The 55888-nt window shown below is 57.7% G+C and carries 53 protein-coding genes and 1 pseudogene (2 of these 54 cut by a window edge); 23 read left to right on the top strand and 31 right to left on the bottom strand.

Going from position 1 to position 55888, the window contains the following annotated elements:
* From galE to gluQRS, 3 genes are all read left to right on the top strand, one after another.
* On the top strand, positions 1-632 hold the 3' portion of the coding sequence (gene galE / locus RBQ93_RS03285) for a UDP-glucose 4-epimerase GalE (protein ID WP_320370586.1). 361 nt of this gene lie to the left of the window's left edge; only the last 632 of its 993 coding nucleotides appear in the window; its start codon lies beyond the left edge, outside the window; its stop codon occupies positions 630-632.
* A gap of 120 nt (positions 633-752) precedes the next feature.
* Positions 753-3398, top strand: a complete 2646-nt coding sequence (locus RBQ93_RS03280; RefSeq protein ID WP_320370585.1) for a CBS domain-containing protein — start codon at positions 753-755, stop codon at positions 3396-3398.
* On the top strand, positions 3398-4285 hold the full coding sequence (gene gluQRS, locus RBQ93_RS03275) for a tRNA glutamyl-Q(34) synthetase GluQRS (RefSeq protein ID WP_320370584.1): 888 nt from the start codon (positions 3398-3400) through the stop codon (positions 4283-4285). Before RBQ93_RS03280 ends, gluQRS begins: the two co-directional genes overlap by 1 nt.
* Positions 4286-4375: 90 nt before the next feature.
* On the opposite strand, the gene RBQ93_RS03270 is transcribed toward gluQRS, so the two are convergent.
* Complete coding sequence (locus RBQ93_RS03270; RefSeq protein ID WP_320370582.1) at positions 4376-4879, bottom strand: hypothetical protein; 504 nt, start codon at positions 4877-4879, stop codon at positions 4376-4378.
* 42 nt (positions 4880-4921) lie between these two features.
* Positions 4922-6583 carry a hypothetical protein gene (locus tag RBQ93_RS03265; RefSeq protein WP_320370581.1) on the bottom strand — a complete coding sequence of 554 codons (1662 nt, stop codon included), beginning with the start codon at positions 6581-6583 and terminating at the stop codon, positions 4922-4924.
* Positions 6584-6611: 28 nt separating this feature from the next.
* Between RBQ93_RS03265 and RBQ93_RS03260 the strand changes: the two genes are divergently transcribed.
* Positions 6612-7055, top strand: a complete 444-nt coding sequence (locus tag RBQ93_RS03260; RefSeq protein ID WP_320370593.1) for a helix-turn-helix transcriptional regulator — start codon at positions 6612-6614, stop codon at positions 7053-7055.
* Between the two features lie 126 nt (positions 7056-7181).
* Here RBQ93_RS03260 and RBQ93_RS03255 read toward each other — a convergent pair whose 3' ends face one another.
* Positions 7182-8018 (bottom strand): BRO family protein, encoded by an 837-nt coding sequence (locus tag RBQ93_RS03255; protein ID WP_320370580.1) that lies wholly within the window; start codon positions 8016-8018, stop codon positions 7182-7184.
* Positions 8019-8077: 59 nt separating this feature from the next.
* Positions 8078-9094 (bottom strand): tRNA 2-selenouridine(34) synthase MnmH, encoded by a 1017-nt coding sequence (mnmH, locus tag RBQ93_RS03250; protein ID WP_320370579.1) that lies wholly within the window; start codon positions 9092-9094, stop codon positions 8078-8080.
* Between the two features lie 143 nt (positions 9095-9237).
* Here mnmH and RBQ93_RS03245 point away from each other — a divergent pair, with 143 nt between their 5' ends.
* From RBQ93_RS03245 to RBQ93_RS03205, 9 genes are all read left to right on the top strand, one after another.
* Complete coding sequence (locus tag RBQ93_RS03245) at positions 9238-10215, top strand: class II fructose-bisphosphate aldolase (protein WP_320370578.1); 978 nt, start codon at positions 9238-9240, stop codon at positions 10213-10215.
* 37 nt (positions 10216-10252) lie between these two features.
* Positions 10253-10627, top strand: a complete 375-nt coding sequence (locus tag RBQ93_RS03240) for a PilZ domain-containing protein (protein WP_320370577.1) — start codon at positions 10253-10255, stop codon at positions 10625-10627.
* An 18-nt stretch (positions 10628-10645) separates the two neighbouring features.
* Positions 10646-12631: a methyl-accepting chemotaxis protein gene (locus RBQ93_RS03235; protein WP_320370576.1), complete on the top strand. Its 1986-nt coding sequence runs from the start codon at positions 10646-10648 to the stop codon at positions 12629-12631.
* A 2-nt stretch (positions 12632-12633) separates the two neighbouring features.
* Positions 12634-13011, top strand: a complete 378-nt coding sequence (crcB, locus tag RBQ93_RS03230) for a fluoride efflux transporter CrcB (RefSeq protein ID WP_320370575.1) — start codon at positions 12634-12636, stop codon at positions 13009-13011.
* 247 nt (positions 13012-13258) lie between these two features.
* Positions 13259-14059 carry a 3-methyl-2-oxobutanoate hydroxymethyltransferase gene (panB, locus tag RBQ93_RS03225; protein ID WP_320370574.1) on the top strand — a complete coding sequence of 267 codons (801 nt, stop codon included), beginning with the start codon at positions 13259-13261 and terminating at the stop codon, positions 14057-14059.
* Positions 14056-14907 (top strand): pantoate--beta-alanine ligase, encoded by an 852-nt coding sequence (gene panC / locus RBQ93_RS03220; RefSeq protein ID WP_320370573.1) that lies wholly within the window; start codon positions 14056-14058, stop codon positions 14905-14907. Before panB ends, panC begins: the two co-directional genes overlap by 4 nt.
* Positions 14907-16517 carry a pyridoxal-dependent aspartate 1-decarboxylase PanP gene (gene panP / locus RBQ93_RS03215; protein ID WP_320370572.1) on the top strand — a complete coding sequence of 537 codons (1611 nt, stop codon included), beginning with the start codon at positions 14907-14909 and terminating at the stop codon, positions 16515-16517. The genes panC and panP overlap by 1 nt, the downstream gene beginning before the upstream one ends.
* Positions 16518-16670: 153 nt before the next feature.
* Positions 16671-17930 (top strand): amidohydrolase family protein, encoded by a 1260-nt coding sequence (locus tag RBQ93_RS03210; RefSeq protein ID WP_320370571.1) that lies wholly within the window; start codon positions 16671-16673, stop codon positions 17928-17930.
* Between the two features lie 158 nt (positions 17931-18088).
* Complete coding sequence (locus RBQ93_RS03205) at positions 18089-19720, top strand: methyl-accepting chemotaxis protein (RefSeq protein ID WP_320370570.1); 1632 nt, start codon at positions 18089-18091, stop codon at positions 19718-19720.
* 171 nt (positions 19721-19891) lie between these two features.
* Here RBQ93_RS03205 and RBQ93_RS03200 read toward each other — a convergent pair whose 3' ends face one another.
* From RBQ93_RS03200 to RBQ93_RS03145, 12 genes are all read right to left on the bottom strand, one after another.
* A complete protein-coding gene (locus RBQ93_RS03200) occupies positions 19892-20809 on the bottom strand; it encodes a diguanylate cyclase (RefSeq protein ID WP_320370569.1) in 918 nt (305 codons plus the stop codon).
* A 24-nt stretch (positions 20810-20833) separates the two neighbouring features.
* Positions 20834-21274, bottom strand: a complete 441-nt coding sequence (locus RBQ93_RS03195) for a lytic transglycosylase domain-containing protein (RefSeq protein WP_320370568.1) — start codon at positions 21272-21274, stop codon at positions 20834-20836.
* Positions 21275-21281: 7 nt separating this feature from the next.
* The gene (locus tag RBQ93_RS03190) at positions 21282-22814 is read right to left on the bottom strand and encodes a hypothetical protein (protein WP_320370567.1); all 1533 of its coding nucleotides are present in this window, start codon (positions 22812-22814) and stop codon (positions 21282-21284) included.
* Complete coding sequence (locus RBQ93_RS03185; RefSeq protein WP_320370566.1) at positions 22811-23674, bottom strand: hypothetical protein; 864 nt, start codon at positions 23672-23674, stop codon at positions 22811-22813. Before RBQ93_RS03185 ends, RBQ93_RS03190 begins: the two co-directional genes overlap by 4 nt.
* 11 nt (positions 23675-23685) lie before the next feature.
* A complete protein-coding gene (locus RBQ93_RS03180; protein ID WP_320370565.1) occupies positions 23686-25275 on the bottom strand; it encodes a hypothetical protein in 1590 nt (529 codons plus the stop codon).
* 20 nt (positions 25276-25295) lie between these two features.
* Positions 25296-26087, bottom strand: coding sequence for a hypothetical protein (locus tag RBQ93_RS03175; protein ID WP_320370564.1), 792 nt, complete (start codon positions 26085-26087; stop codon positions 25296-25298).
* A gap of 2 nt (positions 26088-26089) precedes the next feature.
* Complete coding sequence (locus tag RBQ93_RS03170) at positions 26090-26389, bottom strand: hypothetical protein (RefSeq protein ID WP_320370563.1); 300 nt, start codon at positions 26387-26389, stop codon at positions 26090-26092.
* An 88-nt stretch (positions 26390-26477) separates the two neighbouring features.
* Positions 26478-27341: a hypothetical protein gene (locus RBQ93_RS03165; RefSeq protein WP_320370562.1), complete on the bottom strand. Its 864-nt coding sequence runs from the start codon at positions 27339-27341 to the stop codon at positions 26478-26480.
* Positions 27334-28497 (bottom strand): type II secretion system F family protein, encoded by a 1164-nt coding sequence (locus RBQ93_RS03160; protein WP_320370561.1) that lies wholly within the window; start codon positions 28495-28497, stop codon positions 27334-27336. Before RBQ93_RS03160 ends, RBQ93_RS03165 begins: the two co-directional genes overlap by 8 nt.
* 2 nt (positions 28498-28499) lie before the next feature.
* Positions 28500-30086, bottom strand: coding sequence for a GspE/PulE family protein (locus tag RBQ93_RS03155; protein ID WP_320370560.1), 1587 nt, complete (start codon positions 30084-30086; stop codon positions 28500-28502).
* A 3-nt stretch (positions 30087-30089) separates the two neighbouring features.
* Entirely contained in the window at positions 30090-30599 is a 510-nt protein-coding gene (locus RBQ93_RS03150) for a type II secretion system protein (RefSeq protein WP_320370559.1), read from the bottom strand.
* Between the two features lie 70 nt (positions 30600-30669).
* Positions 30670-31227: a type II secretion system protein gene (locus RBQ93_RS03145; protein WP_320370558.1), complete on the bottom strand. Its 558-nt coding sequence runs from the start codon at positions 31225-31227 to the stop codon at positions 30670-30672.
* 474 nt (positions 31228-31701) lie between these two features.
* Here RBQ93_RS03145 and RBQ93_RS03140 point away from each other — a divergent pair, with 474 nt between their 5' ends.
* Positions 31702-32547, top strand: a complete 846-nt coding sequence (locus RBQ93_RS03140) for a helix-turn-helix domain-containing protein (protein WP_320370557.1) — start codon at positions 31702-31704, stop codon at positions 32545-32547.
* 13 nt (positions 32548-32560) lie between these two features.
* On the opposite strand, the gene hldE is transcribed toward RBQ93_RS03140, so the two are convergent.
* From hldE to RBQ93_RS03120, 4 genes are all read right to left on the bottom strand, one after another.
* A complete protein-coding gene (gene hldE, locus RBQ93_RS03135) occupies positions 32561-34042 on the bottom strand; it encodes a bifunctional D-glycero-beta-D-manno-heptose-7-phosphate kinase/D-glycero-beta-D-manno-heptose 1-phosphate adenylyltransferase HldE (RefSeq protein WP_320370556.1) in 1482 nt (493 codons plus the stop codon).
* Between the two features lie 3 nt (positions 34043-34045).
* The gene (gene gmhA, locus RBQ93_RS03130) at positions 34046-34633 is read right to left on the bottom strand and encodes a D-sedoheptulose 7-phosphate isomerase (protein WP_320370555.1); all 588 of its coding nucleotides are present in this window, start codon (positions 34631-34633) and stop codon (positions 34046-34048) included.
* Positions 34626-35663, bottom strand: coding sequence for a glycosyltransferase family 2 protein (locus RBQ93_RS03125; protein ID WP_320370554.1), 1038 nt, complete (start codon positions 35661-35663; stop codon positions 34626-34628). The genes gmhA and RBQ93_RS03125 overlap by 8 nt, the downstream gene beginning before the upstream one ends.
* 102 nt (positions 35664-35765) lie before the next feature.
* A complete protein-coding gene (locus tag RBQ93_RS03120) occupies positions 35766-36809 on the bottom strand; it encodes a rod shape-determining protein (protein ID WP_320370553.1) in 1044 nt (347 codons plus the stop codon).
* A gap of 169 nt (positions 36810-36978) precedes the next feature.
* Between RBQ93_RS03120 and ileS the strand changes: the two genes are divergently transcribed.
* The 3 genes from ileS to RBQ93_RS03105 all read left to right on the top strand — a co-directional run bounded on the left by ileS (position 36979) and on the right by RBQ93_RS03105 (position 40565).
* A complete protein-coding gene (gene ileS / locus RBQ93_RS03115; RefSeq protein ID WP_320370552.1) occupies positions 36979-39753 on the top strand; it encodes an isoleucine--tRNA ligase in 2775 nt (924 codons plus the stop codon).
* A 2-nt stretch (positions 39754-39755) separates the two neighbouring features.
* Complete coding sequence (gene lspA / locus RBQ93_RS03110; RefSeq protein ID WP_320370551.1) at positions 39756-40244, top strand: signal peptidase II; 489 nt, start codon at positions 39756-39758, stop codon at positions 40242-40244.
* 102 nt (positions 40245-40346) lie between these two features.
* Positions 40347-40565, top strand: coding sequence for a hypothetical protein (locus tag RBQ93_RS03105; protein WP_320370550.1), 219 nt, complete (start codon positions 40347-40349; stop codon positions 40563-40565).
* A 60-nt stretch (positions 40566-40625) separates the two neighbouring features.
* Here the strand turns inward: RBQ93_RS03105 and RBQ93_RS03100 are convergent, their stop codons facing one another.
* Complete coding sequence (locus RBQ93_RS03100) at positions 40626-41033, bottom strand: hypothetical protein (protein ID WP_320370549.1); 408 nt, start codon at positions 41031-41033, stop codon at positions 40626-40628.
* Here RBQ93_RS03100 and RBQ93_RS03095 point away from each other — a divergent pair.
* Positions 41032-41991: an A/G-specific adenine glycosylase gene (locus tag RBQ93_RS03095; RefSeq protein WP_320370548.1), complete on the top strand. Its 960-nt coding sequence runs from the start codon at positions 41032-41034 to the stop codon at positions 41989-41991. The genes RBQ93_RS03100 and RBQ93_RS03095 overlap by 2 nt on opposite strands.
* Here RBQ93_RS03095 and RBQ93_RS03090 read toward each other — a convergent pair.
* Positions 41975-43150 carry a DUF2201 family putative metallopeptidase gene (locus RBQ93_RS03090; RefSeq protein WP_320370592.1) on the bottom strand — a complete coding sequence of 392 codons (1176 nt, stop codon included), beginning with the start codon at positions 43148-43150 and terminating at the stop codon, positions 41975-41977. The genes RBQ93_RS03095 and RBQ93_RS03090 overlap by 17 nt on opposite strands.
* Before the next feature lie 136 nt (positions 43151-43286).
* Between RBQ93_RS03090 and RBQ93_RS03085 the strand changes: the two genes are divergently transcribed.
* Entirely contained in the window at positions 43287-43802 is a 516-nt protein-coding gene (locus RBQ93_RS03085; protein WP_320370547.1) for a peptidylprolyl isomerase, read from the top strand.
* 82 nt (positions 43803-43884) lie between these two features.
* Here the strand turns inward: RBQ93_RS03085 and RBQ93_RS03080 are convergent, their stop codons facing one another.
* The 9 genes and pseudogenes from RBQ93_RS03080 to prmA all read right to left on the bottom strand — a co-directional run bounded on the left by RBQ93_RS03080 (position 43885) and on the right by prmA (position 52051).
* On the bottom strand, positions 43885-44385 hold the full coding sequence (locus RBQ93_RS03080) for a hypothetical protein (protein WP_320370546.1): 501 nt from the start codon (positions 44383-44385) through the stop codon (positions 43885-43887).
* Entirely contained in the window at positions 44382-45728 is a 1347-nt protein-coding gene (locus RBQ93_RS03075; protein WP_320370545.1) for a DUF512 domain-containing protein, read from the bottom strand. The genes RBQ93_RS03080 and RBQ93_RS03075 overlap by 4 nt, the downstream gene beginning before the upstream one ends.
* A 1-nt stretch (position 45729) precedes the next feature.
* The gene (locus tag RBQ93_RS03070) at positions 45730-46803 is read right to left on the bottom strand and encodes an AI-2E family transporter (protein ID WP_320370544.1); all 1074 of its coding nucleotides are present in this window, start codon (positions 46801-46803) and stop codon (positions 45730-45732) included.
* Positions 46804-46843: 40 nt separating this feature from the next.
* Positions 46844-47071 (bottom strand): RNA chaperone Hfq, encoded by a 228-nt coding sequence (hfq, locus tag RBQ93_RS03065; RefSeq protein ID WP_320370543.1) that lies wholly within the window; start codon positions 47069-47071, stop codon positions 46844-46846.
* Positions 47072-47093: 22 nt separating this feature from the next.
* Positions 47094-48002 (bottom strand): annotated as a pseudogene (miaA, locus tag RBQ93_RS03060) (tRNA (adenosine(37)-N6)-dimethylallyltransferase MiaA); the annotation flags it as partial.
* Positions 47999-49762 (bottom strand): DNA mismatch repair endonuclease MutL, encoded by a 1764-nt coding sequence (gene mutL, locus RBQ93_RS03055; protein WP_320370542.1) that lies wholly within the window; start codon positions 49760-49762, stop codon positions 47999-48001. The gene mutL and the pseudogene miaA, both read right to left, overlap by 4 nt.
* 77 nt (positions 49763-49839) lie before the next feature.
* On the bottom strand, positions 49840-50376 hold the full coding sequence (locus RBQ93_RS03050) for a hypothetical protein (protein WP_320370541.1): 537 nt from the start codon (positions 50374-50376) through the stop codon (positions 49840-49842).
* A gap of 11 nt (positions 50377-50387) precedes the next feature.
* A complete protein-coding gene (locus RBQ93_RS03045; RefSeq protein ID WP_320370540.1) occupies positions 50388-51134 on the bottom strand; it encodes a 16S rRNA (uracil(1498)-N(3))-methyltransferase in 747 nt (248 codons plus the stop codon).
* Entirely contained in the window at positions 51131-52051 is a 921-nt protein-coding gene (gene prmA / locus RBQ93_RS03040; protein WP_320370539.1) for a 50S ribosomal protein L11 methyltransferase, read from the bottom strand. The genes RBQ93_RS03045 and prmA overlap by 4 nt, the downstream gene beginning before the upstream one ends.
* 148 nt (positions 52052-52199) lie before the next feature.
* On the opposite strand from prmA, the gene RBQ93_RS03035 reads away from it, so the two are divergent.
* The 4 genes from RBQ93_RS03035 to RBQ93_RS03020 form a co-directional block, all read left to right on the top strand.
* On the top strand, positions 52200-53009 hold the full coding sequence (locus RBQ93_RS03035; protein ID WP_320370538.1) for a pyruvate, water dikinase regulatory protein: 810 nt from the start codon (positions 52200-52202) through the stop codon (positions 53007-53009).
* A 9-nt stretch (positions 53010-53018) separates the two neighbouring features.
* Entirely contained in the window at positions 53019-53690 is a 672-nt protein-coding gene (locus RBQ93_RS03030) for a response regulator transcription factor (RefSeq protein ID WP_320370537.1), read from the top strand.
* Between the two features lie 19 nt (positions 53691-53709).
* On the top strand, positions 53710-55116 hold the full coding sequence (locus RBQ93_RS03025; RefSeq protein ID WP_320370536.1) for a DegQ family serine endoprotease: 1407 nt from the start codon (positions 53710-53712) through the stop codon (positions 55114-55116).
* A 68-nt stretch (positions 55117-55184) separates the two neighbouring features.
* Positions 55185-55888, top strand: the 5' portion of a protein-coding gene (locus RBQ93_RS03020; RefSeq protein ID WP_320370535.1) for a 4Fe-4S binding protein. It continues 262 nt past the right edge of the window; the window shows 704 of its 966 coding nt (coding positions 1-704); the start codon lies at positions 55185-55187; the stop codon falls past the right edge of the window.

Genomic DNA, 55888 nt, shown 5'->3' with positions numbered 1-55888 from the left:
CCGTGTATGGTTTACCCGCAGGGGGCAGCGCCTCGGAGGAGTCGCCCCAAGCGCCGATCAACCCCTATGGCAGCTCCAAGCTGATCAGTGAATGGATGCTGCGGGACGTGGCCGCAGCCCATGATCTGCAGTACGTGGCCCTGCGTTATTTCAATGTGGCTGGGGCCGACCCGCAAGCCCGCATGGGGCAACGCACCCCTGAGGCCACCCACCTGATCAAGGTGGCCTGCCAGGCAGCCTTGGGACAGCGCAGCCAGGTCGCCATCTACGGCACCGATTATCCGACGCCGGATGGCACCGGCATCCGTGATTATATCCATATCGAGGATCTGGCCGCAGCCCATCTCTCAGCCTTGCAGTATCTGCGGGAAGGCGGCGCCTCCACGGCCATGAACGTCGGCTATGGCCGGGGCAGCAGTGTGCGGGAGGTGCTGGCCATGGTTAAAGAGGTCAGCGGTGTTGATTTCAGGGTGGTTGAGGAGGGACGGCGTCCCGGTGATCCGGCCTGCCTGATCGCCCAGGCTGAGAAGATCGGTCGTCTGACCGGCTGGCAGCCGCGCTATACTGAGTTGCAGCAGATTGTAGCAGATGCCTGGCGTTGGGAGTCGTCCCTGGCCGCATCCAAGCGCTGAGTTCGTTGGCTTCGTCGTCGGTTCCTCGACGTACTGAGCAAGTACGCCTACGTCGCCTCCTCCTTGCCGCCTGCTCATTATCTTACATGCGGCCGGGACGTTTCGCCGGAGAGATTTGGTATGGATCTGATTGTCAGCCACGTCAATGCCGATTTCGACTGCCTGGGTTCCTTGGCAGCGGCTGGTCGGCTGTACCCTGACGCCCTGCTCTGCTTCCCCGGCTCCCAGGAAAAAAACCTGCGGGAGTTCAGTGCCCGTCATGCCGATCTGATTCCTCCCCTTGTCCGTCCCAAGGACCTGGACCTCTCCCGGATTTCCCGTCTGATCATCGTTGACTGCCAACAGGCCTCCCGTATCGGTCCCTTTGCCGAGTTAATCGGCCACCCTGGCCTGGAGGTACACTGTTATGATCATCACCCGTCGACCCCTGACAGCGTAGTCTATTCCGCTGGCGTGGTGCGTCCCTGTGGTGCCACCGCCACTATTCTGGTCGCCCTGCTTAAGGAGCGTGGCATCGAACCAACTCCGGCTGAGGCGACGCTGCTGTTGCTGGGCATTCATGAGGACACCGGTCGCTTGTTGTTCCCCACCACCACACCGGAGGACTACCGGGCGGTGGCCTGGCTGCTGGAGCGCGGTGCCCGGCTGCATCTGGCCGACGAGATACTCTCCCCTGAGCTGACCACCGAGCAGGTCAAGCTGCTGCATGATCTGCTGGATTCACTCAAGACCAGTGAGGTGGCCGGCGTGCGGTTGTCGGTGGCTCATGCCAGCCGTCCCTGGTACGTGGGGGATATTGCCGGACTAGCCCACATGATGCGGGATATGGAGAACCTGGATGTGCTGCTGCTGGCGGTGGCCATGGCCGATCGGGTCCACCTGGTGGCCCGTAGCCGTGTACCGGAAGTGGATGTGGGCGAACTGCTGCGCGGGTTCGGTGGCGGCGGCCATGCCTCGGCTGCTTCGGCTACGGTAAAAGGAGAAGCACTGCAATCGGTGCTGGAACGCTTGGATCGCAGTCTGCTGCTGGCAGTGCGCCCGCGACGAACCGTGGGACAGATTATGTCGTCACCAGTACAGACCATGGAAGCTGTCGCCACAGTACAGGAGGCCCGTGATCTGCTGGTGCGCTACAACTATAGCGCTATGCCGGTGGTGCAGCAGGGACAGGTGCTGGGGATCATCACCCGCAAGCTGGCTGAGAAGACGGTTTATCATGGCCTGGGTGACCGGCCGGTGACTGAGGTGATGCATACCGCCATCCTGCGTGCCACGCCGGAAACTCCGTTGAATGCCCTGATGGATCATATGGTGGGAGGCGACCGCCGTTTTGTGCCGGTCTTTGAGCATGACCAGCTGGTGGGGGTGGTCACCCGTACCGATCTGCTGCGGCACCTGCATGGCAGCAGTGGAGAGGGGGATACGCTCTACGATCTGGACCAGTTGTCGCCAGAACCGAAAGAACGAGACATCGCAACCTTGCTGCCCCACCGCCTGCCGGCTGAGGTCATGCAACTGCTGGCATTGGTAGGTCAGGCCGGTGATGAACTGGAGCTGGCGGTGTATGCCGTGGGCGGCTTTGTGCGGGACCTGTTGCTGGCGGCCCCCAATCTGGATATTGATATCACGGTTGAAGGGGACGGTATCTTCTTTGCCGAGACCTTGGGCAACCGGTACGGCTGCCGGGTGCGCCCCCATGAAGCCTTTGGCACGGCGGTGCTGGTCTTTCCCGATGGTCGCAAGCTGGATGTGGCCAGCACTCGCCTGGAATACTACGAATCACCCGGTGTATTGCCCACGGTGGAGCGGGCCTCACTGCGCCATGATCTGTACCGGCGCGATTTCACCATCAACACCCTGGCCTTGAGTCTCAACCATGGACGGTTTGGCCGGCTGGTTGACTTCTTCAACGGTCAGAAGGACCTGCAGGATCGCCAGATCCGGGTGTTGCATAATCTGTCCTTTGTCGAAGATCCCACGCGGGCCTTCCGGGCGGTCCGCTTTGAACAACGTCTGGGATTTCAGCTGGACCCCCACACTGAGGGGCTGCTGCGTTCAGCCGTGCGGGCCGGTCTGGTGGAGCGAGTAGGCGGTAAACGGTTGTTGGGCGAGCTGATCCATATCTTCAAGGAGCAAGAGCCGGCTCCGGCGGTGGCCCGCATGGCGCAGTTGGGGCTGCTGACCTGCATCCATCCTGCGTTGCGCTTCGGCCCCGACAGTGAACGGATGTTCGCAGAGCTGGAGCGCGTGCTGGCCTGGTACCAGCTGTTGTATCTCGATCAGCCGATTGAGCCGTGGGCGGTCTGGCTGCTGGCCCTGACCGATAGGCTGGACTCGCCCCGTTATCTGGAGACCTGTCAGCGGCTGGCCATGCCGGCACGGCTGATGGAGCGGTTGTTTGGCCACCGCCACCGTGCCCTGCGACGGTTGCAGACCATGCGTCAGGCGGTGACCCGCGGACAGCAGGTGGCCAACAGTCAGTTGTACAGCTGGCTGCATGGCGTGCCGCTGGAGTTGCTCTTGTACGGGCTGGCTCGCAGCGGCCGTGAAGAGCTGCGGCGACTGGTCTCGCTGTATCTCACCCGTCTCTGCACCGTCAAGATACAGCTGACCGGTACCGAGCTGCAGGCCATGGGGGTGCCTCGCGGTCCTGCTATCCGTAAGCTGAAGGAACGTCTGCTGGCAGCCCGGCTGGATGGCGAGGTGGCCTCCAGGGATGAAGAGCTGGCGCTGGCGCAGCGGTTGATTGCGGGAAAGGCTGGCTGATGGTTGTCGGTCGTTTTGCCCCGTCGCCCACCGGCCCGTTGCACATCGGCTCGCTGGTGGCAGCCGTTGGCAGCTGGCTGATGGCCAAACGTAGTGGTGGCCGTTGGTTGCTGCGGATTGACGACCTGGACCGTGATCGCTGTCGTCAGGCGTTTGAGGACGATATTCTGCGGACGCTGGAACGGTTTGGATTGCTGTGGGACGGCGCCATCGGTCGGCAAAGCGCCAACAACGATCAGTATGCTGCGGTCTTTGAGCAGCTGCGGCAGTTGGGCGCCGTGTATCCTTGCAGCTGCTCACGGGCCGAGATCGCCCGCTCCGGTTCGGCACCCCACCCTGGTGAGGAGATTCCCTATCCAGGCAGCTGTCGCGGCGGCTTGCCTGCCGGACGGCAACCACGGGCCTGGCGGTTACGGACCGAAGGCGTGACGATGGTGTTCGACGATCTGCGTCACGGGCCAGTTACCCATGATTTTACACACAGCGGTGATTTTGTGGTCAAGCGGGCGGAGGGGTTCTTTGCCTACCAACTGGCGGTGGTGGTGGATGACCGTCTGAGCGGCATCAACCAGGTGGTGCGGGGGGATGACCTGCTGGATTCAACGCCGCGCCAGGTGCTGTTGCACCAGTTGCTGGGCTGGTCACTGCCCCAGTATTGTCATCTACCATTGGTGACCGGACCCGATGGCGCCAAACTCAGCAAGCGGGATAACACGGTCTCGTTGGCCGACGGACGGGTGGTGGGCCATGAGGCGCAACTCTTGGTCAAGGCGCTTGATTTTCTGGGGGTCTGCGTGCCGGTTGAACTGCAGGGGGTCTCTTGTACAGAACTACTTGAATGGGGGCGATTACACTTTCAGGCTGTCACGAGTAATTCCGGGCTGTAATCAAGGCAATCCTTATCTGCATTATGCGTATGGCGTACTCTACGGTAAAGGGAGTGTTCTCTTGAAGGCAAAGTCTATACCGCTTTACTCCTATATATTCAGGCATCGTTTTAGGTGACGCGCCTCATCAGTAATGCGTCCACCACGTAATACGCCTTTGATGCACCATGTATCAACGGGTTTCGTTTTTTTACTGTTCAGCAGATTCTGGTTGGCCTTCAGGCCATACTGGATAATATTGGTCTCAAGTTCATCAATGACATCGCTGCGTATTTTTTTACTGGAGGGATAGTAGATGAAAAACAGTACCAGCGTGCCCTTGTCGCCGTTATGAAACAATTCATTTATGGCACCGATATTTCTGCTGTTAAACACCTCGGCCTCGAATGATTTTTCAGTTTTACCAATATAGAGCGGCACATAGCCTCTTGCTGCTTTTCTGGCGTAGACATAGACTCCAATCCCGGCAGCCTGCTGATTTTCAGCCCAAAATGCCTTCATTACTTCTGAATCCTTGTTGATCAGCCGGACTTCAGACACCTGATGTTTGTAGACCGGCACATTAAACGGCCCTGCCACACTAAATTCAATCATTATTTGGCTCCTTTGCATTGAATAAAAACTCTGACAAGCTCCCTAAAACAACCTCATAACGGCCTGAGCAGACTGGCTTGCCATACTCAGGCTGGTGATCCCCAAATTCTGTTGTGTCTGCAGCATCAGCATATTTGCCCCTTCTTCATTCATGTCCGCCAGGGTCAGATTATCGGAACCTGTCTGCAGCGTGGCAACCATCTGGTCGGTAAACTCTTTACGTACTGTGATTACACTGAGAGTTGAAGACATGGTAGCGGACTTGGTGCGCAGCGTGTTCATGGCAGTTTCGAGTTGTTTTTCTGATATTGCTATGCCAGCGGCAGAAGCCCATGAAATATCTGGTGGCATAACTGTTGACTGCGATGCCAATTCTCCATAGGTATCATCTCCCCAAGCCACCGTTGTACCATCATTTTTCAAGGCAAGCGATATTCCTGCCCCTGCAGTAATGCCAACTATACCGGACTGTGCTTCTGCCGGAACAACTGACTCACCGTTAAAATCAGATCCCCATGCGATAACACTGCCGTCACTTTTCAGTGCCAACGCATGGTAATAACCGGCAGAAATGGCCACCACTCCAGATTGAGCCGATGTCGGAACATCCTGGGCACCGGCAAAATTCCACCCCCATGTAACTACCGTTCCGTCATCCTTTAGGGCCATTGAATAGGTTGAACCTGCGCTTATGGCAACCACGCCTGATTGTGCTGCTGCAGGTACCGTTGTTTCGCCATAAGAGTTAGATCCCCAAGCCACTACAGAACCATCTTCTTTTAAAGCCAAGGAATGAAATTGTCCCGCAGCAATCGCCACTACATCTGATTGGGCTGATACGGGGACTGATGTTTGCCCTAGTCCATTCTCTCCCCATGCCACAACCGAACCATCACTTTTTAGGGCCAGTGAATGCAATTCGGTAGCCGAGATCGCAATTACACCAGATTGTGCAGCTACTGGAACGGTTGCGTATAGCGGATTGCCCCAACCAACTACACTGCCGTCTTCCTTTAATGCCAATGAGTGTATTCCACCTGCAGCTATTGCAATCACACCTGATTGTGCGGTTAAAGGAACTGTTGCTTGCCCGTTTGAATTATTTCCCCACGCAACCACTGAACCGTCTGTTTTTAAAGCCAATGAAAAGCCCACTCCTGCAGAAATGGTGTTCCCAGGCTGATTATTTACCCGCGAAACCCCTAGTGCTGCAGACGTTGCGTCAAAACCGTTAATCGTCATATTTGAACTGCTGTCTTCATTGAAGTTGACGGTCAGGTCTTCATTATTCAGCAAATTGGTACCACGATAACCCGAATCACCTGCCAATGTGTTAACTTGGTTCATAATGGTATTGAACTGGTCTGATAGGCTTATCGTTCTATCTTTGACCGATGCCATATGAGCACTACCCGCGATCCCTTTTGCCGTTTCTATTAACGACGTAATTGCCTTAATTCCTGCGTCGGCTGCTTTTCCATTCTGGATTGCCTCAATCATGCTGTCTTTTTTTGCACTAAGATCAGATGCCCTATTTATATGTGCCTGCGCAGCAAAGAAATTGGTGGGATTATCAAGCGCGCTGTTAACACGTTTTCCGGTGGCAAGCCGCTCCTGCGTTCTATCCACTTTTACGCTGGTTATTTTCAACGAGAGAAGATTGGTGCGCATTGAAGATGTCAAGGCTGTGTCAACGAGACCCATAAGTGACCCACATTATCAAGCATTAAATATGAAATTCAGGCCAATATATAACATTATATGGCTAGTCCGTAAGCGTATAATGCTTATCGGTCAATCTTTAATGTTATTCAAAATCTTTCTGATGCAATGCAGGATTGCTTCAGGGGGATGTAATGAAAACGACAAAGCAGTTACTTGGGGGCGAATCAAGGAATTACATCGTGCTCGTTGGTTAGCGCAGGAAGCGCTTGCTGAGGCTATTGGTATAGAGCCGCAATATATGAGCCGGATTGAGACTGGCGGCAGTGCACCAACAGTTGAGCGGATGGAAAGACTGTGCAGTGTGCTTGACGTTGAATTGCGTAGCCTGTTTGATTTTAGTCACCTGGATAGCCGCGAGGCGCAACTGGAGAGCGTTGAAGAGATGTTGAAAAGCCTGGATGAGAACGATCTGAAGGTGGTCTATCGGGTGGTACGGTCGTTCAGGGGCTAGGAGTACGAATGTCGTGCTTCAGGGAGAATAGCCAAAATATCTGAAATCTTGGGATAGTATAAAAATCTTGTTTCAAATTCGGTTGAAGATTGAGCCTCTTGGTCGATACAGCCAGCACAAGGTCAGCTAGTCATTCGGCAGCTTGTTTTTGTCTGGCGGCAGGAAGCTCTCGCCGGTGACGACGTTTCTGCCAGTCTTGTCTTCCAGGTCGAGACGGGCCTTTTTAGCGATGCCGCCGCCCTTCTTCCCCGCTTCTTTGTTCTCCTTTATGCCGGTGGCATTGGTGCTCTCGGCAATCTGACGGGTAGACAGCTCGGCCAGGGCGGTAAAGATCAGTTCTGCCTCGCTCATGTGGTCGCGCAGGTTCTGGCTTTTGAGGCCTTTCAGCGTCTTGTGTTCCTGTACCTTCAGCCCTGACCACTCGCGGTGGATGATGTCGGTCAGAATGGCAAACTCCGACTCCTCGCTGATCTCATGATCTTTCCAGTAGTCGGTCAGCTTGTTGCGAGTCTCCTGACCGGTCATCCGCTGCTGAATCCACTTCTCGCTCCTCCCCAGCTGCTGCCAATAACTCCGGGCACGGTACAGCGAACGGGACGGATCGGCCATCTCCTGCATCCGCTCGTAGCCGACCCGGGCCAGCCAGAGTTTGATTGGCTCTGCCTTGGGGCTGGGCACGGACTGGATCAACCGCAGCAGCACTTCGGGGCTGGCAACATCGGTCAGGCGCATTTTTCCGTCTTCAGCAGGCAGCTTCAACCGGTTACAATTTGTAACCGTTTCACTTCCTTCCTTACCGAGCCTGTTTTTTAGCACCTTCCAGTAGTTTCTGGCAGCTTGAAAATTCGGCTGCTGCAACAGTGCCCGGATGATATCCACGACTGAAAAATACCAGGTTTCGGTTTTATCGTCATAGACCCTGCGGATGTCATACCCTTCAAATAGTGCCGGTTTGTGTTCCATAGTAGCCTCGTTTCAGGCAGCATGGCGGGGCGGTTGCCTCTCCATAACCCTCTAGGTTATTACGTCGTACAGATGGCGGCCAGCTCACGCGCCGCCACCGTATACTCCTCCAGGTTGATGGTCCCTTCCGGCTCCCATTTTCTGACGCGGTAATACAGCTTGTCGTAGTACTGTTCAATCAATCCCTGGGCCAAACCCTCCACATCCCATGCCTCCAGTTTTTGTTTGAGCTCTTCGTACTGCTCGCCGCCCAGTTTCTTTTTGATCCGCTCCAGCGCCTCGGCCATAGGCCCGCGGTAGTCCTGGCGGGCATACTCCGCAGCCAATCGTTTGACGCGGGTTGCCACGGAGACCTCGCACCAGATCTTGGTGCTGGACGCCATCACCTCGTGCAGGTTGCCCGGCAGGGTCACGCGGCCGATCCGTTTGCTCTCCCCCTCCACCACGATCGGCCGGTCCAGCGGCGCCCTGCGGAAGGCGTCCCAGAGCAGGGTTTCGAACCGTTTCTGGGGGGGCTGTTCCCCCAGCCCCAGCGAGCCGAAGGCCGAGCCGCGATGGCGGGCCAATCCCTCCAGGTCGATCACGGTCCAGTCGCTGGCCGGCAGCTGATTCAGGAATTCGGTCTTGCCGGAGCCGGTCATGCCGTGCAGCACCACCAGCTGCACCGGCAGACTGACCGCTTCGAAAAAACTGCTGACGATCTGGCGGAAGGACTTGTAGCCTCCCTGCAGCTTGACCACCGGCAGTCCGCTCATCTCCAGCAGCAGGGCGATCGACTCGCTGCGCAGGCCGCCCCGCCAGCAGTAGACCAGCACCGGCCGGCCGGCAGCCGCTTCGGCTATGGTGGCCACAATCGAGGGAAAGCGGTGGCAGGTCAGCTCGAGGCCTCGCTGGCGGGCCAGCTGGGGTCCCTGCTGCTTGTAGAGGGTGCCGATCTCAACCCGTTCGGCGTTGGTCAGAATCGGGACGTTGATGGCCCCTGGCAGATGATCGTCGGCAAATTCCAGCGGGGTCCTGGCGTCAATGATGCAGTGGGTGTCGAGCAACTGTGGTGAAAACGGGATGGTGCGGGGCATGGATACGGCGCTCCAGAAGCGGAATTTTCAAGGCTTGACCCTTGCCTTGCACGGGATTCGATGCTACATATAAACACTCTTTTTCTTTGGTTTGCAAGGTTGCAACGACCTTTCTAGCTGATCACTAACCCCAGGAGGAAGCCATGCAGAATAAGCAGGTGCACTACAGTGAGTTGGGACTGGTTAACACCAAGGAGATGTTCACCAAGGCCATGGCTGGCAAGTACGCCATTCCGGCCTATAACTTCAATAACCTTGAGCAGCTGCAGGCCATCGTTACCGGCTGTGTCGAGACCAACTCGCCGGTGATCATCCAGGTTTCCAAGGGTGCTCGTAGCTACGCCAACGAGACCATGCTGCGCTACATGGCCATGGGGGCGGTACAGATGGCCCGTGAGATGGGCTCCCAGATCCCGATCTGCCTGCATCTGGATCATGGTGATTCCTTTGAGCTGTGTAAATCTTGCGTGGATAGCGGTTTTTCCTCGGTGATGATTGATGGCTCACACCTGCCCTATGAAGAAAACGTGGCGCTCTGCAAGCAGGTGGTGGAGTACGCCCACCAGTTCGGCGTGAGTGTGGAGGGTGAGCTGGGGGTGCTGGCCGGCATTGAAGACGAGGTTTCGGCCGATCATTCCACCTACACCAAGCCGGAAGAGGTGGAGGATTTTGTCAAGAAGACCGGCGTGGATTCGCTGGCCATCTCGATCGGCACCAGCCATGGCGCCTACAAGTTCAAGGCCGGACAGCCGGTGCCGCCGCTGCGTTTCGACATTCTGGCCGAGTGCGAAAAGCGGATTCCCGGTTTCCCGATCGTGTTGCACGGTGCCTCATCGGTGGTGCCGGAGTATGTGGATCTGATCAATCAGCACGGCGGCAAGCTGGAAGGCGCCGTTGGCGTACCCGAGGAGCAGCTGCGTCAGGCCGCTGCCAGCGCGGTCTGCAAGATCAATATCGATTCCGATGGCCGCCTGGCGGTAACTGCCAAGGTGCGCGAGTACTTTGCCAAAGACCCCAAGGAATTCGATCCGCGCAAGTATCTGGGCGAGGCCCGCAAGGAACTGGTCAAGCTGATCAAGCACAAGAACGAGACAGTGTTGGGGTCGGCCGGTAAGGCCTAAAGCGTAAGCGGTTTTTTTAGTTCGTGAGGTGATCGCCATGAGCATGCGCAAGTTTTCACGGGTAGCGTTTCATGTTGTAGCCACGGTCACCGCCGGCAGTCGCAGTTTCCAAGGCGCGGTGTCAGACCTTTCGATGAACGGTCTGTTTCTGGAAACCTCGGAGCGCCTGCCCGAGGGGGATGCCGTGGAGATCATGATTGCCCTGGCCGGTACCGAGCCTGAGCTGCGGGTCGCTTTCAGTGGCCGTGTCGCGCGCCTGACCGAAACCGGCATCGGTTTTCATTTCGAAAAGGTTGATCTGGATTCCTACACCCACCTCAAAAACATCATCGCCTACAATATGGCTGATCCCGATAAGGTGATGGAAGAGATCTACAGCAATATTGAAGAGAATATCTCTTCCCACCACTGACCTCGCTGGGGGGCAGCAATGAAACAGTGCAGTCACTGCAAAAAATATTCGGTGCTCGGCTTTGTTCTGGGGATTGGCGCCCCGCTGGGCTGGGCGCTGTTGCGTCTGGTTTTCTTTTATGACCCCGAACAACCGCTGGTTGCGCAGTTTCTGCATGATATCACCCGTGATGGACAACATCGTTTTCTGTATGCCTACATGGGGGTCGGTACCGCCTTTGTACTGGCCACGCTGGGGTACCTGATCGGCAAGAACGGTGACGAGCTGCGTCATCGCGCCCTTGAACTGGACAGTCTGCATCAGGAGGTGGCCTCACAGAAGGAGATCTTTGAGCACCGTTTTGTGGTGCTCAACACCAATATCAAGAATTTCCACCAGATCAGCAGCCGTATCCAGACTTCGCTCAACCTGGAAGAGGTCTTGATGCTCTGCGCTGAAGGCCTGCACAAGGTGCTGGGCTATGAACGGGTCAATATCCTGATGGCGACCCAGGGAAACAAGGAACTGCGCTTTGTGACCACCGCCGGCAGCAACACCGCAGCGGTGGCAGACCTGATGTTGCCGATCGAGCCCACCATCGGCGTTTTTTACAAGGTACTGCAGGAGCGCAAGCCGTACCTGATCGACGACATCAACCGCTACGGAGCGGATTACCACCTTCAGGCGCCCTTTGATACCATCGAGGTCTTCCGTTCCCGCAACTTCATTGTCTGTCCGATCGTGGTCAAGGGTGAGGCGGTGGGGGCCTTTGCCATCGACAACAAACGTTCGCGGCGCCCCTTAAACGAATCCGACCTGGACACGATCATGCTGTTTGCCGATCAGGTGTCCAATGCCATTACCCGCATCAACCTGCTGACCTCCATCGACACGCTGACCACCGAGCTGGAAAGCTCTTTTTCTTTCCTGCAGAGCCACCGTGAGCAATACACCCGCAATGTTGCCAATGTGCTGGAGAGCATCGAGTCCGTGACCGACGGCGCCGCCGTGATCGCCTCCGCCTCGGAGGGGGTGATGGCCTCGGTGGACGAGACCAGTACGGCGGTCAACGAGATCTCGGTGGCCATTGAAGAGGTCTCCCGCAATCTGGATACCTTAGCCGGCATTGTGCACCAGTCGGCCTCGGCCATGGAGCAGATCTCCAGTACCATTGCCAATGTGGAGCGCAGCGCCGCCATCTCCCACGAGGTTTCCAGCCAGGTGCAGGCCGAAACTGCCGAGGGCCGCACGGCGGTAAGCGAGACCATCGGTGCCCTGGACGAGATCCAGTGTTCGGTTGAAGAATCACACGCCCGCATCACCCGTCTGGCCACCAACAGCAACCGGATTGAAAACATCGTCAGTGTGATCAACGACATCACCAAGCGGACCAACCTGCTGGCCTTGAACGCCTCGATCATTGCTGCCCAGGCCGGCGAGCATGGCCGCAGCTTCGGAGTGGTGGCCGACGAAATCCGTAACCTGTCGTTGCAGACCGGCCATTCTACCGGCGAGATTACGGCCATCATCGAAGAGATCATGTTTGAATCACAGCAGGCTGCCGACAACATCACCGCCTCAAAAGGGCTGGTGCAGCGCGGGGTTGAGCTGGGGCACGTCATGGGCCAGACCCTGCAGGCGATTTATGACCGTTCGGTCTGTTCGATGGAGATGACCCAGGAGATCAAGCAGGCCACTGAGGAGCAGTCCTTGAGTGTTCAGACCGTGGCCCGCTCCATGGAGGACATCAGCGACATGACCTCTCAGATCTTCAATGCCTCCAAGGATCAAGCCAAGGCCACCCGCAGCATCGCCCGCTCCATCGAGACCATCAAGGAGATGGCCCATGAGATGGTGCAGTCCACTGCCTGTCAGGTGGACGATGGCCGTCAGATCCGCCACACCGTCGAGTCGGTCAGCGCCATGGTCAGCCAGATGTTTGACAATATGGACGCCCGTCGCGCCCAGGGGGCCGAGGTGGTCAAGGAGCTGGAAAACATGAAAAACCTGACCTGTACCCTGTAGTCATGGCAACGGTCCTTTCCATTGCCCTGTTCGGCGCCGCTGGCTGTCTTGCCCGCTACTGGCTGTCCAGCTGGGTCAACCGTCTGCTGAGCCAGCACCCCTTTCCGTTCGGCACCCTGGCGGTCAATCTGCTGGGGGCCTTCCTGATCGGTCTGGTGATTGAATTTTCACTGCGTAGTACCATGCTTTCTCACAATCTGCGGGTGGCCCTGACTATTGGTTTTCTGGGCGGCCTGACCACCTTTTCCACCTTCAGTGTTGAGACCTTTACCCTGCTGGAGCGGGGCCAACTTTTGATCGCCTTCGGCAACATGCTGTTGAGCGTGACCCTCTGTCTGCTGGCTACCTGGGGCGGCATTGCGTTGGCTCGGCTGGTCTGATGGTCTGATGTAGAGAAAACGCTGGTATTCAAAAGTTTGCATATGTTAATCTCTTTCGGCACGAGGACGGCCACCCGTTTGGGGGTTGATCCGCACGGCAGTACAGACACAGGACATACCGCCTGGATTTGAGCAGCTGGCTGGACCGGGACGGACGGAAGAAAGCCCGCATCGGTTCCACCGATCGCCACGTATACGGCGCACCGTCCCTCGGTGCGCCTTTTTTGTTGGCTGGCAGGAGTACGCTATGCGCAAAAAGATGACCATTCCCGAAATTATGCAGATGAAGCAGGAAGGCCGCAAGGTGACGGTGCTGACTGCCTATGACTACCCGACGGCTCGCCTGGTGGATGAGGGCGGAGTGGACGCCATTTTAGTGGGTGATTCGGCTGGCGTGGTGTTCAGCGGTCATGAAAACACCCTGCCGGTCACCATGGATGAGATGCTCTACCATGTGAAGGCAGTGACGCGGGCCAGGCCCAAGGCGCTGGTGGTGGCCGACATGCCGTTCATGGCCTGCCAGTGCGGTGAGGTTGAAGCCCTTAAAAACTGTGGCCGCATGCTGCAGGAGGGGGGTGCCGAGGCGGTCAAGATCGAGGGGGGCACCAATATGGTGGCCATTATCCGGGCCGTAACCGAGATGGATATCCCGGTCATGGCTCATGTGGGGCTGACACCTCAATCGGTGCATCGCATGGGGGGTTACCGGGTGCAGGGCCGTAAGGATCAGGCCGAGCGGATCATCGAGGATGCTCTGGCAGTGCAGGCGGCCGGGGCCTTTGCTGTGGTGCTGGAGGGTATTCCCTCCAAGCTGGCGGCCCGCATCACCGAACAGCTGGCGATACCAACCATTGGTATCGGCGCCGGACCGGCCTGTGATGGCCAGGTGCTGGTGATCCACGATATTCTGGGGTTGTGCGAGAAATATTCCCCCAAGTTTGTCAAACGCTATGCCGATCTGGGGCCGGTTATCACTGAGGCGTCACGACAGTATGTGTCGGAGGTGAAAGAGGGGCTTTTTCCGACTGAGGAGCATTCGTTCTCATGAAACTGATCAGTGACGTGCAGGAGATGCAGCAATGTGCCTTGGAGCAGAAGCGGCAGGGCAGGCGGATCGCCTTTGTGCCCACCATGGGTTTCCTGCACGAGGGGCATGCCTCGCTTTTGCGGGAAGGCCGCAGACGGGGGGATCTGCTGGTGCTGTCGATCTTTGTGAACCCTACGCAGTTCGGCCCCCATGAGGACCTGGAACGCTACCCCCGCAACCTGGAAGGGGATTGTGCCCTGGCGGAGCAGTGCGGCGTAGATGTCGTCTTCGCTCCCACCGCGGGCGGTATGTACCCGCCCGGTTTCCAGACCACGGTCAGCCTGGGGCCGCTGACCGAGCCGCTGTGCGGCGCCAGCCGGCCCGGCCATTTCAACGGGGTGGCGGTGGTGGTGACCAAACTGTTCGGCATCGTGCAGCCCGACCTGGCCCTGTTCGGCACCAAGGATTTTCAACAATTGGCGGTGATCCGTCAGATGACCGCCGACCTGAATCTGGCGGTTGAGGTGGTGGGGATGCCGATCGTGCGCGAAGCGGACGGTCTGGCCATGTCCTCCCGCAACAGCTACCTCACGCCACCGCAGCGGCAGCAAGCGTTGTGCCTGTATCGGGCTGTGCAGCGGGTCAGGCAGGTATTCGGCAGCGGTGAGACCTCTGTTGAACGTTTGTTGGCCGAGGCACGACGCGAGATTGAGGCAGTTGCGGAAGCCGAGATTGACTACCTGGAACTACGGGACGGCCGCACCCTGCAACCGGTGGCACAGGCAGATGCCGGCACCCTGTTTGCGCTGGCGGTCAGGATCGGCACTACCCGGCTGATTGACAATACGGTTCTCGGAGATGATGTCTGATGCCGAACAAGGCCCGCGCCACCCTGGAAACCCTCTACCGGATCTTTACGGTACCGGAAGAGCCCGATACGACCCTTGGCGCCATCGATAAGGCGATAACCGACGACGTGGCCGGCTTTCTGCAGAATCATATCGTTGCCACCGAGCGGCCTCTGGAAGAGATCGAGGCCAGCTTTTCCGACTGCTCCATTCCCGAAGAACCAACCTACGTCTCCGACTACACCGAGTTTGTGCAAAACAATCTGGTGGCCCAGTCGGTGCACACCGCCGCCCCCGGTTTCGTGGGCCACATGACCTCGGCCTTCCCCTACTTCATGCTGCCCCTGTCGCGCCTGATGACCGCCCTAAACCAGAACCTGGTCAAGGTAGAAACCTCCAAGGCCTTCACGCCGATGGAGCGGCAGGTGCTGGCCATGCTGCACCACCTGATCTACCGTTGTCCCGAGGATTTTTACCCGGATTGGATTCACAACAGCCAGGCCGCCCTGGGGGCCTTCTGCTCCGGCGGCACCATTGCCAACATCACCGCCCTCTGGGTGGCACGTAACCGCCTTTTTCAGCCGGATGGCGAGTTTCACGGCATAGCCCGGGAAGGGCTGGCGCGGTCATTGCGGCATCGTGGGCTTGATGGTGTGGCGGTGTTGGTCTCCGAACGCGGTCACTACTCCCTGGGCAAGGCAGCCGACCTGTTAGGCATCGGTCGTGATCAGCTGGTAAAGGTGGCCACCGACCTGCACAACCGGATCGACCTGGCAGCGTTGCGGCAGGAAGTGCGGCGGCTGCAGGAGCAGAATATCCGTCCCCTGGCCCTGGTGGGCATTGCCGGTACCACCGAGACCGGCAATATCGATCCCCTGGAGGCGCTGGCCGACATCGCTGCCGAACTGGGGTGCCACTTCCATGTGGATGCCGCCTGGGGTGGGCCAACCCTGTTCTCCGAGCGCAACCGCGGACTTTTGGCCGGCATCGAACGGGCCGATTCGGTTACCATTGATGCCCACAAGCAGTTGTACGTGCCGATGGGGGCCGGGATGGTGATCTTTAAGGATCCGACCGCCGTGGCGGCCATTGAGCACCACGCCGCCTATATCCTGCGTCACGGTTCCAAGGATCTCGGTAGCCACACCCTGGAAGGCTCCCGACCGGGAAAGGCGTTGTTGGTACATGCCGGGCTCTCGATCATCGGCCGCAAGGGCTACGAACTGCTGATTGATCTGGGTATTGAACGGGCCCGCAACTTTGCCGCGATGATCCGGCAGCACCCCGATTTCGAACTGACCAGCGAGCCGGAGCTGAACATCCTGACCTACCGTTACTGCCCACAGGCTGTTCAACGGTCTTTGGCCCAGGCTGTTCCCGAAGAGCAGGCCAGGATCAACGCCCTTCTTGATCAGGTCTGCCAGCTGCTCCAAAAATATCAGCGTGAGGCAGGCAAGACCTTTGTCTCCCGTACCCGCCTGCGTACCGCCGGCTATAACGGTGAAATCACCGTGCTGCGCAGTGTCTTGGCCAACCCGCTCACCACCGACCAGATTCTGCAGGCGGTGCTGCAGGAACAGTGCGAGATTGTTCGGCAGCCAGAGATTGAAGAGTTGTTGCGGCAGATCTGACACCAGTAGCCATTCAATATGACAGCGGGCGGGGGGCCATGGTTTCCCACCCGTTGCTGTTTTATGCTTTGTTCCCGATGCTTTTAGGCAACTTATTTCCGGCAATGGTCCGTCTGAGCTTTTATCATCAGCAAAGCATGGTATGCTGAAACTATGAGCGAGATAACACTCTATACCGCCTCCTGGTTGTATAACCCTGGACGACCGCCGATTGCCGGCGGCGCCGTTGCCGTGCAGGATGGTCGCATCCTGGCGGTTGGGCCCGCCACCGAACTGGTGATGCGCTTTGGACCGACCCGGTCCGACTTCCCGGATTGCGTGATCATGCCGGGTTTCGTCAATGCTCATAGCCACCTGGAGTTGACCCACTTTCCTGCCTGGCGGCTGCGGGGCGGCCTGGACTATCATCCCCATCGCTTTGTGGACTGGATTGTGCAACTGGTCAAGGTTCGTCGGGGTGTCAAGCCGGACGAAACCATTGATTCGCTTAAGGCCGGTGGCGCTGCCTGTCTGCGGGCTGGCACCACCTGTGTCGGCGATATCGTGAGCAGCCCGGATCTGCTGGCAGGTTTTGGCGGATCTCCATTGGCCGGGCGTGTGTACCTGGAGCTGATCGGGCAGGAGCCGGCCGTTTTTGAGCCGCGCCTGCATGCGGCGTTGGAGGCTGCCCAGGCGATACATGGTCCACGTCTGGCCGGGCTTTCACCCCATGCCCCCTATACCCTGGCGTCTGATCTGTTGCCGGGGATCGCAGCGGCAAGTCGTCAGCGCGGCCTGCCGTTGTCAGTGCATCTGGCTGAGTCGGCTGATGAAGACCGGCTGCTGTTTGATTCCACAGGAGCCCTGGCAGAAGAGTTGTACCCGCTGGTGGGTTGGCAGGGCTACCTGCCGCCTCCCCGTCGCACCACACCGGCCCGGTTCCTTGATGCCGGCGGTCTGCTCGGGACTACCACCCTGGCAGTGCACTGTGTGCAGCTGACCCCGGCCGATGCGCAGCTGCTGAAAGCACGCGGCGTGACCATCTGCCTCTGCCCCCGCAGCAACGAACGGCTGGCCGTTGGACGAGCGCCGGTGCAGCTCTTCAAGAAGCTGGGGATACCGCTCTGTATCGGCACCGACTCGCTGGCCAGCAATGATTCGTTATCACTATGGGATGAACTCCGTTTTGCCCTGGATGCCTACGCAGGTGCATTGACGCCTGATGAATTACTGCAGCTGGCCACCAGCGGCGGGGCTGCCGGGCTGGGGCTGTCGGCCACCGTCGGCACGTTGGAGGAGGGCAAGCGGGCTGACCTGCAGGTGGTGACGCTTGCCGGTCAGGTTCAAGGCCTGGGCAGCAACCTGGCGGAGTTGTTGTTACGGTCCGGCAGGCCTGCAGAGGTGTTGGCCGGCGGCAGATCGGTAGCCGTTTAGGGATTACCTGAATAATTTTGACTAATGTCAACTTGAATAGTAGGGTTTCTGTGGTAAAAAGTAGTTCGTTGTCCCTGTGAAACTATCGAATAACTGGTGTTGCTGTCTCTTGGCAACTACTACCTTTAACTGCTTTAAAACCGGCCTGGAGGTGTTCTATGACGTTTTTTAACAACATCAAACTGTTCTGGAAGTTTTCAATCTTTGGGGCAGTGGCCAGTCTGCTGCTGGTGGCGACCATGCTGGTCTCATACAGTGGCATGAAAGGCACCGAGCGGCGTTTTGATCGCTACAGCGGAACCTTTCAGGCTTTAGCACTGACAGTGAGCGAGATGCATACCCAGGGGATACAATCGGAACAGGCCATCCGCAACGTGATCTTCAACCCCACCGATGAGAAGGCGTTGGCCAATTACAAGAAGGCCAATGCTGATGTGCTTGAACTGCACAAGCAATCGATGGCACTGGCCCAGAGCCTGCCCGAATACATCGCTAAGCTCAAAGGCATTCCGACACTCTGGCAGGAAAACGGCGCCATCAAGGAACAGATCATTGAGTTGGCAAGGTCTGGTGACCAGCCGGGCGCAGTTGCCATGCTGAATAAAGAGGAAACCCCCCGCTGGCGTGTGATCAAGGGGCAGATCATCGCCATCCAGAAACAGCTCAAAACCGATATGCAGGCCGAACAGAAGGCCCTCAACAGTTTCACTGAGCGGACCTTTGCCATGACCACCACGGCCCTGATTCTGACCGTGGTCTTGGTGAACCTGCTGCTGCTGGTGTTTTGGAAAATTATGCAGCGCCCGATGGGCGAAATGGTGCATCGTCTGAAGGATATCGCCGCTGGCGAGGGCGATCTTACCCATCGTCTTGAGGTGCGCGGCAAGGATGAGTTTGCCGAGGCTGCCCACTGGTTGAACGAGTTTATCGAAAAGCTGAGCCGAACCCTGTCCAGTGTGAACGGCACCACCAGCACCCTGGCTTCGGCCACCTATCAGCTGAACAGTACCGCCGAACAGATGGCCACCAGTTCTGAAGAGGTGGCGGTGCAGGCCTCCACCGTTGCCACGGCCAGCGAAGAGATGGCGGCCACCAGCAACGATATCGCACAGAACTGCCATGCTGCAGCCGAGAGTGCACAGGAAGCGGCAGCCACCACCCAGAAAGGTTTTGAGGTGGTGACGCGTACCATCAACGGCATCCGTGACCGGGGCGAGCGGACCCGGGAAAACGCCCAGGCCATTGCCTCGCTGGGTGAGCGCTCTGACCAGATCGGCGCCATTGTTTCTACCATCGAGGATATCGCCGACCAGACCAACCTGTTGGCCTTGAACGCCGCCATCGAAGCAGCCCGGGCCGGTGAGATGGGACGAGGTTTTGCTGTGGTGGCCGATGAAGTCCGTGCCCTGGCCGAGCGCACCACCCGGGCCACCAAAGAGATCAGCGACATGATCCGGACCATTCAGCAGGAGACCCGCACGGCGATCATCTCCATGGAAGAAGGGGTGCGGGGCACGGAAAAGGGCGCGGCTGAAGCTGCGCAGCTGGAGTCCGCACTGCAGGAGATCCTGGAGCAGGTGAACGCGGTGACCATGCAGGTTAGTCAGATCGCCACCGCTGCTGAAGAGCAGACCGCCACCACCAGCGAGATCACCAGTAATATCCACAAGATTTCAGAAGTCATTGAGGGGACTGCCAAAGGGGCCCAGGATACATCCTCTGCCGCCAGTTCGCTTTCCAGTCTGGGTGAGGAACTGAAGCGGTTGATGTCCCAGTTTAAACTAGCGTAATCTTGTAGATAAGGTGTGCTGAAGCGGGGAGGTGTGGATCGTTTCCGCTTGGCTAGAGGATGGGGAGGCAGCCGTAACCGGCGCCTCCCCATTTTTATGCTGCTTCGCTGCCGTACATGCAAGGGATCAGTTCTACCCGGCAACCGTAGGATTCGATACTATCCCTATCTATTATGCGTCACAGTAGCAGGATACTTGATTCCTACCGTTTGATTTTGCTTCATATAGTGCTTGATCTGCACGGGAGAGTAGCTCTTCAGCAGAGTCGCTAGCACCACCAAGGTATTCGGCAACGCCGATGCTGACGGTCACCTTCAGGTCAATGTCTGCTCGGGCGAAACGCATGGTTCGCATTTCGTAGCACAGCCGCTGGGCTGTCTTATACGCTTCACGTTTGCCGGTGTTGGGCAGCACCACCACAAACTCTTCACCACCGTAGCGGAAAAAGAAATCGTAGCTCCGCAGGCAGTCTACGGCTTTTGTAGTCAGCTGCTTAAGAACCAAATCACCTGTCTGATGTCCGCAGCTGTCATTGATCTGCTTGAAATGATCGATATCAAGCATCAGTACCGACATTACCCCGTGGGTACGAGCTGTTCTGCTTACTTCAGTATTGAGGATGTGATAGAGATAACGTCGATTAAAAGCGCCAGTCAGACAGTCCTTGTTGGTTAGTTGTTCCAGCTCCGCATTCTGTTTGAGCAGCATGTCCTGTTTCCGTTTATACGCTGCATGCAACTTGGCGCGGGCAAACAATTCTTGAGGGTCATAGGGAATCTGTATGAAATCATGGGCTCCTTCTGTCAGCCCTTTTAACTTCATATCTCGGTTGCTTTTGCCGGTAAGAAACAGCACAGGAACATGCATTGTCTCCGGTTTTGAACGGACTATTTGCAGGAATCTGAGGCCGTCCATATGCGGCATCTCGATGTCGCACAGGATCAAATCGGGAGGAGCATCTGAAAGCTGTTTGATGCCCTCCATTCCATCAGCAGCCTCCGTGATACGTTCAAAGAAAGGGAGTTGCTGCAGGTCAGTCGTGATTTTGCGCCGCATCTCCCGATTGTCGTCAATGATCAGCGCATTCACCGCAAGTTTCCTTTTTTGCAAGTTTCATCTTTGGTTCTTCGCAAGCCGTGTTAATTGTGCCGCTATTCGCCGAGCGTACACTTCATTTTTACCCGGTGTTCTACTGTTGTAGCAACCAACCGCCTTCCAGTTGTAGCCGTATTGGTCGATGCACTGTCGCAGTATCCAGGCTCCAACTTTGATATTTGTGCAGGGGTCGCCCAGTTGTGACCATAGCTCAGACCCCAATCGTTTTGCCCAGCTGGAGTTGATCTGCATGACACCAAAATCATAACTGCTGTTCGAATTCCTGTTGACGGCATCGGGTTGCAGATTGCTCTCGTGGCGCGCGATACTCATCAAGAGTACCGGTGGCAGATTGTACTGTCTTGCTGCCTCTTCAAAACAGAAGCTGTGACCGCAGGTAGGTCGCAAGCAGATCGCTATGGTACCAATCAAGATGGTGGTTGACTTCCAGACAGCCATACTGTGCTTATCCTTCAGGAACAAATTCGATGATGGTCGGTTTAACCACAATCACCAACTCTTCTTTTTCTTTTTTGCCAGTCACGTTTTTGGTCAGGTAGGTATCCGTCGGTAGTCCATTGACGTTATCATCATTCATTTCGTAGACCAGTCCACCTATTACCGCCACCTGTTGGGGCTTCATCCGCAGAAAAGTCTCCACCGATTTTTTTGTCGTTTCCGGCTGTTGAAAGCTGCCCAACTGAGATCCCGCTGAGATAGTCAGATAACGGTTGACTCCTTCCACGTCTACCTTGAGATTCAGCGTCAACATTTGTTGTTTCTTGTTGTAATAAGGTGTGAAATTCATTGTAACGCCGGCCTTTGCAGTTGCGGTCTTGGCCGTTGCAGCGGTTGCACCGCTAGTGCTTGACAAGGAAGAAATACCAATTTCAGAAATATAGGGAGATTCTGTCACTATCTCGATCTTGCCTTTTTTGCCACTCATGGTTTCAACAAAAACATTCTGCATTACATTGTATTTGCCGAAATTTTCCATAAAGTTGAATAGAGCTGAGAGCGAGAAGCGGGACGATTCCATGAACAGGTTGGCACCTGTCGAACTGAACAGGGCCCCGGCCCCTTCTTGAAATAGATTAGTGGGAGGGGTGCTCGTGTTGGTTGTACCGGTGGTGGTTCCGGTTGAGGCCGTATTGTCATCCAGTTGAGCCAATTTTTTAAAGCCTAGATTCTGGATGTTTTGAGACTGCCATCCTACCGCCATCTGCGACCAGTCGATCCCCAGGCTTTTTCCGTTCGTCAGCCTGACGCTCATAAGCATTATTCGCATGGTAACCAGTGATACGTTGTCTTTCAGATTATTTAAATATTCTTTTATCCGTTGATACTCACTGTAATCCGCGCTGAACGACATGGAGGAGGATAGGTCGTCATAACCGACCCCGACAGCTCCCAATTTGGTCATGTTGGACTCGATCGCCTTCAGGAGATCGGGATAGTTCGGGACCAAGACGCTGAAGGTCTGGCGTTCCTTCATGACAACTGCTCCGTTCTCAAAGGAGAAAAAGTAGCCGGTCGAATCTGAGATGGTTTTAAAAAGATCAGACAGCTTTCCGTTAAATGAGACTGAAATCATTCTGGGGCGTGACGTTCCAGACAGAGTTGCTGGTTGCCCCTGCTGTCCCTGCTGTAGCGCAATAGGGGTATGCGATATGGCATTTCTGTCCGGCATGTCATAGACGATATTCAAGCCGGTGCTGGATGCCAGCGCCTTCATAAAGTCACGGATCTCTACGTTATGCATACTGATCGACACAAAACGGTCATTAGCCACCGCCTTTGCTTCTTTTACTTCAAATGCATTCTTTGGTATCGACAGTCTGACAATAGAAGGCTCTTCAGGAAACATGCCTTCAGCTTTTTTGACCAACTCTTGATGACTTGGTAAGTCATCCTCACGAATTTTCTTGATGGAAGAACAGCCGCTCAACATCAGCGCACTGACGAGTAATACATAGAGAATAGTTCTGATCCGTATCATTTATCCCTCCGGTCTATCATTTCGGCATCAGGCACAGCAGAATCTGTGGGAGTATCAGGCTCAGTCTCACCGGCGGTCTCTTTAAGGTTCAGCAGAATGGTGGTGTTACCGTTATTGCCCTTGAAAATTCTTCCTTCGGCTCCCGGCAAATTGTACGGCGTTCCCTTTTGCTGTTTTAAGAGTGCAATGGTAGTCAGCAGAAAAGCACTGTCTTCCTTGAACTTGACGTTTTCATTCCGTATCGACTGTAGTTGTTCCTGTAAGCCGTCTCTCTCAGTTGTCAGCTGTTCCAGTATCTTTTTCTGGGTTTCGAGTTCCTGGCTAGCCTGAGACAATTTGTTGTCACGTTCTTGTAAAACAAGAGTGGTTCGCAAAAGTTCAGATTTAAGCGTGTCATCAAGCTGAGAACATTTGCTGGCTATGTTCTGGGCCGAAAAAATTAGTTCGTCCAGACGTTGGGCCGGATCGACCGTGCGCTGCTCGCTCCGTAGTGTCCGTTTTTTTTCAGCAGCGTCTTTGCCACAGTAAATACCTTCTAAAGTAGCCAAACAACCGCCTGGGAGACGTTCCCCTGCAGCCATAGACAAGATATCGCCGGTATAGGTGTCAGTTACGATAATCCGGTTGTCGATGGTGCCGGTATATTCCCAACGCTTCTTCAGTGGCATCAAGGAGCCATCAGACGATAGCGAAGGGAGGGGTGGCAACGGTATTGTCGGTAATTGCGGACGCGAAACGGATACTGTCGGCTTCGGTTCATTCTTCTGGGGTGTATTGCCTTCAATAAAAGGGCTGGCAGCTGCTGTCCAAGCTGTCAACAAGACTGTATTCAGGCACACCACGGCTGTCCTGGTAAACATGCTTACTCCGGTCAGTTGAATTTGGTCATAGATTTGGTGCCAAGCGGGGTCTCAATCATAATGCCGGCTGCATTCGGATCATTCTTTTCAACCAGGGGCAGGCTGTAAGTTTGTCCATTTTTACGGATACGTAACGGTGATGACGAAAGACCTGGTGGTTCAGCAGCGATGCCGACAATTCCGGCGGCTGTTTTGTGGCGGATACCACTATCGACCAAGGGACCGTATGGTATCGGTGTCAGGCCTAATTTTGACATGTAGTCGCCAGTATAGGACGCATCTGAACCGATGATGCCCACACTTCCCCACTTATCTAAAATAAAGTACGAAAACTTGCCTTTAGCAATTTTGGCCAGACCGTTGTCGGCAAAACTGCTATCCGGCATGCCGGTAGTTTTGTTGATTCGAGACAGCGTAGCTGCACTGCTCTTTGTTAGTGGGATAAAGAAAAATGAATAGCTGGAAGTGCCGTTATTCAGGAGGTACAGTGTGTTGCCCGTAACTCGCAGAGTCAGATTTTCAATAGTGTCAAAAAACATTTTAAAAAAGGGAATATTTACCTCGCCAGTTTGTCCCCATGTGCTCACCGGGCTACCCATCAAGTCATATTTTCTGACGAAATTTTCCGTAACATTAAGCATGAAGAGGCCGCTGGTGTTGGAGCCAGCCATATAGATGCCGCTGTTATCAACGGCAAGAGACATTGCCTGCTCTTTACTGAAAAGCGTGTTGGTATAGGTATGTTCCCATCGTTTCAGGCCGCTTACGACATCAGTTTTCACAATACGGTATTTTTGATCAAATCCAGTCGGAAAGACGGAATAGTTTCTGATGTTGATAGCGGTATAGAGGTGGCCTTCAAAAAGAAATGCATCAGCGAAATAGGTGTCTTTAAGGATGCCGACGAGACTCTGGGTTTCTTCAGTAATCTCGTAATGTATGCCTTTGGCGCCGTTGCTGTAGGCATATAATGTTCCGATATAACGTGCAGTTTTGCTCAGGAGGCTGGATGCTGTTTCCTTTGTTATTACCAGCAGCCCACCAGTGCCCTGAAGGGGAAGCAACTTCTGGTATTCGATGTTACCCAGGCTGACAATGCCATCGCTGCCAAAACCTGTTACCAGCCCTCCGGTCTGTGGGTCACGCTTTTGCAGCAGGTATGTCTTGGCGCCGTCATCATAGCAAAGAACATACAGATAGCCGTCTCCACCAAGATGCAGGGCCTTTGCCAAATATTTCTTGCCGGACTCTGTTTGTCTAAGCGTGCCCGAGGTGCCAAATGACGCTACCAGGCTGCCGGTTTTCCAGTCCCTCTTTTGCAGCAGGATTCCCCGATCTGTAGAAGATTGTGACGGTTTAACCTGATGCAGTGAATACAGAAAAGCTGGTGTCGTGGCAGTAGTCTCCTGCAGGGTCAGCTGCGCGGTTTCCGGGTAGGCTGCTGTAGCCGTCACCGGAATGGGGTATGACGGCGACCAGTGTTGCCAGGCAGGCTGTCCTGGAGGTAGTCCTTTCCAGTAAGGCCCTTCGGCATGAGCGGTAGCCGATAAAAAAAGGCAAAACAGTAGCAACATGGTGATGCTGGCGCGGGTCAGTTGCATGGTTGTGTGGATACCTCCTCTTATTGCAGCAGCCAGATCTGACCGTTGATCGGATTTTGCGGGTCAACGGTTGTGGTCTGAATTACCAGGCCATCGGTGGCCTTCAGGACACCGCCCTGGACTTCCATTTTCACTGTTGGGCTGCTGGGCGGAGTAGCCGCTGATTCGCCAACCACCACCGTGTCTTTCTGTGTAATCAACTTGATTTTATTCGTATCGGTAATGTTGTTGGCCACCTCACGCCGCCAGCCTGGTACCTGACCTATTTCACCTTGAGTAAACTCGATGAAGATATCGTCACCTGTTGAGGATGACGCGGTACAGTGAGTGCCTGTCGCACCATTAAAAATACGGTCAGCGCCAAATGAAACCAGTCGTCCGCTCAGTGCCGCGTTGCCGGGCGGGGGTGCATGATTGGTAGAATAGTTGCTGTCGCTGCCGTTTAAGGCCCCCAGGTCCCAGGTGCAATAAATAAAATCATTGCCCCAAGGATCTTTGGTGTTGTAGGGGACGTTGGTTTTCAGATGATTGTTTTCGTCTGCTGCCGGTGGTTCAAAAAAACCGTCAGCATCGATATCCAGTGACTGATTCATCAGGTGCTGCTTGATCTCTTTCATCTTCAGTACAGTATCTGCTGAATTGAAGTATCGGGCATGTTGTGCCTGGCTGGTATTCATTGACAGCAGCAGCAGGATGATTGCCGGAATCATCGCCGTCAGGGCCATCAGGCTCAAAAGCGCAATGCCCTTGTTGTTATTCAGACTGTAACAGCCGATACGCACCGTCATCACATGGTCCTTTTCGTGGGCCATCTCTATACACCCTTCATGGTAACAGTCAGGGTAAGCCCTTCCGGTCCGCAGCCGGTTCCGATACAGAGTGTCTCATACTCCATCCGGTAGGGTAACGACGACAACGTGTTCAGAAAGCCATAGATGTTACTGTCGCTGGCAAGCACCTGCTCCGCCCTGATTCTCGCAAGATCAGGTTTTGCAGACAGTGTGCTGCCCTTGAGAGAGACTTCAAGCGGTAGGTTGTACTGCCTCCCGATAGCCAGGGTAAGATTGCGCAGGCTCAACATCCGGGCGTCATCAGGCGGAACCAAGGCATTCATTTGTTGCTGCACTTGGCTGTTAACGACATCTTTCCATGCCTTCTGGGCGTCCTGACGTACCTTGACACCTTTTATGAGCAGTGCCAGACTAACGAGCAGCAGAAAGAGCGGTAGTATATACAACCTTATCGCCTTCATAATTTCCTCCGATAGTCCTTAAGAAAACTTGTGCATCAGCATCCTGCTTGAATTTGATGGTACAAGAGAGCTGATCATTGGCCAGCGCCACCCGCTCTATGAAGCCTTTGCCCTCCACCTTCTTACCCAGGTCGGCTACCGTATTGATAAACGAAGGTAGCCCCCTCGGAATCACCGGTTGTAGCTGTGAGGCAATCTGCTGTTGCTGTTGGCGAGCCGCATCATATTCCTTTGCAGAAACAGCCAAAAAAAGTGCCGCTAAGCAAAATACCGTCACCAGCGCTGCGTTCAGGTACCAATTTTTTCTGGCAAGCGACCAAGTGAGCTTAACGGTGGCCGGAGTGCTGGTAACTGGTGTTTGGCTGATAGAGAGGTGGTTGGGACGTTCATCGTAGGCCACTTCCGCCGCACAAAACCCATCTTTGTTTGTGATGTAATAAACGTAATCGGCGTCCGGTTTTTTATAGACAAAATTGCCCTGCAGTAGCAGTGCAGGATAGAAAAGCGGCAACCTTCCAGCCACATGCTGCTTGTTCTTAAGGGCGATGAACGCTAAAATTCCGTTTTCATAGTGATAACTGTAGTAGAAATCGTCACCCAGGAGCGGTGCAGCCTTACCGTTGATATAGGCAAGGATTTCCTTCTGCTCTATCCTCACACTATCCATGATGAATTCATCACTGAAAACCAGTTGTGAGATGTTCGCTGAAGCCGTCGACGGTTCAGAGGGATGCGGATCTCGTTTTTTTCTGACCACCGGTCTCCGGGCCGGCTCTAGGCCGGGCTGTGTATCAAATGCTGCATCGTTAGCCATGCAGTCCTCCAAGTAGTTTGCTGTAGGGGATCATGATGCCCATGATCATCAAGAGAAAGATGCCGCCGGCAAAAATCAAGGCAAAGGCATAGACCCTGGGGCCAAGCGCTTTAACCTTCTCCATGTACCCGCGATAGAAACGATCGGCTACCAATGACAGGTTTTCAGTGACCCGGTTCGAGTTCTGGGCCACATCAAGCATGGTTTTTTCAATCGGGTTCAGGCAGCTAAAGCCATAGGAAAAGCTTTCACCTTCTTTTATCTTTCTAAGGGCATTGTCAAACTCAGTGCGAATAGCAATTACGCGCGAGGTGTCCTGAACGATCTCCAGGGCAGGTGTCAGCTGAATACCGGTTTCCATCAGCTTGGCCATGGAAAAAAAGGCCACGTAAAAGCCCTGATAAAAGAACAGTTCCTTGATCAGAGGAACTGTTAAAAGCAACTTTTCCATATCTTGTTGTCTGCTTTTATAGAGCACTGCGATAACTGCCGCAGCAGTGAACAGAACGGCAAAAACCACCGGCACGATGTGCGACAATGCAGATAGTGCCTGGATAAAGATGTTGGTCTGGCCTTTGAGAGCCGTTTTGAACAGTTGGGAAGCGAGTATTTTGGGGATGACCACCTGTGTATTGATAACCAGCGCGATAACCGAAACCACAAATATCACCAGCGGATACGAGAGGGTCTTTTTCATCTCGTTGTGACTCTCGTCTATATTGGTGATGTATTGTGCCGCTCCCAGCAGACTTTCAGCCAGTCGCCCTGATTTTTCACCGGCCTGGATCATGGAGATGGTGGTGCTTCCGAAGACACTGTGATAGGCGGTCATGGCCGATGAAAGTTCACGTCCTTGCTGTACCGCTGTCTTGATGGCATTCATAATCGTGATCAGAGAAGAGCTGCGGGGCAACGACTGTATTGTTGTTTCCAGTGTTTTCGTAAGCGGCACACCGGCCTGCAACAGATCGCCCACAGCAACCAGCACCGCTGCCAGCTCTTTACGTTTTGCCTTGGGTTGAAACAGAGTCAGCGGTTTTTTGATGGAGAGTACCACCTTGCCCTCATTGATCAGCCTTTGCCTGATCTCTGCGGACGAACCGATGAATTCCGCTTCTCTACGGATACCGTTTTCAAAATAAACAACCTGGTGCATAGCTAGTCAATGATCTCCAGCGCATTGTTACAGCTGGTTTGTTGGCGGCAGCGGTTACACCAGGTGCCTCCCAGCCTGATTCCGAGGACCCGGTGTATCTCGGCGCAGTCGGTAACACGTGTTGCAAGTTTGTGCCGGGCATCATCGATAAAATGAAGATACTCAAGCGGATTGCCGGTTGTGTGGTCAATCAGGCGATAGATGTCTCCCGGCTCATTCAGGCGAGCAAACTCAGTTAGCAGTGTTCTGCCACGATAGCCAGTGCCGCGGCATTCGTCACAACCGTCACCATCGCAGATGGCGCAAAGTTTGCGGGCCAGTTTCTGTACCAGCACTCCCCGCAGGGCGTACGACAACTTGGGAATCTCGGCCCCCAGATCTTTCAGGCGCAGAATGGTGGAGGGGATGTCGTTCGTGTGCAGGGTGGCATACACTAAATGCCCCGTATCAGCCAGCCAAAGGGCATTTTCTGCTGTCTCGGCGTCTCTGATTTCACCTACGATCACCACGTCGGGATCGTGACGTAAAACGGTCCGGCCAAACGCGGCAAAATCGAGATTAATTCGACGGTTGACCTGTACTTGTGTCACAAACGGTACTCGGTACTCAACCGGATCTTCGACAAAGTAAACCGCCTTTTCCAGCAGATTCAGGTGCCGCACGGTGGAGTAGAGCGTGGTGGTCTTGCCGGAACCGGTGGCGCCGCAGACTAATACCAGACCTGTAGTCAGCTGTGCCAGATCAAGCCAGTCGCCAATGCTCGTTATGCCTATCTCCTGAACACCTATCATCATCTTTTCCTTGTCCAGGATTCGGATGGTGGCTTTCTCGCCGTAGGTTGACGGGATGGTTGATACTCGAAAGTCGACGTTGCGGCCTCGATAGTTAAAGGAAAAGGAGCCGTCCTGGGGAACCATTTTGTCGGAGACATTCATGCCGGACATATCCTTGATCCGTGAGAATATCTTGTTAACGAGACTTTCAGGCAGCACTTTGACGGTGTGCAGGATGCCGTCTATCCGGTAACGGATGTGTAGAGTCTTCTCCGAAGCTTCCAGATGTATGTCCGATGCTCCCTCCTCCAATGCATCATGGATAATGTCGGCCAGCTGTTTGTTGATGTCAGTACTGTCCTGACCGCGTTGGACCGACTTCATGGAATGCTCAAGGGCAACCAGGTGTTCGGCGATGATCGTGTGGCGGATCGGCACCAACTTGAGACGCATTGAGAAATCAAGTTGCCTGTTGATCGCCTCCAGTACTTCATGGGGGTGGGGGTGCAGGGTGGCCAGATAAAGTGTATTACCGGTATCTCCCAGAATCATGCAGCGGTACTGCAGTAAAAATTCTGGCGGTAGCTCTACCTGTACAGAGGTCTCGCCGATCAGTGACTCCGGATTCAGGTAAGCAAGTGCTTCGACCAGATGGCTACGCTCAAAAAAACCGAACCTGATCAGGACTTCACCCAGTTTTTCTCCGGTTATTGCCTGTTCCTGCAAGGCAACATCCAGTTTTTGCTGGGTGATCAAACCTTGCTTACGCAGGTAATCACCGATACGAGTATGGGTATCAGACTGAGAAATGTGCATGAGCTAGCTGGTGCGGAGAATCCAGTAGGTGAACGAAACTGTGCCGTTTGCAGGTAGTGCGGTCGTGGTTGAAGGACAGCCGCTGTTCACAATGACCTTCATGGCAGGAACCTTTTTCTGCAGCTCTACTGCAGTGGCGGCGATGGTGTCAGAGTAGCCGGCCTGAGCGCAGATGTAGTTGCCGTTGCTGTTTGATCCAAGCAAGTATCCGTCGGTGCCGCTGGTCGGGTTGGTGAACCCCTTGTCGATATCTGCCTTAGGCGGGAAGAGGTAGACCGGGACAAAAGTCGCGTCACCAAGGCTGACGGGAATAGCCCCTTGTTTTTCTTGGCGATAGTTGTTGAATGCCATTTCGATGCTTGAAAAATCATTCATAAGTTTCATGGCATTGTTCTCGGCTTGCCGGTTGGCGGAGCCGTTACCCAGTATGCCCACCATGGTGGCGATGATTGCACTGAGCATAGTCAGTACTACCAGCACCTCAAGCATGGTAAAACCGTTCCTGTTATGCATGTCGCTACCCCTGTGGATGATTGTCCCTGCCTGCCGACATAATGCCGACAGGCAGGGTGACATTGCACTGCTACTGTACAAAGACTGGAACAATCGCCGTATTGGTGCCACCAGTCCCGTAGCACTGAATATTTTTTGTTCCGCTCACAGCGGTTGGAATTGCAGCATTGGCATCGGCTCCGTAGGCTGCCTTGTTAATCGCTTTGCAGATATCGTCGTTAATGCCGCCTAGGGTGACTACCGTATCAGCACCTGTTGAACCAAAGACGGTCACGCCGGTTGTGGTCCAGGTATAGGTGTTGGTATTTGCAATCGGAGCAGGTGCAATGGGCACAACCTTCAGATAGCCTTTTTCAACCAGAGCAGTGTCCGCGCCGGAAAGCGCTGTTGGTGTTGCTGCCTCTTTCACCTTGTATGACTGGGCTGCCCCTTCAATTGAGCGCAGGTCATCAATCACCCGTGTGGCAGTGCTGTCTATACTGGCAGTGGCAAAGGGGTTGCCGAAGATCCCTACCATCATGGCTACGGCAAGGCCGATCAAAACCAACACAATTAGCATCTCTACCAGCGTAAAGCCCTTCTGGTTCTGCATTTTCGCCTTCCTGCCCATCTTGATGTTTGCGCGCATACCGGTACTATCTCCTTTTTTGTGTGTGCAAGGTCTGTTTGTCAGGACCTTATAAAATATTGCGTGGGTAGCCGTTTGCCAAATGCAGCGAGCTGAGCGACCGAGCAACGCAGTATTGGCCTGTTTAAAAACGTTGCTATGGTAGGTGGTTAATATGCTAGTATATGGACAGTTAAACTGCATTTGTGGTTTTTATTTCACCGTATTGGTGAGTTGTATTCTCAAAATTGATAAGTCGTGCAGCTTTATCGGTTAAAAGAGAGACCGTGTCAAGCGTAAATTTAAAATTTTTTAATTTTTCTGCTTTCCAGGAAAAAATTGTTTAATAACGAATGTTTATGGCAATATTTGCATGCATAATTTTCAATATATAAATGTTTGCATGCGAAAGGTGTCTGTGAAGTCAGTGTGCTGCAGGGTGTGATGTAAATTGTTTTGAAATACTCAATTTGATGTACAATTCGGGGGTTGCGAATGGTTAACAGAAAAGAAAAAATCGTGCCGCTTTACAAGGATGAAAACGCCAGGCTGCAAGAGCCAGCTAATTTGTCGGCGCCTGACGATGGCGCAGGTGTTTGTACTCGAGAAGTTTTGAGTCGTATCAAGCAGGAGTTGGGATTGGATACTGATCTTGAGTTGGCAGAGGTTATGGGGGTTGGTGTGCGGCGTATACATAACTGGAAGCACCGCAATACGATACCAACAGAGGAAATAGTTGCCATTTGTGGCAAGGAGGGGTTGGATTTGCAGTATATATTGACTGGTCCCGGTCTGTTGCAGGGTGGAGCTTTGGACCTGTCACGGACAAAGCGTGCGCCAGCGTACTGTGGCTTAGATGCCAAAGGTGCGAGTCAGCCTCGCGATACCTATACTCCGTCCGCCTGCGGCCAACCCAGAATTCACCCGCCTTACAAGGCCTATACTCAACGTAATGAGCAAGGTGAGGTGCTGGCGTCATTCAGTTCACCACAGATCGTTGACGTGCTTGCCCCCGGGCTTAACTGGCTGAATCATTCATTGGGAATTGCGCCTGAGAATTTTCTGCTGATCAAGGTGCTTGGTGAAAACATGTCGCCATGGGTGCAGGATGGCGATCTAATCATCGTCGACACCAGTATCAAGACCACCGCAACTGGCGGGTGCCTGGTGTTGAGGTACCCTGATGGGGTGTTAATGGTTCGAAGGGTGTTTCGGAGTCCGGAGGGGCAACTGATGGTGCGGGACGACAATGAGTGTGCGCCGCCTGATTCTATCGATCCCAACGACAACACAACGTACCCGATCATTGTGGGCAGAGTGGTGCGGAGATTGGTCCGTTAGGTTCACAGTCTGACTAGTCAATTTCAGCTGTGGTATACCGTTCCAGTACCTTTTCGATGATGGTGGTGGTGGATTTGCCGTCCACGAAGGGGATCAACTCTACCCGGCCACCGTAGGACTCGACAATATCCTTGCCCACTACGCCCTCCGGTGTGTAATCGCCGCCTTTTACCAGAATCTTGGGCCGCAGTGCCGAGATCAGTTCCAGCGGCGTCTCCTCATCGAACAGGCAGACATAGTCGATGCAGTCCAGGGCAGCTAGGATGTGAGCCCGTTCTTCTTCACCGATCAGGGGCCGCTTGGGTCCTTTCAGGCGTCTGACCGAGCTGTCGCTGTTGAGGCCCAGCACCAGCAGATCGCCTAGCCTGCGGGCTGCCTGCAGGTATTTGACATGACCGGCGTGCAGCAGATCGAAACAGCCGTTGGTAAAGACCACCTGGCGGCCTTTGGCCCGTTCCTGTTCGATGATGGCAGTCAGGGCGTCGCGGTTTTTGATCTTGCTGTCGCTGTCGCGGTGAGTGGCAGCCAGTGTGTCGATGATCTCGGCCGGGGTGACCACCGAGGTACCCAGCTTGCCCACGGCAATGCCGGCGGCAAGGTTGGCCAGCCGGGCCGCTTCTGCCAGACTCAGGCCCCCGGCCACGCCAAAGGCCAGCAGGGCCAGCACCGTGTCGCCGGCGCCGGTGACATCAAACACCTCCCGGGCCACGGTTGGGATATGTACCGTCTCGCCGTTGCCCGAGAACAGTGTCATCCCTTCCTCGCTGCGGGTGACCAGCAGGTTTTCCAGTTCCACCATCGACATCAGGATGCTGGCTGCCTCCTGCAGGGTTGCCTGGCAGCGGATCGGTATGCCCGATGCGGCCTCGGTCTCCTTGCGGTTGGGGGTCAGGCAGGTGGCGCCACGATACTTGCGGTAATCGTTCCCCTTGGGATCCACCAGCACCGGAATCCGGCGTTGCTGGGCAGTGTTCATTACGGTGCGCAGCACCTGGTGGGTCAGCACCCCCTTCAGGTAGTCGGAGACCAACACGACGTCAAAGCCGGCCAGCTGGTGGTGCAGCCAGTCACAGAGCTGTTTGTCGATGGCGGGGGAGAGTGGTTCGCGGGATTCGCGGTCGATGCGGACGATCTGCTGGTTGGCTGCCAGTACCCGCGTCTTGCGGCCGGTGCGGCGTCCCGGTTCCTGCAGGATGCCGTCGGTCATGATGCCCAGTTGGTTCAGATTTTTGACCAGAGTCCAGCCGTTTTCGTCCTGGCCGATCACCGAGGCCACGCTGACCTGGCAACCCAGGGCCAGCAGGTTGTTGGCCACGTTGCCGGCCCCGCCCAGCCGCAGGTCCTCGCGCAGCACATCCACCACCTGCACCGGCGCTTCGGGAGAGATGCGCTCGGTCTTGCCCCACAGGTACTCATCCAGCATCAGATCGCCCACCACCAGACAACGCAGGCTGCTGGCCCGTGAAAACAGCGATTCGACGGTCTTGCGGTCCATCGCTTACCTCCCGAGACTGGCTGGGCCGAACATGCCCTGCTCAATCAGGTCGCACAGGATATGGATGATGGTGATGTGCCCCTCCTGCACCCGGGGGGTGTCGTGGGAGGGGATGATCAGCGGGATGTCGCACAGCTCTTTTATCGTGCCGCCGTCCTTGCCCAGCAGGCCGATGGTGCTGCAGCCGGCCTGACGGGCCACTTCGAGGGCCCGGTAGACGTTGGGAGAATTGCCGCTGGTGGAAAGGCCGATCACCGCATCACCCGGCGCTGCCAGTGCCTCTACCTGGCGGCTGAAGACCCGCTCGAAGCCATAGTCGTTGCCGATGGCGGTCAGGATCGAGGTGTCGGTGGAGAGGGCGATGGCCGGCAAGGCGGGCCGCTCGATCCTGAACCGGCTGACGATCTCGCCGGCAAAGTGCTGGGCGTCGGCCGCCGAGCCGCCGTTGCCCATGATCAGCAGCTTGTTGCCGATCTGGAAGGTCTCGATCAGACGCTGCGCCAGGTTGGCAATGCTGGTGGACAGTTCATTTTCGATCTGCACCATCAGTTTGCGGTGTTCCTGTAACTGGTTGACTATCAGTTCATGCATCGGCATCTCCCTTGAGCAGATCTTCAATGACGCTGAATTGCCGGGTCCCATCGTACCCGGGAACCGGGATGCCGTCCACACCTTTCACAATCGACAGCTCGGGTGCCTCGGCGCTGAGTTTCTGGAGCCATTTGCGCAGGTCACGCCCGGCGCCGAAGCGTGCCAGGCTGATCAGCTCAATGCCGGTGTGCAGGCAACGGTAACCCTGTTCGGAGGCCTGTTGGTACTGGCGGTGGTGCAACATCAGGGTGAAGCGATGGCCACGGCGGGCGGCCGCCAGGATGACCGTTAAGGCGCTTTTCAGGTGATCAGGCTCGGTTTGCTGGGGGAAGTAGACGGCGAACTGCTGCGAAGTTCCCCAGCGTTCAAGGACCGCCAGCTGCGAGAGTCGTTCCCGTTCGTTGCGGCGTTCTTCGGAGCCGAATACCAGCGGGGGGGCACTGTGCACCAGGGCTGTCGGCACCAGAAAGGTGCGGTAGTCGCAGGTGGCGGCCCGTTGCTGGTAGTCGCGCAGGCACCAGGCGCTGCCATCCAGCTCTTCGTCAAAGCAGCCGATGTTGTCACGCATGGCTCTGGAGAGCAGCATGCCGGCAAAGGATATCTGGCAGGTCTCCAGCTGGCTGCAGCAGGCCTTGGTCAGCCGTTTGGGGAGCGGTGTTTCGGTGGTGCAGAGCGGGCTGACGATGCCGGCCCGCTCATGGGCGGCGACGTTCAGCAGCTGCTGCAACCAGGCCCCGTCGACGGTGCCGTTGGAGCGGATCACCATGGCCCAGTCGGCGTCAGAACGGGCCAGGCCACGGTTTAAGGCCGGCACGAAGCCGATGTTGCGCTCCATGGTCATGTAGAGTACCCGGTTGCCCAACGGCTCGCAGAATTCTTCCAGCAACAGCTCGGTATCGCGGTCGCAGCCGTTGTTGATGATGATCAGTCGGGCGCTGTCGGCGGTGTTGAGGATCGAGACCAGGCAGGCCCGGGTCTCGAAAGGTTGGTTCCAGACCGGAATGATGATGTCAACAGTGGGAGTTGTCATGGCAGTTAGGCTGTCTCTGTATAACAGAAGGGGTGGGCAGTGCCCACCCCTCCCGAGGCTGATCGTTATTGCGTTGACTGGGCTGCGGAGAAGTGGGCGTCGTTAGTAGGAGACCGCCACGCGGCGCAGCAGGTTCAACTCGTCCAGGACCTTGCCGGAACCGAGCACGACGCAGTCCAGCGGATTTTCCGAGATCAGCACCGGCACCTTGGTGATCTCGCGCAGCAGCATGTCCAGGTTGCGCAGGTAGGCGCCGCCGCCTGCCAGGAAGATGCCTTTGTCGACGATGTCGGCCGCCAGTTCGGGCGGGGTCCGCTCCAGACACTGACGGACGGTATCGACGATGGCGTTGACCGACTCCTTGAGGGCATCGCGGATCTCGTCGGAGTTGATCTCAATAGTCTTGGGGATGCCGGAGACCAGGTCGCGGCCCTTGACCTCCATGGTCAGTACCTCGGGGCCGGGGTAGGCCTCGCCGATCTCGATCTTGATCGCCTCGGCCATCCGCTCACCGATCTGCAGGTTGTACTTGCGCTTGATGTACTGGACAATCGCCTCGTCCATCTTGTCGCCTCCCATCCGGGTGGATTGGGAGTAGACGATGCCGGCCAGGGAGATCACCGCCACCTCGGTGGTGCCGCCGCCGATATCGACGATCATGTTGCCGGAGGCCTCGGTGATCGGCAGACCGGCTCCGATGGCGGCTGCCATCGGCTCCTCGATCAGGTAGACCTCGCGGGCGCCGGCCGATTCGGCCGATTCCTTGACCGCCCGCTTCTCCACCTGGGTGATGCCGGAGGGGACACAGATCACGACCCTCGGACGTACCAGCGTCTTGCGGTTGTGCACCTTGTGGATGAAGTAGCGCAGCATCTCTTCGGTGATGTCAAAGTCGGCGATCACGCCGTCCTTCATCGGCCGGATGGCGGTGATGGAGCCGGGGGTACGGCCCAGCATCTGTTTGGCCTCCATCCCTACCTTGAGCACCTTCTGTTGGCCGGTGGGAAGTTTCTGTACCGCCACCACCGACGGTTCCCGCACCACGATCCCCTTGCCCTTCAGGTAGACCAGGGTGTTGGCGGTGCCCAGGTCGACGGCCAGGTCGTTGGAAAACATGCCGAATAATGAGTCGAAGATCTTGAACATCGGATCATTCCTTTCGCTGCAAAATGGACCAGATACGCTAGCAGAAGGACTGCTTGAATGCAAGGGGGAAAACGGCGCGTCGTCGGGGGTATTCTTGTCTCTTTCCTTGACTTTAGCGGTACGGGCCAGTATTTTGATATAATTTTTCAGACCGTTTGGAGTACGACCTATGGACTACAAAGAGACCCTCAATCTTCCCCAGACCGACTTCCCGATGAAGGGCAACCTGCCTCAGCGGGAGCCGGAGCTGCTCAAAAAGTGGGACCAGATTAACCTGTATGGCCAGCTTGAAGAGCGCGGCAAGGACCGTCCGAGCTACATCCTGCACGATGGCCCCCCCTACGCCAATGGCCATACCCATATCGGCCACGCCCTCAACAAGACCTTGAAAGATATCGTGCTGAAGGTGAAGCGGATGGAGGGATTTCATGCCCCTTACGTGCCGGGCTGGGACTGCCACGGCCTGCCGATCGAGCTGCAGGTGGAGAAGAACCTGGGGTCGAAAAAGCATCAGATGACCAAGGCCGAGATGCGCAAGGAATGCCGTGTCTATGCCCAGAAGTTCATCGACATCCAGCGCGAGGAGTTCAAGCGGCTGGGGGTGCTGGGTGACTGGGACAACCCGTACCTGACTATGAACTACGAGTACGAGGGGCTGACCGCGGCCGAGCTGGCCAAGTTTGCCAAAAACGGCGGCCTGTACCGCGGCAAGAAGCCGGTGCATTGGTGCTCTTCCTGTGTGACCGCCCTGGCCGAGGCCGAGGTGGAGTACGCCGACCATAGCTCCCACTCGGTGTTCGTCAAATTCGCGCTGACCGATGACGTCAGCGCTGCCATCCCTGCCCTGGGCGGCAAGCAGGCCTCGGTGGTGATCTGGACCACCACTCCCTGGACCCTGCCGGCCAACCTGGCCATCGCCATGCACCCCGAGTTCGATTATGTCGCCCTGGAAACGGAGCAGGGGGTTCTGATCGTGGCCGAAGGCTTGAAGGATCAGTTCCTGTCCGCCAATGGCCTCACTGGCAGCGTTATTGCGAGCTTCAAGGCCACCGCCCTCGAGCGTAAAAACTGCCGGCATCCTTTTTACGACCGTAGCTCGGTGATCCTGTTGGGCGAGCATGTCACCCTGGAGGCCGGTACCGGTTGTGTCCACACCGCCCCCGGTCACGGCCAGGAGGACTATGAACTGGCCCTCAAGGAAGGGCTGGAGATCTACAACCCGGTGGACAACTACGGCCGCTACCTGAAGACGCTGGAGTTCTTCGGCGGCATGAGCGTACAGGAAGGCAACACCGCCGTGATCGAGAAGTTGATCGAGGTCGGTGCCCTGATCGGCCAGAGCAAGATTTCCCACTCCTATCCCCACTGCTGGCGTTGCAAAAAGCCGATCATCTTCCGGGCCACCGAGCAGTGGTTCATCAGCATGCAGGCCAATGGTCTGCGTGCAAAATCTCTGGAAGCGATCGACAAGGTCCAGTGGATCCCCAAGTGGGGCCGCGAGCGGATTCACGGCATGATTGAGAACCGTCCCGACTGGTGCATCTCCCGGCAACGTTCCTGGGGGGTGCCGATCACCGCCTTTTCCTGCAGGGAGTGCGGCGAGTATCTGGTGGACGGTGCGGTGATGGATCATGTGGCCGAACTGTTCAAACAACACAGTTCCGACATCTGGTTTGAGTGGGAGGCGGAAAAACTGCTGCCGGCCGCTACCTGTTGTTCGAAGTGCGGCAAGGCCGACTTCGAGAAGGAGATGGATATCCTGGATGTCTGGTTCGATTCCGGCGTCTCGCACGCCGCCGTGCTGGAGTCCAACCCCAAGCTGTCCAGCCCGGCCGACCTGTACCTGGAGGGCAGCGATCAGCACCGCGGCTGGTTCCACTCGTCCCTTTTGGAGAGTGTCGGCACCCGCGGCCATGCACCGTACAAGAGTGTCCTGACCCACGGCTTTGTGCTGGATGGTCAGGGCCGCAAGATGAGCAAGTCGATGGGCAACGTGGTGGCGCCGGAGGATGTGATCAAGAAGCTGGGGGCCGACATCCTGCGGCTGTGGTGTGCCGCCCAGGACTACCGCGACGATTCGCGCATCTCACAGGAGATCCTCAATCGGGTGGCCGAGGCCTACCGCCGCATCCGCAACACCTGCCGCTACCTGCTGGCCAACCTGCACGATTTCAAGCCGGCCAGCCAGACCGTCGCCTTTGATCAGCTACCGGAGCTGGACCGCTGGGCACTGCATCAGCTGGAGCTGTTGAAGGAGCGGGTGCTCACCTCCTATCAGGAGTTGGAATTCCATAGCATCTACCAGGAGATCAACGCCTTCTGCGCGGTTGAGATGAGCGCCTTCTACCTGGATATCCTCAAAGATCGGCTCTACACCAGCAAGGCTGACTCCCACAACCGCTGGGCGGCCCAGACCGTGATGTACCGCATCCTGGACAGCCTGTTGCGGCTCTTGGCGCCGTTGCTCTCCTTCACGTCAGACGAGGCCTGGGCCTATCTGCCGGGCGAGCATGAGGCCAGCGTCCACCTGGCCGCCTTCCCGCAGCCCAGCCCCGAGGTAAAGGACGATGCCCTGGTGGAACGCTGGGAACGGATCATCAAGATCCGCGGCGAAGTGCTCAAGGCATTGGAACAGGCCCGGGTTGCCAAGACGATTGGGCTTTCGCTGGATGCCTCAGTGACCCTGGCCGCCAGCGGCGAGCTGCGTGCGTTTCTGGAGGGCTACGTCGCCGACCTGCCGACGATCCTGATCGTCTCCCAGGTGCATCTGGTTGATACAGTGGAGGGCGACTGCCTGACTGCCGAAACGGTGGAGGGGCTGAAGATTGCCGTGTCCGCCGCCAAAGGCGACAAGTGCGAGCGCTGCTGGCACTACAGTGAGCAACTGGGTACCGACAGCAACCACCCCACCATCTGCCCCACCTGCGCTGAGGCGGTGAACTAGGTATGGGACGTTGGTCCCTGTTCAGTCTGATCGTGGTGCTGGGACTGGTGGCAGATCAGGCCAGCAAGCTGTATATCCATGGCTCCATGAGCTTGCATCAGAGCATCCCGGTGCTGGATGGTCTGTTCAACATCACCTACCTGCGTAACAAGGGGGCGGCCTTCAGTTTCCTTGCCAACGCCTCCTGGCGGATTCCGTTCTTCATCACCGTCACTTTGGTGGCAGCGGTGGTGATTCTGGTGGTGCTGCGCAAGCTGCGAGTGGATCAACGCCTGGCCCAGGTGGCCCTAGCGATGATCTTTTCCGGCGCCATCGGCAATCTGATCGATCGGATACGGCTGGGCGAGGTGATCGATTTTCTGGATGTCTACTGGAAGAGCTATCATTGGCCTGCCTTCAACGTGGCCGATTCGCTGATCTGTGTCGGAGTGGCCCTGGTGGCCTTTGATATGCTGCAGGAAGAGCGGAGACAGCTGCGACAGGGACATTAGCAGATGGTGGCAATGGCACCCACGCTGTGCTATGGTTACAGCGTGGGTGCATTGAAAAAACCATGAAGGCGTGCAGGGGCTGAGTGCCCAGGGGGAGGGGTCATGCCGATTATTGTGGAGGTCATCCTGGCTTCAGGCGCCATGATACTGGGCGTGTTCGCCGTGTTCCTGCTGGTCTTCCTGGTTGCGCTGATGCTCTTGCCGGTGGAGAAATCGCTTTCCAAGGCGGTTTGGGAGATGACCGCACCTCCCCGCAAACGGCCAGCACAGCAGCAAGATACCAGCCCCGGCTTTAAGGGCTTCAGCCAGAAGCATCGCTGATCTGCTGGCAGCTGCACACTAGACAGATGGACGGGGGCACCGGTAACGGGCTCCCGTTTTTTATAGGTCGCCGGTGATCCGTTGCAGTTCGTACAGCTTGGGGTTCACCGTCTGGACGCAGCTGATCAGCTGCCGCAGGGTCGGCTCATCAATGCCGGTCTCCTCGTCAGTGTCCTGGAAAAAGGGAAATCCCTTAGGGAGCGGGGTCAGCTGGCCATCTTTGAGCAGTTGTACATCCACCAGATCGTTGACCCGTCCGCTGGCCTCCCAGGGGTCGCGGTAATTGAACTGGCGTGCCACGATATGCAGGGTTATGCCGTTGGGGAAGATTCCCTTGGCCTCAAAGGAAAACTCTCGCGGTGCGCTGTAATGCTCCGAACGGCCCGAACGGGCCATTACCTCAGCGCCGGCCGCTTCCAGCAGTTCCCGGACCGAATCGGCGGTCATCGGTTGTAGAGGTGTCTCCATGGTTTCCTCACAGACAAAAAGTTCTGGTGCAGCCTACCTGAAAGCGGTAGCTGACCGCAAGGGGCTAGCTGAGGCTTGGCCGGTGGGCCAGGATACCCCTGACGAGACGGCCTTGAAGGCACAGGTAGACCGTCAAGGAGTGTCGGCAGCGGTTGTTTCCGCCTTTCAGCGGCTGGTGTACGCCTTTGCCGCCGAACAGGGGCGTGATCTGCCCTGGCGTCGCGCCTCTGATCCCTGGCAGGTGCTGGTGTCCGAGGTGATGCTGCAGCAGACCCAGGTCGAGCGGGTGATCCCCAAATACACCGCATTTATGGAGCGCTTTCCCGGGCCGGTGGCTCTGGCGGCGGCGCCGATCCCCGAACTGCTGGCCGCCTGGCAGGGGTTGGGGTACAACCGCCGGGCACTGAACCTGCAGCGGGCGGCACAGCAGGTGGTTATGCAGTGGGACGGCAGACTGCCTGACGCCCCGGCACAGCTGCAGCAACTGCCCGGTATCGGTCCCTATACCGCCGGGGCGATTGCCGCCTTTGCCTTCAACCGGCCCACCGTGTTTCTTGAAACCAATATCCGCGCCGTGCTGCTACACCTGTTCTGTGGCGATCAACACGCAGTGCCGGACAAGGAGCTGCTGTCACTGGCGGAGCAGGTACTCGATCATAACAGTCCTCGCGACTGGTACAACGCCCTGATGGATTACGGCAGCGACTTGAAGCGGCGCTTTCCCAACCCCAGCCGTCGCAGTCGGCATCACAGCGTGCAGAGCCGTTTCGAGGGATCGGACCGTCAGGTGCGCGGTGCCCTGTTGCGGCTGTTGCTGGATAGCGACGGCCTGACCGTTGCCGCCATCAGGCAGGCGCTGGAGGTTGAGTCCGATCGTCTGCAGCGTATTATTGAGGGGCTGGTGCGGGAGGGGTTCCTGCAGCGGCAGGGCAGACGTTATCTTATACCGTCAGCCTGAGTTCCACCCCCCAGGGGGCCGGCCGCTCGCCTTCCTGCGTCAGCACCCACAGGGTGGGAAATTCCATCCGCTCCGGCACCGGGCCGATGCCGTCGGTCAGGTAGATCACCGCCGCCGGCAGGGGATGCAGGGTCTTGGCGTAGTCGAACACCGGCCGCAGGTCGGTGAAGCCGCCGCCGTCGTACCGTTGGGCCACGAAGGAGCTGGTGCTGAAGGCCTCCACTCGCTGGATGCGGCTATTGGCGTAGACCACCGTCAGCTGGCAGTCGCGACCCCGGGCAAGGCTCACCAGTTCAGCGGCAAAGGCCTCCCGCAGCGCCACGATATTGGTGGAGTCGCTGACGTCGACCCCCACCAGCAGGTTTAGTTTGCGGCGTTTGCGGATGCCGGGGGTGCTGTGCTCAAAGCGGCGGTGTTCACGCATCCAGGTGGTGCTGCGGCCGGTGCGGCCGGCAGTGGCGATGAACTGCCGCAGTACCTGCCGCCAGGGGATCGGCGCCGGTTGCAGCAGGTGGTCAACCACAGCGCGGATATCGGCCGGCGTCTGTCCGTCGCTGCCTTGCAGGGCATCACGCACCAGGCTTCGTACCATCTCTTCCGCCAGGGTCAGTGGCGTGCCGTCGGCCTCCTGCCAGGCCTCGTGGCTGTCGATGGTCTCGGCCTCCTTGAGCGCATCAGCCGGTCCTGTGCCGGCAGAACCACCCTGGCAGTCCTGCTGATTGCCTCCGGCACCGCTGCCATCTACATTACCGAAATCAAAGGTCGGCACGATCAGGTCGTAGTACTCCTCGGCAGCCAGCCCCGTTTCTAGCCGGTAGTTGGCGGGCTGCAGGGCGCCGGGCGGCAGGTTTGCAATGCCGGGGTTAATGGCCAGGTCGCAGGCCACGTCCCAGTCGTGGGGGTTGCGATGCCGCCGTCGTAAGGGATGCAGATGCAGCAGATGCTTGAGCAGATGCTCCAGCAGCGCCTCCTGCTGGAGCGGCTGCAGGGAACCGAAGGCAGGCCCGTCCACGCTGAGTACCGGGATGCCGTCGCGAATGGTGATGCCGGCGCTTTTGGTCTGATCGTGCAAGGCTTCCCGGCGCAGGTTGAGCAGCAGGTGACCGTAGAAGGGGCGACTCTTCAACAGGCGGATAATGGCGTTTTCCAGGCTGGTCATGCTGTCAGGGTAGCCCAAAGCCGGCCTGGATGTCAAAGCGGCAAAATCCAGTGGCACCCGGTAGCGGAGTATGCTATAAAATCTTCTCATCTTTCGTGAAACAAGCCGGTTTTCCGGCATCAGGAGGAATGCTCAGATGGCAGACGAGAACAAGCCGCAGGTACTGTTGGAGACCAGCAAGGGGACTATCACCCTTGAACTGAATAAGGAAAAGGCGCCGATCACCGTCAAGAATTTCCTGAGCTACGTTAAGGACGGCTATTACGATGGCCTGATCTTCCACCGGGTGATCAAGGATTTCATGATCCAGGGCGGTGGTCTTGATGCGGATATGCAGCCCAAAAAGACCAAGTTCGCCATCAAGAACGAGGCCCAGAATGGTCTGAAGAACCTGCGCGGCACCGTGGCCATGGCCCGCACCGCCCTGGTTGATTCGGCCACCTCGCAGTTCTTCATCAACACGGTCGACAACGCCTTCCTGGATAACCGGGGCAAGCGCCAGGAAGATTTCGGCTACTGCGTCTTCGGTCAGGTGATCGACGGCATGGAGGTGGTGGACGAGATCCGTCAGGTAAAGACCGGCACCAAGGCCGGCCATGGCGATGTGCCACTGGAGCCGATCACCATCATTTCGGCCACGGTTATTGAATAAACCGAATCAGGCAGCAGTAACAAACAAGGGCCGTGAGTCTCAAGACTCACGGCCCTTGTCGCGTTTTGGTCAAGGTTACTGCCTAAAAGCGGAACCAGACCCCGCCCAGGATCATGGTCTGGTCGTCGCTGACAAGGTGGCGGGCTTCGATATTCACCGAGAGAAACGGCAGCGGCAGTGAGATATCGACCCCTCCCTGGATGGTCATGGTGCGGGAGCGCTCGTCGCCCTGGTCGGCCGGGTTGGCTGAATCGGTATCGTTGTTGGCGTAGTAGATGCCGCCGATACCGGCGTAGGGCTTCACAAACGGCAGCGGCAGGTGGCCGTTCAGGTAGCCGCCCAGCGCCATAGTGTCCGATTCCTTGTAATACCAGTCCTTGTCATACTCGATCCGGGTGTAGCCCAGCGTGGCACCCAGGCTGACCAGCGGGATCGGGAAGTAGCGTGCCGCCACCTCGGCGGTGCCACCGTCTTCCTCAACGGTGCGTCCGAAACGGGCGCCGAGGTCAAAGCTGGCAGCCTCGGCCAGGGTCGTCAGAGACAGGGATAACAGTACGGCAGTCAGCATCAGTCGCATCTTCATGGTTTTCTCCTCCGGGTGGTCGTATTGGTTGCAGTAACCTTGCGGGCCGCATAGCGTCGCAGGGTGGTCGACAGTCCTGACGGCGTTCCATCGAAGCTGACCACCGGACAGCCCAACGCCTGGCTGACATCGGCCGGGGTCATATTGTCAAGGAAACAGCCTTCGCCTTCCTTCAGCATCACCCCCGGCAGCAGCACCAGCTCTCCCAGTTCCTGGCCTGTAAGGGCGGTGATGATATCCGAGCCGCTGATCAGGCCGGTTACGGTGACGCTCTCGCCGAACAGCAGGTTCGGAATGGCGTGGACAGCCAGCTCTGCTCCGGTCTTTTCCGCCAGTGCCGCAACGAAATCAGACACGAAGCCGGCCGCCGACCGTCCGGTGACCAGTGTTGCCTGTAGGGGGCGGGGCAGCGGCTTGGCCCGTTTGATCACCGCTGCTGCCTGGTGCTGGAACCAGGGCACCATGCCGACCCCGTTTTCCCACTGCGGCAGGTCGCCGTACTCCTTGAGGGGCGGGAAGGGGTGGCCGGCCTTGAGGAAGAGCTCGTCAGCCAGTTGCAGGAACGGTGTGCGTAACCGTTTGTTGAGGGCCCGCATCCGTGGCAGCCATGCGTTGAGAAATGCTGCCGCATAGCCACTGTCCACCGCGGTCAACTGGGGCAGGCGCTGGCGATGGCTGGTCAGTCCCACCGGCACCACGGCCAGGGATTGCACTGCCGGGTAGAGGGCTGCCAGGTCGCTGACGGTCCGTTCCAGTGTCTCGGCATCGTTGAGGCCGGGGCAGAGCACCACCTGGGTATGCATCTGGATGCGGCCCGCAGCCAGCCGGGTCAACTGCTCCAGGATCGGCGGGATGTTGCTTTTACCCAGCAGGCGTTCCCGCACTACCGGATCGGTGGCGTGTACTGAGATGTAGAGCGGTGACAGGCGTAACCTGATGATCCGGCGCAGCTCGGACTCTTTCAGGTTGGTCAGGGTGACGTAGGTTCCATGCAGGAAGGAGAGCCGGTAGTCTTCGTCTTTCACATACAGCGGACGTCGTAGCCCTTTGGGCAGCTGGTGTACGAAGCAGAAGACGCAGTTGTTGCCGCAGCGTTTCGGCTCCGGCGGGGCAAAGGACAGACCCAGTGGCTCACCCGGTTCAGGTTCAAGCCACACGAACCGTTGCTGGCCGTCCTGATCGGCAACGGTCAGTTCAGCTTCTTCGTGACTGACCAGCCAGGAGTAGTCGATCAGGTCGCGCAAGCGTTGACCATCAATGGCCAGCAGTCGCTCACCGGGCAGCAGTCCGGCCCGTTCCGCCGCCGAACCGGGCGCTATGCTTTTAATCACCAGGCCGCTCATCTCAGGTGCCTTGATAAAATGCTGAAGAGCGGTAATAGGTCAGCAGATGTCCGGCCAGCACCTTGAGGATTGCCGCCACCGGTATCGCCAGCAGCATGCCGCTGATACCCATCAGTTGCCCGCCGATCAAGAGCGCCACTATGGCGATCAGGGGGTGTAGCCCCACCGTGTTGCCCACCACCTTGGGGGTGATCACGGTCCCTTCCAGCGCCTGGACCAGGGCGAACCAGCCCAGGCAGAGCAGGGGGTGCAGCAGATCGTGGAACTTGAGGACCGCCATCAGCATCGACAGCACGATTCCCAGCATGGTGCCCAGATAGGGGACGATGAAGGCAGCGCCTGACAGGGTGCCGATCACCACGGCCAGATCGATGCCGATCAGCCAGAGCCCCGCGGAATAGAGCACCGCCAGGATGGCGCAGACCAACAGCTGACCACGCACAAAACCGGCCAGCACCTCGTCGAATTCCTTAACCAGCAGCCCCAGCTGCTCACGGAAGCGCAGCGGCGGCAGTTCCTTCAGCCAGGCTGTCAGCAGCGGCATGTCAGCCAGCAGATAAAACAGGTAGATCGGGATGATCAGGTAGCCCAACAGGTTGAGGATCAGGCCGACGGTGGAACTGACCGCCTGCTGCAACCACTGCAGGATCGGTTTGGCAATATCAAGGGCAGATCCCTTAAATGTCAGCGCCAGATTGGTCAGCTGCTGGCTGAGCCGGTCCGGTGTGTCGATCTGCAGGTAGCTCTTGATCTTGAGCGGGATCAGTTCGTAGAGCTGGGTGGCGTAGGCCGGGATGTTCAGCTGGACCTTGGACAGCTCCGATTTGATCGCCAGCGTCAGCAGCAGCAGCACCAGGCTGATCCCGATCAGGGCCAGGCTGAACACCAGCAGCACGCTCACGGTCCTGTTCAGCCCACGCTGTTCCAGCTTGTTGACCAGCGGGTTCAGCAGGTAGGCCAGGGCCAGGGCGATAAACAGCTGCACCAGTACGGCGCCGGCCTTGAACCAGACCAGCAGGGTGGCTGCCAGCAGCAGGCAGAGGACGGTCAGCAATAGTTTAGAGCTACGGGGCATAGGGTCAGGAGATCTGGGGGCAGTTTAACCCCCGGTCTGGTTATTGGTGATGCAGGCGGAAGGTGCCGTCCACCGAGGTGATGGTGGCGATGGCGTGCTTGTAGAGCAGGATGTCGCCGCCGGCGTCAAGCAGTAGCGAAAAGTTGTCGAAGGATTTGATATACCCCTCGATGGCATCACCGGACATCATCCGTACGATCACCTTGACCCGTTCTTTGCGGGACTGGTTCAGATACTGATCCTGAATGTTGAAGGGGGTCTTGGACATGGGGCCTCTCTCCTTCTCTCGAGAACATAGCAACGAATGCAGCGATAGTAGCAGAGTTTTGCGGATATGCAACCCACTGCAGGTCAGGTTCACGGCGGAACCAGGTCAACTGACGCTTTGCCAGATGGCGGGTGTTGCGTTTGATCAGCTCAAGCATGGCCTCCAGCGGCAGTTCGCCGTGCAGGTGGGCCAGCACCTCCCTGTAGCCGATGGCCTGCAGCGGTTTGGCATCGGCAGGCACGCCGGCCTGTAGCAGGCCACGTACCTCATCAACCAAGCCAGCGTTCAGCATCAGCTCCACCCTGCGGTCGATGCGCCGGTACAGCTCCTCCCGTACCAGGTCGAGGCAGAGCAGCAGGGCGTCGTAGGGCTGATCGCTAAAGCCGTGTTGCTCATGAAAGCTGGATAACGGCCTGCCGGTGGTGTGCCACACCTCAAGAGCCCGCAGGATGCGCACCAGGTTGTTGGGATGGCAACGGGCGGCCGTCTCTGGATCTACCTGGCGCAGTTCTTCCAGTAGTGTCGCTGCACCCTGCAGGTCGGCGCGCATTTTAAGCTGCTGGCGCAGGGCCGGATCCTCTCCCGGCGCGTCGGTCAGTCCGCGCAGCAGTACCCGCAGGTAGAGCCCGGTGCCGCCCACCACCAGGGGCAGTTTGCCCCGCGTAAGGATGTCGTCGATGGCCTGGCTGGCTTCAGTGCGAAAGTCGGCGGCGGTAAACGGTTGGGTCGGCTCACGGATGTCCAGCAGGTGATGGGGGACACGCCGGCGCTGTTCCGGGGTCGGCTTGGCGCTGCCGATGTCCAGGCCACGATAAATGGTCAGGGAATCGGCGCAGACGATCTCGCCATCCAGCTGTTCGGCCAGTTCCAACGCCAGGTCTGATTTTCCAGACGCGGTTGGCCCTGTAATGACAACGATCCGTGGTTTCATGTCCGCTTGAACAGTTTTTCCAGCTCACGCAGGGTGATGGTGTGGGAGACCGGGCGGCCATGGGGGCAGTGGGCCGAAAAATCGGTGCGGTCCATCTCCGTGAGCAGCGCTTCCATCTGACGCCGGTCCAGGGGGTGCGTGCCGCGCACCACGCTGTGGCAGGCCACCCGCGACAGCAGATCGTCCCGCAGCTGCTCAAAGGAACCGCTGGCGCCGATGGTGGCCAGGTCGGCCAACAGGTCGTGCAGCAGCCGTAGCGGCTCGGTGGTGGCGGTAATGCGTGGCACGGCATTCAGCAGGAAGGTCTGGCCGCCGAACTCCTCCAGCTCAAAGCCCAGGGCCAGCAGTCCCTGGCGGTGGCGACGGGCCGCGTCGGCCTCGGCAAAGGAAAGCTCGACGGTTTCGGGCAGCAGCAGGCGCTGTGATTCAACGCCGCTAGCTAGAAATGACCGCTTGAGTTGTTCAAAGCGCACCCGTTCGTAGGCGGCATGCTGGTCGATGATCACCAGTTCGTTGTCGCCCTGGCAGAGGATGTAGGCTGCCTGGAACTGGCCGATCACCTGCAGTGATGCAAAGTAGCCGGCGGTCTCCGGTTGTGGCTCGCAGCAGGCGTAGGGGGGAGGCGTTTCCTGTACCGTTGGTGGCGTCGGGCCTGCCGGCGGATCAGCCATGAAGCGATAAAGGGCCTGCTGCACCCCCTGCTGGTGGCTGGCCAGGGGCCGCTGCGGGACACTGGTGGCGGGGGCTGTCCGTTGAGCCGGCGTGCGCTGCAGCCAGGGGGAGCGGCTTAAGGCCTCGGACAGCACCGACTGGATCGTGTCGTGCACCTGTCCCTGACGCCGGAAACGGACCTCATGCTTGGTGGGGTGGACGTTGACATCTACCTCGTCCAGGGGCAGTTCGATGAACAGGGCCAGCAGCGGGTAGCGCCCTTTTTCCAGCACGGGCCGCCAGGCCTGCAGGATGGCATGCTGCACTACCTTGTCCCGGACAAAACGGCCATTAATGAAGGTAAAGATGGAGCCGGCGCTGGAACGGCTGGCGCTGGGTGGGGCCAGGTAGCCACTGACCAGGGCGGCGGCGCTCTCGCCCTCGAAGGGGTAGAGGGGCGTGCCACGGGCCATCAGCCGTTGCAGGCGCGGCAACAGGTCACCGGCTGTTACGCGAAATAGTTCCCGGCCATCGTTGATGTAGCAGAAAGCCACATCGGGCCGCGAGATGGCCAGTCGCACGACCAGGTCGCCGACGTGGGCTGCCTCGGTCTCGGTGCTGCGCAGGAATTTGAGTCGGGCCGGGGTATTGAAGAACAACTGCTCAACCGTGATCTCAGTTCCGGGGGCCATGCCGCAGGCCGCAACCTGCTTGATGCGGCCCCCCTCCACCTGAATTTCGGTTCCTTCGATGCTGTCGTTTTGGCGGCTTTTGAGGCGCAGCCGGGCTACCGAGGCGATGGCCGGCAGCGCCTCGCCGCGGAACCCCAGGCTGTTGATGCAGTCCAGATCGCTGTCGCTGGCGAGTTTGCTGGTGGCGTGGCGTTCCAGGGCCAGCAGACTGTCCTCGCGGGACATGCCGTGGCCGTTGTCGCTGACACGGATCATCCGTCGGCCGCCGTTGCTGATCTCAAGGCGGATATCCGTTGCGCCGGCGTCCAGGGCGTTCTCAACCAGTTCCTTGACCACCGAGGCGGGGCGTTCCACCACCTCGCCGGCAGCGATCTTGTTGGCCAGGCTCTCGGACAGTATCTTGATGCGTGGCGGCACGGTTACTCCATGCAAAAAGAGCGGGCTGGCCCGCTCTTTTTGATTCTCACTATGGGTGGACTGCCGATCGGGGGTGCTTACTCAGGTTTGCCCAGATCGCCAAACAGACTGCTGAAGTCATCGTCGGTTTTCTTGGGGGCTGCCTGCTGGGGTGCTGCGCCGGAAGCGGCCGGTTCAGGTGTGTCGTCCCAGGAGAAGCTGTTCAGTTCAAACCCCTGGCCTGCTGCTTCCTGTGGCGCAGGGGCAGCTTTCGGCGCGGTCGGGGTGCTCTCCAGCAGTTCGGCAAACGGATCCTGGGCAGCCGGAGCTGGCGCATCGAGGGAGGCGCCGGACGTACCGGAGACAAAGGCAAAGGGGTCGCTGGGGGCAGCCGGTGCCGCAGGCTCTTCGTGCTGGGGCAGATCAAAGGTGAAGGCGTCGTTGGCCGGTTCCTGGGACGGATGGTGTTCCGTCTCTCCTGCACCAAGGGATTTGGCCATGCTGGCCCGCACCGCTGCCGGCAGTACGATCGGGGTAAGGCCGTGGGTCTGGCGGAACGCGCTCAGGTCATTGGAGCATTTGCGGCAGCTGTCGCTGGTCTCGAAGCTGATATAACCACACTTGGGACATTTCATGCACGGCCTCCTTAGATATCGCCCCATTTATACTGCAGAATGGCGGTCATGGCAAGGGCAGCGGTTTCAGTACGCAGAATCCGCTCGCCCAGGGTTACAGGTGTAAAGCCCCACAGTGAAAAAGCCTCGGCCTCGCCCGGCTCAAAACCGCCTTCAGGGCCGATGGCGATGGCGACCCGGCTTGGCCTGGGCTGGCCCTCCAGCAGCTCACGCAGCGGCGAGGGGGTGCCCCGCTCCCAGAGCAAGAGCTTCAGGTCGGCGTTGGCGGCGCTGGCAGCTGCGGCTGCAGCGGTGGGATGCCAGGCCACGTCGGGCTGATCGAAGCGTTCCGATTGACGGGCCGCTTCAGACACAATCTTGTTCCAGCGCTCCAGGCGATGCTGCAGTTTCTCGCCGGCCAGTTTCGGCACTGAACGGTCGGCCCGGAAGATGGCGAATTCGCTGACCCCCAACTCGGTGCCTTTTTGCAGCACCAGTTCGATCTTTTCGCCGCGGGGCAGTCCCTGGATCACGGTGATGGCCGGGGCATCGGGAAATTGCGCCGCCTCCAGGGTGGCGGTGATCCGTACGGCGGTCCATTCCTGGGTAACCTGGTCGATCAGCCCCTCGTGACGGCGGCCCTGCTCATCCACCAGCAGTACCTCGTCACCAGGACGCATCCGCAGCACCCGCACCATGTGATGGTGCAGCTGGCCATCATAGGAGCCGTAGCCGTCACGGATGCTGCGTGAGCTGACCACAAAGCGGCGACGGCTCATGACTGCTTCCGATAGCGCAGGCAGCGCCATTCGCCGGCAGCCAGTGAGGCCTCCAGCGTCAGCGGCTGCGGGGCAAAACCGTCAATCACATACTGCTCACGCTCGGCCAGGATGCCGGACAGCACCAGCAGTCCGCCCGGCAGCAGGCGGCGGGTCAGTTCCGGCGCCATCCGCACCAGTTCCTCGGCCAGGATGTTGGCCAGGATTACCCGGTAACCGGTCGGCAGCTGTTCCAGTGGGGTGGTGCTGCAGGCAACGGCGTCGGCCACCCGGTTCAGGCGACAGTTTTCATCTGCCACCAGCACCGCCTGGGGATCGATATCCACGGCGTCGATCCGCGTGGCACCCAGCTTGGCCGCAGCGATGGCCAGGATGCCCGAGCCGGTCCCCAGATCAAGCAGCGGGGCCTCCTGCCGGGGTTCTTCAACCAGGATCTGCTCCAGACACTCCAGGCAGAGCCGGGTGGTCTCGTGGCCACCGGTACCGAAGGCCATGCCGGGGTCAAGGATGATGGTTTGACGTGTCTCGTCTGGAGCCGGTGTCTCCCAGGAGGGCAGGATCAGCAGTCGCTTGCCCACCGGCAGTGGTTTGAAATGCTCTTTCCAGGAACTGGCCCAGTCTTCTTCGGCGATCATACTGACCTGGGGTGGCGTTGGCTGGTAGTCCGGCAGCTGCGGGGGCAGCTGGTTTAGAAAGGCAGTCAGGGCGGCCAGGTGCTGTTCGATCGGGCAGGGGACGCTGAAGTAGCTGGTGATGGTGACCGTGTCACTGGTCGGGATATCGTCGGTTGAAAAGGTATCCACGTTGCGGTTGTCGGTGCAGACGCCGCAACCGGATCGTTCAGACAGGTAGTCGGCCACCGCCTCTGCCAGGGGGGCTGGGACGTCGCAACTGACCTGATACCATGCTGATGCCATGCTGTCTCCTTGGTTCACAATGGGGCGCAAGGTAGCAGAATGGCTGGGCCCTGACAACAAAAAATCTTGACAAAGCCACGGTAGCCGACTAGTTTTTTCATTAAAATTTTGGCATAGTTACTGTCCCGACGGGAGTGGGTGGCGCACGATGAAAACAATCTATGTCTTGTCAGATTCCACCGGCGAGACCGCCGAGCGGGTGGTCAAGGCTGCCCTTTCTCAGTTCGGGGGCAGTGATGTGCGGATTGTGCGCCTCGGCAAGGTGACCAATCAGCTTGAGGTGCAGCAGGCCATGGCCACGGTGACCGTCGACGGCGGTCTGCTGGTCTATACGCTGGTGGATACTGATCTGGCCGTTGCCGTGCATACCATTGCTGAAGAATATGGCCTGATGGCCTTTGACCTGCTGTCGCCGCTGTTGCACAGTCTGTCGATCTTTCTGGGGGCGGCAGCCCAGTCCACCCCCGGCCTGCTGCACCAGATCGACACCAACTATTTCCGGCGCATGGAGGCGGTCAACTTCACCGTCAAGCACGACGACGGCCAGGAAACCCGCGGTCTGAACAAGGCCGATCTGGTGCTGGTGGGTGTTTCCCGCTCATCCAAGACACCGCTTTCGATGTATTTGGCCCACAAGGGTTACAAGGTGGCCAACGTGCCGTTGGTAAAAGGGATTGAGCCGCCGGCAGAGCTTGATCGCATCGATCCCAAGAAGGTAGTGGGCCTAGTGATCAGCCCCAGACGTCTGGTGGAGATCCGGACCTCCCGCCTGGTGAACATGGGTCAGAGCATGCGTAACAGCTATGCCGATTATGAGCGGGTGGAGGAGGAGATCAGCTTCTGCCGCCAGTACTTTCGGCGTCATCCCGATTGGCTGATGATCGACGTCACCAATAAATCCATCGAAGAGTCTGCCTCTGAAATACTGCGGCGACTCGGTGCGCAACAGTCTTACTGAGGGGGAACCATGCGGATTCTGGTGGTTGAAGATGAAAAGAAGGTGGCGGCCTTCATCAGGCGGGGGCTTGAGGAGGAAGGCTATAGTGTCGATGTTGCCTATGACGGTGCTGAAGGCGTTCAGATGGCTGAAAGCGTCTCCTACGATCTGTTGATCATGGATGTGATGCTGCCCAAGAAAGACGGGCTGACGGTGGTCAAAGAGCTGCGTCAGGCTGGCAGGAGCATGCCGGTGTTGATGCTGACCGCCCGCGATACCACCGACGATATCGTGGCCGGCCTGGATGCCGGATCCGACGATTACCTGACCAAGCCGTTTGCCTTTGCCGAGTTGTCGGCCCGGGTCAGGGCGCTGGTGCGGCGCAGCGTGATGGAGCGCGGTGCCGAGCTTGTGTTTGCCGACCTGCGGATGGACCCGGTCAGTCATCAGGTCTGGCGCGGGGAGCGGGAGATCGACTTGACCGCCAAGGAGTACGGCCTGCTGGAACTGTTGATGCGCAACCCCAACACGGTGCTCTCCCGGACGACCATCGCCGAGCAGGTCTGGGAACATACCTTTGATACCTTCACCAATATCATCGACGTCTACGTCAACTATCTGCGCAAAAAGGTCGATAAAGGTTTTGAGCGTAGATTGATCCATACCGTGCGCGGCCAGGGCTATGTGCTGCGCGAAGGCTAGCAACCAGGAGGTTTCTACGATGCGTTTGTTCAGGCTGTTGTGTCTAAGTATCATACTGGGCGCCGGGCTTTTGCTGTCGGTGCCGTCAGGCGGGCAGGCCAAGACGGTCAGCCCTGATTTTGTCGAACTTTCCAAGCGGCTCAAGCCGACGGTGGTCAACATCCGCACCGTCAAGAACATCAAGCCCAAGGTTGGCGGCCGGCCGGTCAACCCGTTCATGGGTAATGATCTGTTTAATGAGTTTTTTGGTCCGTTCTTTGGTCAGCAGATGCCCCAGCAGCCGCGCAAGCAGCAAGGCATGGGCACCGGCTTCATCATCAGCCCGGACGGCTATATCCTGACCAATAACCATGTGGTGGGTGGCACCGACGAGATCATGGTCAAGCTGTCCGATGGCCGTGAGCTGAAGGCCGAGCTGAAGGGCCAGGACGACAAACTTGATATTGCCCTGCTCAAGATCAACGATAGCAAGCCGCTGCCGGCCGTCGAACTGGGGGACAGCGATGCGCTGGAGGTGGGCGAGTGGGTGATGGCGATCGGCAATCCGTTCGGCTTGGCGCATACCGTGACAGCGGGTATCGTCAGCGCCAAGGGACGGGTGATTGGTAGCGGCCCCTACGACGACTACATCCAGACCGATGCCTCGATCAACCCCGGCAACTCCGGTGGCCCGCTCTTTAATAGCGCAGGTCTGGTGATCGGTATCAATACCGCCATCATCGCCGGTGGTCAGGGGATCGGCTTTGCCATCCCCAGCACCATGGCAAAGGCGGTGGTGGAACAGCTCAAGACCACCGGCAGGGTGGTGCGGGGTTATCTGGGGGTCAATTTTGACCAGTTGAACCCCAAATTGGCAGCCTCACTGGGGCTCCCTTCGGATAAAGGGATCATCGTTACCCACGTCGAAGCGGGGTCTCCGGCCGACAAGGCCGGTTTCAGGCGTGAGGATGTGATCGTTGAGTTCGACGGTCGCCCGGTCAACGGTGACACTGACCTGCCCAAGGTGGTGGCTGCCACCCCGGTGGGTAAGACGGTCAAGGTGGTGATCTATCGCAAGGCCAAGCGCCAGGTGCTGACCGCCGTGGTGGGACAGAGCAAAGAGGCGACAGCGGCAGCCAAGCCGGGCAGCGCGCCGGAGAGCGCCGGCATCGGTGTCAGTGTGCGTGAGCTGACCCCTGATTTGGCCCGCCAGTTGGGGCTGCGCGATGAAAAAGGGGTGGTGGTGTCCGAGGTCAAGCCCGGCACACCGGCCGAGGATGCTGGCCTGGTGAGGGGTGATCTGGTGCTGGAGTTCAACGGGCAGCCGGTTGAGAACCTGGAGGCCTTTGCCAAGCTGGCCAGCAAGGTCAAGAAGGGTGAAGTGATTCGCCTGCTGCTGCGTCGCCCCGATGGTTCCTTTGGGTATGTCGCCGTGACTGCAGACTGATACGGTCACTGTAATTACGAACGGACAGGGGCGGCCTGCTGGTCGCCCCTGTGCTGTTTGGAGGTCAGATGTTCAATCGGTATGTTCAACCGCTGCGAGGCCTGATCCAGATCGTTTTTTTGCTGCTCAGCCTGCTGATCGGCTTTCAGTTCGTCCGTTTTGTGGGGGCGTTGTTCTCTGGAGGGCCGTTGCCGCTTCGTCCGGCTGCCATTGAGGCCTTTTTGCCGATTTCGGGTCTCTATGGTGCCGTGGCCTGGCTGAAAGGGGGCGGCATCAACCCGGTCCACCCGGCAGCAGTGGTGATCTTTACCACCATCGTTGTCATCGCACTGTTGTTGCGTCGGGCCTTCTGCTCATGGATCTGCCCGATCGGCACCATCTCGGAGTGGCTCTGGAAGCTGGGGTTTCGCAAGCTGCAGCGCAACCTGACGCCGCCCCGTTGGCTTGACAGCAGTCTGCGGGTGATCAAACACGTGCTGCTGGGCTTTTTTCTGGCTACTGCCCTGTCCTGGTCATTGGAGGCGCTGGAGGGATTTCTCTATAGCGGCTACCATGCCGTGTCTGACGTCAAGCTGCTGCAGCTGTTCCGCTCTCCATCCGTGACAACCCTGGCGGTGGCAGCGCTGTTGCTGGCGCTCTCCATTCCGCTCCGTAACCCGTTCTGTCGCTACCTCTGCCCCTACGGCGCCCTGCTGGGGGTAGTGGCGCTGGTCTCGCCCCTGGCGGTGCAACGCGACCCCAAACAATGCGTCTCCTGCGGTGTTTGCAACCA

It is taken from the genome of Trichlorobacter sp., from assembly GCF_034008105.1.
GTDB lineage: Bacteria > Desulfobacterota > Desulfuromonadia > Geobacterales > Pseudopelobacteraceae > Trichlorobacter.
This window is presented reverse-complemented; position numbering and strand designations above follow the sequence as displayed.

Excerpts from the sequence above, each read along its gene's own strand:
- RBQ93_RS03075 (WP_320370545.1), bottom strand. The coding sequence starts at position 45,728 with ATGAGCGGCCTGGTGATTAAAAGCATAGCGCCCGGTTCGGCGGCGGAA.
- RBQ93_RS03235 (WP_320370576.1), top strand. The coding sequence starts at position 10,646 with ATGAAACAGTGCAGTCACTGCAAAAAATATTCGGTGCTCGGCTTTGTT.
- panP (WP_320370572.1), top strand. The coding sequence starts at position 14,907 with ATGCCGAACAAGGCCCGCGCCACCCTGGAAACCCTCTACCGGATCTTT.
- RBQ93_RS03080 (WP_320370546.1), bottom strand. The coding sequence starts at position 44,385 with ATGAAGATGCGACTGATGCTGACTGCCGTACTGTTATCCCTGTCTCTG.
- RBQ93_RS03245 (WP_320370578.1), top strand. The coding sequence starts at position 9,238 with ATGCAGAATAAGCAGGTGCACTACAGTGAGTTGGGACTGGTTAACACC.
- RBQ93_RS03035 (WP_320370538.1), top strand. The coding sequence starts at position 52,200 with ATGAAAACAATCTATGTCTTGTCAGATTCCACCGGCGAGACCGCCGAG.
- RBQ93_RS03025 (WP_320370536.1), top strand. The coding sequence starts at position 53,710 with ATGCGTTTGTTCAGGCTGTTGTGTCTAAGTATCATACTGGGCGCCGGG.
- panB (WP_320370574.1), top strand. The coding sequence starts at position 13,259 with ATGCGCAAAAAGATGACCATTCCCGAAATTATGCAGATGAAGCAGGAA.
- prmA (WP_320370539.1), bottom strand. The coding sequence starts at position 52,051 with ATGGCATCAGCATGGTATCAGGTCAGTTGCGACGTCCCAGCCCCCCTG.
- RBQ93_RS03155 (WP_320370560.1), bottom strand. The coding sequence starts at position 30,086 with ATGCACATTTCTCAGTCTGATACCCATACTCGTATCGGTGATTACCTG.
- RBQ93_RS03240 (WP_320370577.1), top strand. The coding sequence starts at position 10,253 with ATGAGCATGCGCAAGTTTTCACGGGTAGCGTTTCATGTTGTAGCCACG.
- RBQ93_RS03045 (WP_320370540.1), bottom strand. The coding sequence starts at position 51,134 with ATGAGCCGTCGCCGCTTTGTGGTCAGCTCACGCAGCATCCGTGACGGC.
- RBQ93_RS03180 (WP_320370565.1), bottom strand. The coding sequence starts at position 25,275 with ATGCAACTGACCCGCGCCAGCATCACCATGTTGCTACTGTTTTGCCTT.
- RBQ93_RS03120 (WP_320370553.1), bottom strand. The coding sequence starts at position 36,809 with ATGTTCAAGATCTTCGACTCATTATTCGGCATGTTTTCCAACGACCTG.
- RBQ93_RS03270 (WP_320370582.1), bottom strand. The coding sequence starts at position 4,879 with ATGATTGAATTTAGTGTGGCAGGGCCGTTTAATGTGCCGGTCTACAAA.
- ileS (WP_320370552.1), top strand. The coding sequence starts at position 36,979 with ATGGACTACAAAGAGACCCTCAATCTTCCCCAGACCGACTTCCCGATG.
- RBQ93_RS03165 (WP_320370562.1), bottom strand. The coding sequence starts at position 27,341 with ATGGCTAACGATGCAGCATTTGATACACAGCCCGGCCTAGAGCCGGCC.
- RBQ93_RS03260 (WP_320370593.1), top strand. The coding sequence starts at position 6,612 with ATGAAATTCAGGCCAATATATAACATTATATGGCTAGTCCGTAAGCGT.
- RBQ93_RS03105 (WP_320370550.1), top strand. The coding sequence starts at position 40,347 with ATGCCGATTATTGTGGAGGTCATCCTGGCTTCAGGCGCCATGATACTG.
- RBQ93_RS03175 (WP_320370564.1), bottom strand. The coding sequence starts at position 26,087 with ATGGCCCACGAAAAGGACCATGTGATGACGGTGCGTATCGGCTGTTAC.
- RBQ93_RS03100 (WP_320370549.1), bottom strand. The coding sequence starts at position 41,033 with ATGGAGACACCTCTACAACCGATGACCGCCGATTCGGTCCGGGAACTG.
- RBQ93_RS03170 (WP_320370563.1), bottom strand. The coding sequence starts at position 26,389 with ATGAATGCCTTGGTTCCGCCTGATGACGCCCGGATGTTGAGCCTGCGC.
- lspA (WP_320370551.1), top strand. The coding sequence starts at position 39,756 with ATGGGACGTTGGTCCCTGTTCAGTCTGATCGTGGTGCTGGGACTGGTG.
- RBQ93_RS03205 (WP_320370570.1), top strand. The coding sequence starts at position 18,089 with ATGACGTTTTTTAACAACATCAAACTGTTCTGGAAGTTTTCAATCTTT.
- RBQ93_RS03090 (WP_320370592.1), bottom strand. The coding sequence starts at position 43,150 with ATGACCAGCCTGGAAAACGCCATTATCCGCCTGTTGAAGAGTCGCCCC.
- panC (WP_320370573.1), top strand. The coding sequence starts at position 14,056 with ATGAAACTGATCAGTGACGTGCAGGAGATGCAGCAATGTGCCTTGGAG.
- RBQ93_RS03190 (WP_320370567.1), bottom strand. The coding sequence starts at position 22,814 with ATGATACGGATCAGAACTATTCTCTATGTATTACTCGTCAGTGCGCTG.
- RBQ93_RS03210 (WP_320370571.1), top strand. The coding sequence starts at position 16,671 with ATGAGCGAGATAACACTCTATACCGCCTCCTGGTTGTATAACCCTGGA.
- RBQ93_RS03070 (WP_320370544.1), bottom strand. The coding sequence starts at position 46,803 with ATGCCCCGTAGCTCTAAACTATTGCTGACCGTCCTCTGCCTGCTGCTG.
- RBQ93_RS03280 (WP_320370585.1), top strand. The coding sequence starts at position 753 with ATGGATCTGATTGTCAGCCACGTCAATGCCGATTTCGACTGCCTGGGT.
- hfq (WP_320370543.1), bottom strand. The coding sequence starts at position 47,071 with ATGTCCAAGACCCCCTTCAACATTCAGGATCAGTATCTGAACCAGTCC.
- gluQRS (WP_320370584.1), top strand. The coding sequence starts at position 3,398 with ATGGTTGTCGGTCGTTTTGCCCCGTCGCCCACCGGCCCGTTGCACATC.
- RBQ93_RS03145 (WP_320370558.1), bottom strand. The coding sequence starts at position 31,227 with ATGCGCGCAAACATCAAGATGGGCAGGAAGGCGAAAATGCAGAACCAG.
- RBQ93_RS03125 (WP_320370554.1), bottom strand. The coding sequence starts at position 35,663 with ATGACAACTCCCACTGTTGACATCATCATTCCGGTCTGGAACCAACCT.
- gmhA (WP_320370555.1), bottom strand. The coding sequence starts at position 34,633 with ATGCATGAACTGATAGTCAACCAGTTACAGGAACACCGCAAACTGATG.
- RBQ93_RS03160 (WP_320370561.1), bottom strand. The coding sequence starts at position 28,497 with ATGCACCAGGTTGTTTATTTTGAAAACGGTATCCGTAGAGAAGCGGAA.
- RBQ93_RS03140 (WP_320370557.1), top strand. The coding sequence starts at position 31,702 with ATGGTTAACAGAAAAGAAAAAATCGTGCCGCTTTACAAGGATGAAAAC.
- RBQ93_RS03195 (WP_320370568.1), bottom strand. The coding sequence starts at position 21,274 with ATGGCTGTCTGGAAGTCAACCACCATCTTGATTGGTACCATAGCGATC.
- RBQ93_RS03050 (WP_320370541.1), bottom strand. The coding sequence starts at position 50,376 with ATGAAATGTCCCAAGTGTGGTTATATCAGCTTCGAGACCAGCGACAGC.
- RBQ93_RS03085 (WP_320370547.1), top strand. The coding sequence starts at position 43,287 with ATGGCAGACGAGAACAAGCCGCAGGTACTGTTGGAGACCAGCAAGGGG.
- hldE (WP_320370556.1), bottom strand. The coding sequence starts at position 34,042 with ATGGACCGCAAGACCGTCGAATCGCTGTTTTCACGGGCCAGCAGCCTG.
- RBQ93_RS03095 (WP_320370548.1), top strand. The coding sequence starts at position 41,032 with ATGGTTTCCTCACAGACAAAAAGTTCTGGTGCAGCCTACCTGAAAGCG.
- RBQ93_RS03265 (WP_320370581.1), bottom strand. The coding sequence starts at position 6,583 with ATGGGTCTCGTTGACACAGCCTTGACATCTTCAATGCGCACCAATCTT.
- mnmH (WP_320370579.1), bottom strand. The coding sequence starts at position 9,094 with ATGCCCCGCACCATCCCGTTTTCACCACAGTTGCTCGACACCCACTGC.
- crcB (WP_320370575.1), top strand. The coding sequence starts at position 12,634 with ATGGCAACGGTCCTTTCCATTGCCCTGTTCGGCGCCGCTGGCTGTCTT.
- RBQ93_RS03030 (WP_320370537.1), top strand. The coding sequence starts at position 53,019 with ATGCGGATTCTGGTGGTTGAAGATGAAAAGAAGGTGGCGGCCTTCATC.
- RBQ93_RS03185 (WP_320370566.1), bottom strand. The coding sequence starts at position 23,674 with ATGTTTACCAGGACAGCCGTGGTGTGCCTGAATACAGTCTTGTTGACA.
- RBQ93_RS03150 (WP_320370559.1), bottom strand. The coding sequence starts at position 30,599 with ATGCATAACAGGAACGGTTTTACCATGCTTGAGGTGCTGGTAGTACTG.
- RBQ93_RS03255 (WP_320370580.1), bottom strand. The coding sequence starts at position 8,018 with ATGGAACACAAACCGGCACTATTTGAAGGGTATGACATCCGCAGGGTC.